The sequence below is a fragment of the Nocardioides sp. genome, from assembly GCF_030149505.1.
Lineage (GTDB): Bacteria > Actinomycetota > Actinomycetes > Propionibacteriales > Nocardioidaceae > Nocardioides.
In genome coordinates this window covers 1-55,571 of sequence record NZ_JASBRN010000022.1, presented here as the reverse complement: position 1 = coordinate 55,571, position 55,571 = coordinate 1, and the positions used below count along the sequence as shown (strand labels likewise).

The window sequence follows — 55,571 nt, the reverse complement described above, 5'->3', positions numbered from 1 at the left end:
GCCTCGCGCTTGGCGTCCTTGGCCAGGTGACGGGTGCGCCACGCGACGCCCGGCTTGCCGTCGGTGTCGCCGGCGGCGATCACGAGGCCGCCCAGGATGGAGAGGTTCTTGGCGAAGTGCAGCCGCTGCTGCTGCGCGGTCGCCTGGTCGTCGGCAGCCCCGAAGGCGTGACCGGCGGCCGTGGTCGGCACGAGCGAGGCGGCCAGCACCGCCGAGCACAGGCGCGGGGCGCGACCGGTGGCCAGGCCCAGGGCGGCGACGATCTGCACGCCGGCGTTGACCTTCACCAGCGCCTCGGGGTCCTGCGGCAGGACCGGCACGGCCTTGCGGGCGATCGGCCCGACGCGGTCGGTGACCGGCTGGGCCTTGGCGGCCAGGGCACCGCTGTTCTTCAGGGCGTTGGCGGCCCCGACGAAGAAGACGGAGGCGAGCATCGGGCGGGCGATCGTGCGGCTGAGCGACATGCGGGGGTTCTTGCCCCGCTCCTCGGGGTCCCAGTCCGCCTGAGGGGGTGAGGCAGCGCGTGCGGACGCGTCAGGCGAGGGGGACCCGGACCGTCGTGGTGCGGCCGTCGGCCGTCTCCACCTCGAAGGTCAACGTGGTCCCCTGCCCCGGCGCCGGGAGCGCCCGGAAGGTGTACGTGCCGCCGGACAGCGAGCAGCTCGCCGGGCCCAGCGCCAGACCGGCGCAGCGACGGTCCAGGGTCAGGGCCAGCAGCGGCCGGTCGCTGGTGAGCCGGACCCGACCGGTCGTGCCCTCCTCGAGGCCGGCGACGTCGAGCACCACGCGCCAGGAGAGACCCAGGGCGGTCGTCGCCCGGCCCTCCGCGGTCAGCGGCGGGGTCGGCTCGGGCTCAGGTTCGGGCTGGGGCTGGGGCTGGGGCTCGGGCTGGGGCTCGGGTCCGGGCTGGGGCCCCGGTCCGTCGCCCGGCGGCTCCGGTGCCTCCTCGGTCGGGGACTCGTCGCCCGGCGGCGCCTCGACCGGCACCTCGCCCGTCGGCGCGCCGTCCGAGGGCGGCTCATCGGCGGGCATCTCGTCGGCGGGCATCTCGTCGGCGGGCAGCCCGTCCAGCGCGGGGTCGGTCGGGTCCGTCGCGAACCCGGTGTCGCCCGGCCCGTCGTCCTCCTCGCGGGCCGCGGCGTCGCCGTTGCCGGGCGCGGGCTCACCAGCAGGATCGACGGCGTCGTCCTCGGCTGCGCCGGGGGAGGCCGGTGCCGTGGTCGCAGCCTCGCGCGGGGGGTCGTCGGAGGTGATGGCGACGCCCGCGACCACGCTGCCGCCGACGACGGCGGCGGTCGCCACGCCCGCTGCGGCCGTGGCCGGGAGGTTGGCCAGGGCGAGGTCGCGGATCCGCCCCGGGACGGCGAGCAGCCACCCGGTCCAGCCCACGCCGGTCGCGGCACCCGTGGCAGCGGTGACGGCGACCGCGCCGGACCCGACGTACGCCGCGGCGGCCCCGCCGAGCAGGAGCGGGGCGAGCAGGGCGCCAAGCCCGGAGTTGACCTCGACGAGCTCGAGGTAGATCCCTGCGCAGCGGCGGCAGCCCTCGAGGTGCTCCTCGACCTTGCCGGCGTCGCGGCGCGAGGAGTTGCCGCGGACGTAGGCGCCGAGCATGCCCTGGGTGGTGCGGCAGTCCTGGTCCTCCGAACGCGCGGTGTGGGCGGCCAGGAAGGCCTCGCGCAGGCCCTCGCGTGCGCGGTAGGCCAGCGCGGCGACGGAGTTGGGGCTCATGCCGAGCAGCGGCGCGACGTCGGCGGGCCTGGCGCCCTCGACCTCGGTGTGCCACAGCACCAGCTGCCAGCGCTCCGGCAGCGAGGCGAACGCCTCGGCCGCCGCCTCGTTCTCGAACCCGGCCACGGCCGTGTCGTGGAAGGGCACGCCGGCGTCGTACGCCGCGATGTCGTCGGTGGGGGTGGCGCGCGCGGTGACCCGGGTGCGGTCGACGTGCAGGCGGCGCAGGGAGGTGAGGAGGTAGGCGCGGAACGCCTCGTCGGGTCCGCCGCCGCGGCGCAGCACCTCCATGACCTTCGCGAAGGCGTCGGAGACCAGGTCCTCCGCGTCCCCGCTGCCCCTCGTGAGCTGCCGGGCCAGGCGCCGGGCGGCCTCGGCGTGGCGCGCGAAGAGCTCGCCGTACGACTCGAGGTCGCCGGCCCGCACGGCTGCGATGAGGTCGGCGTCGGAGCGCTCGAGGAGCAGCGCGCCGGGCGCCTCGGTGGCGCTCACAGGGGTACAACGCGCGACCCGGCGAAAGATCACGACGATCCGCCCGAAAAAAGTTTGGGGAAAGTCGTCGGTTCCGCGTCATGACCCTCCGGGAGGCCCGTCCCCTCACCGCAGGACCCGCCATGGAAGCGGCGGCCGACGTCCCGGACACACCTGGACAGCGCCGGCGTGCACGACACGAGCGAGACGTGAGGAGACCCGATGGGCAAGCTGGCAGGACTGCTGCGCCGCCCGTCCGCGGACACCACGACCCTCGAGCACGCACGGGACGTCGGTCGTCGCCTGGCGGAGGAGGGTGCGGGCGTGGGAGAGGCGCTGCGCACCCTGCGCGCCGAGATGCAGGTGCGGGGTCGGGAGCCCCGACCGTGGGAGGTGGAGGCCCTCGTGGAGGGCTGGGCCGACACCACCCTCGGACACCTGCACCGGCTCACCTGCGAGGACCCGCTCACGGGCCTCGCGACGATGGCCCACCTACGCACCAGGGTGGCCGAGCAGCGGCGCGCGGGGCTCGACCCCGCGCAGGCTCACGCCCTGGTGGTCGTGACGCCGGGCGGTACCGGGGGGGACCGCTCGGCGTCCGACACCCCTGAGGGGACCGGTCCGCCCGGGGCGGCGGCGGAGGGAGGGGCTCTGGGGAGGGCCCTCTCGTGCGCCGCCCTGGGCGAGCGGGTGCGGGTCGTGTTCGGCGGTGGGGAGACCGTCGCGCACACCCGCACGGGACGGGTCGTCGTGCTCGCCGACAGGGACGGCCGGCTGGAGGGGCTGGTGGCGCTGCTGCGGCGGCTGCTCGACGACGACGGCTGGGAGGCCGACGCCCGGGTCCACCCGCTCCCGGAGGGGGAGCTGGAGCTGGTCCTGCTGCTCGAGCGGCTGGACGTCGGGTAGGTCGCGCCTGACCGGACCCTGGTCCGCCGGCTGGCTAGGTTGGTCGGGTGGAGCGATTTCTCCTCGGGGACCTGCTGGTGCTGCGCGACGTCGACCACGACGCCGCCGTCGCCGACGGGGAGGGAGCCTCGTCGGCGCTGCTCATGGCAGGCGTGCCGTTGCGCTCCCTCGCGAGCTTCTCGCTCGATGGCTGCACGTGCCGATCGGGGATCGCTGATGCGCCCGACACCACCGTGGCCGGGGAGCAGCTGCCGCAACCCGTGGTCCTGGAGGTCGCTGCGCGCCCGGTGTCCATCTGGCGCCTGCCCGAGTGGCACGTCGGTGACTGGACCGTCGTGCACCTGGTCCTCATGACCCGCGACGGGGCCGAGGTGCCGCGCGGGGTCCATCGCGAGGTGCTCAGCCGGCTGCTGGTCGAGCACCGGGGGAGCGTCCTGCCGTACGCGGGTGGAGGCTCGTTCGGCGGCGGTCCCCTGGTGCAGGTCACGGTCGAGCTGCCGGGGAGGCTGTCGGACGTCGAGGTGTCCTTGCAGCCGCTCACGCGTCCTGGGGATGGCTGGGAGCCGGTGCGTCTGTGAGCACCGGTGGCCACGAATCCGGTTGCCCCCTGTGCGTCTCGTGACCGAGGGTGTCGCGGTGTTCGACCTCCCCGCGCCGCCCGACGTCAGCGACTCGATCCGCGCTGCCGTGCAGGGCGTGCTCGACGGGCTGCTCGGACCGGGCGAGCTCGACGACTGGTCGATCGGGTGGGAGCAAGGACGCGACGGTGCGTGGCAGCTCGTCGTCGACGTACGAGCCTGCGGGGAGTCGCACCGGGGGTTCGTCCTGCAGTGGGGTGCCGGCTTTCCCGTCGAGGCGGGTCTCGACGTCTTCACCGACGGGTTCGAGGACTTCATCAGCGAGTCCCGGTTCGGGTGGGGGCAGCAGCGGGAGCTCCGTCCGAGGCCGTGGGAGTGCGCCTGAGTGTGGGGCGCCCGGCGATCGAGTCGTCCACATGAAGCGTCGCGATCCCTTGTCGATCGAACACATGTTCGATAGCATGAGTCATGGACTCGGCCACCTTCGCGACACCCGTCGCCACTGACCTGCGGGAGCAGGTGCTGGCGCTGGCGGGTGCGGTGGGAGACCTGGAGGCGGACCAGCGCGACGTCGCCGCGGTGGATCTGCTGGGCGAGCTGGAGTCGTTGAAGAACACGGTCGCAGCTGCGCAGGCCCGCTTGTCCGTGCTGCTGCAGGACACCCGTGTCGCGCAGCGGTCCCACCAGCCGGTGGCGATGCGCGAGCGCGGGATCGGTGCCGAGGTCGCGCTGGCGCGGCGGGAGTCGCCGCACCGGGGTGGCATCCACCTGGGACTCGCAGTCGTGTTGTGCGCCGAGCTGCCGCACACGCTGGCAGCGATGGAGGCCGGCTGGTGCAGCGAGTGGCGCGCGATCCAGCTCGCCCAGGGCACCGCCTGCCTGTCGCTGACCGACCGTCAGAGCATCGACGCAGAACTCATGAGCGACCCGGCGACCACCGACGGGTGGGGTGATCGTCGGTTCCGCGCCGAGGTGGACCGCCTGGCGTACGTCGCGGACCCGGTGGCCGCGGTCGAGCGCCGGGCGAAGGCGGTGGCGCAGCGCCACACCAGTCTGCGACCGGCGCCGGACGGGATGACGCGGTTCTCGGCGATGCTGCCGCTGGAGCAGGGTGTGGCGGTGCACGCGACGTTGGGGCGTGTGGCTGATGTCGCGCGGGCGGCCGGGGACGAGCGGACCCGGGGGCAGGTGATGGCCGACGCGCTGGTCGCGGCCGTGCTCGAGGGGCGTGGGGACGGGCGACCGCGTGCGGGTTCGGTGGCCGAGTCGGTCGTTGCCCGGGCCGGCAGCTGGGAACAGACGGTCGTCCCGACCGCGCCGGCGGCGCCGGTGGTGCCGGTCGCGGTGCACGTCGTCGTCTCGGACGCGACGCTGCTGAACCTGCCCGGGGAGGGCGGTGACGAGCCCGGCTGGGTCTCCGCGCCCGGCGTCACGCCGGTCCCGCTGCCGGCCGACGACGTCCGCGACCTGGTCGCCCGCGCAGATGAGGCGGGCCTGGCGTCGCTGCGCAGGCTCTACGCCGATCCCGGCGGGCAGCTGGTCGCGATGGAGTCCCGCTCCCGTGCGTTCCCGGCTGGGCTGGCCCAGTTCCTCGCGGTGCGAGACCGGTCCTGCCGCACGGCGTACTGCGACGCACCCGCCCGCCACCGCGACCACGTCCGGACCTGGGCCGACGGCGGCCCCACCACCGCCGAGAACGGCCAGGGGCTGTGCGAGGCCTGCAACCAGGCCAAGGAAGCCACCGACTGGTCCGCACAAGTCGCCGACACCGACCCGCACACCGTCGAGACCACGACCCCCACCGGCCACCGCCACCGGTCACGGGCACCGGGACTGCCACCACCGCGCGACCACGCTTCTCTCATCGAGGTCCGACTCGCCGACTTCCTCCTGAGCGCCTGACCGGCGCGCCCGACGTAGGAGCATGCCGACGTGAGCTTCTGGGCGCCCGGGACCCAGATCGCCTGGCGCTACGGGCACCCAGGCGGGCACGACCTCGACTTCGTGGCACCGCTCACGGTCGTGCGCGACGACGCCGAGCTGCTGGCGGCCTGGCTGGCCGTCGGGAGCCCGGTCCTGAAGGTGGTGCGCGACGACGGGCGCGACCTGCACGACGCTGGCGAGGACGCGTTCACCGCGCGGCGTCGTCGAGTGGCCTCCACCTGGACCGGCTACTCCGTGCTGCGCGTGCTCCCGAAGGCCAGACCCTGGTCGGTGTGGCACTTCTTCCACGGGGTGAGTGGTGCCTTCGAGGGCTGGTACGTCAACATCGAGGACCCGCACGTGCGCTGGGGTCGCACGACCCGCAGCCGCGACCACCTGCTCGACGTGTGGGTGGAGCCCGACCGCAGCGTGGAGCGCAAGGACGAGCACGAGCTCGAGGCCGCCGTCCGGGCCGGGCGCTACACCGAGGCCGAGGCCGATGCCATCCGCGCCGTCGCCACCGAGGTCGAGGAGGTGGTCGCTGCGTGGGGCTCGCCGTTCTGCGACGGTTGGGAGCACTTCGTGCCCGACCCGCGCTAGCCGGTCCCGGACGTGCTTGACGAGCCGCCACCGACGCGGCAGCCGGACCCCTAGGCTGGCCCGCATGTGCGGCCGCTACGCCTCGAGCAGGCGTCCCGAGGACCTGGTGGAGGAGTTCGAGGTCGACCAGCCGGTGCTGGAGACCGCGCTGGAGCCCGACTTCAACGTCGCCCCCACCAAGGACGTGTACGCCGTCCTCGAACGTCCCGCGAACGGTGACGAGCGGCCGCAGCCCGAGCGCCAGCTGCGCGTGCTGCGATGGGGCCTGGTGCCGTCGTGGGCCAAGGACCCGACGATCGGCAACCGGATGATCAACGCCCGGGTCGAGACCGTCGCCGAGAAGCCTGCGTACAAGCGCGCCTTCGCCAAGCGCCGCTGCCTACTGCCGGCCGACGGCTACTTCGAGTGGTACCCGACCGAGCAGAAGACGAAGGCCGGCAAGCCGCTGAAGCAGCCGTTCTTCATCCGCCCCAAGGACCACGGCGTGCTCGCGATGGCCGGGCTCTACGAGATCTGGCGCGACCCCACGCGGGCCGACGACGACCCTCACCGGTTCCTGTGGACCGCCACCGTCATCACCACCGACGCCGAGGACGACCTCGGCCACATCCACGACCGGATGCCGATGATGGTCGAGCGCGACCGGTGGGGAGCGTGGCTCGACACCACCGCCGGAGCCGGCGACCTGCGCGACCTGCTGCAGCCGGCGGCTCCCGGACGGCTGGAGGCCTACCCCGTCTCGACGCTGGTGAGCAACGTCCGCAACAACGGTCCGGAGCTCGTCGAGCCGCTGCCGCTCGCGGACGCACCCGACGGTGGAGCGGAGCGATGACGAGCGACGAGCGCGAGGTCGCCACCGCTCACGGCCCCGGCCGCCTCGTGACCAGCCGAGCCCGTGGCGCCTCCGCGACCCTGCTGCTCAGCCACGGCGCGGGCGTCGGGATCGACACCCGCGACCTCGAGGTGCTGGCCGAGTGCCTCCCGCGTCAGGGCATCACGGTGGCCCGCTTCGAGCAGCCGTGGCGGGTCGCCCGCCGCAAGGTCGCCACCGCCCCGCCGACCCTCGACGACGGCCTCCGTGCCGCCGCCGCCGCGCTGCGCACCCGCAGCCCGCTCGTGGTCGGCGGGCGCTCCGCCGGCGCCCGCTCCGCGGCCCGGTGCGCGAGCGACCTGGGCGCCCTCGGCTGCCTGGCCCTGGCCTTCCCGCTCCACCCACCGGGGAAGCCCGAGAAGAGCCGGCTCGCCGAGCTCGAGGCCGCCGGCGTGCCCACGCTCGTGGTGCAGGGGGAGCGCGACACGATGGGCCGCCCCGAGGAGTTCCCCGACCCGCTGCCCGACCACGTCGACCTCGCCGTCGTGCCGGGGGCCGACCACGGGCTGAGGGTTCCGAAGCGGGGCGACCTGTCCCAGGACGACGCCCTGGCCCTGCTGGTCGAGGCCACCCTGGAGTGGCTGGTGCGCGAGGTCCTGCCCGGCTGAACGAGGACTCCGGGTGAACACCGGGGGAATGCCTGCGGCCACCGCTGACGTTGAACCCCTCGTGATGGCACTGCTGGAACCGACCGCCGAGCGCGTCGAGCCGACCGCCGCGCAGCAGGGACCGCTCGCGCCACGGCTAGGCTGGGACGCGATGACTGAGACCCTGCCGCCGGACGAGCCGGTGGACCGCGAGACCGAGACCGACGCCGAGCGTTCGGCCCGGTTCGAGCGCGACGCGCTGCCCTTCCTCGACCAGCTCTACTCCGCCGCGATGCGGATGACCCGCAACCCGGCCGACGCCGAGGACCTGGTGCAGGAGACCTTCGCCAAGGCGTACTCCTCCTTCCACCAGTTCAAGCCGGGCACGAACCTCAAGGCCTGGCTCTACCGCATCCTCACCAACACCTTCATCAACAGCTACCGCAAGAAGCAGCGGCAGCCGCAGCAGTCGATGTCGGAGGACGTGGAGGACTGGCAGCTCGCGCGGGCGGAGTCGCACACGTCGACCGGCCTGAAGTCGGCGGAGACCGAGGCACTCGAGCACCTGCCCGACAGCCAGGTGAAGGACGCCCTCCAGCGGCTCCCCGAGGAGTTCCGCCTGGCGGTCTACCTCGCCGACGTCGAGGGGTTCGCCTACAAGGAGATCGCCGAGATCATGGAGACCCCCATCGGCACCGTGATGTCGCGGCTGCACCGGGGGCGCCGCCAGCTGCGCGACATGCTCACCGACTACGTCCGGGCCAACGACCTGCTGCCCGCCTCGAGCCTTCCCGGGGAGGGACAGTGAACGACCACCACGGCCACGACCACAGCCACGGGCAGGAACCGACCGCCAGCGAGTGTGCGGACTTCCTCGAGCAGATCGTCTACTTCCTCGACAACGAGCTCGACACCGCCGACTGTGCGGCTGTCCAGGTCCACCTCGACACCTGCAACCCCTGCCTGGAGAAGTACGACCTCCAGCGCACGGTCAAGTCGATCGTCGCGCGCTCCTGCTCCGAGGCCGCCCCGGACGACCTGCGGGCGCGCGTCATGATGCGGGTGCGCCAGGTCCAGATCGAGATCCGCGAGAGCTGACCCGATTTCTCCTCCCGGACCCGACCTGGGAGACTGACCGCTGGCCTGTGCACGGGCCGATGACCTACCGCTAGGAGAAACCCCATGGGCAAGACCGGTCGCAAGCGCCGCGCTCGCAAGAAGAAGGGCGCGAACCACGGCAAGCGCCCCAACGCCTGAGCGCCAGCGCCAGGTACGTCGAACCCCCGGACCCGTCAGGGCCGGGGGTTCTGTCGTCCCGGCCCCGTCCTTGCAGGGGTCTCAGAGGCGGGACATGAACCGCTCCGCGTCCACCACGACCCGGGTGACCTCGCCCGTCGCCACGACCTTGCCGGGCCGCCCGGCCGGGGTGTCGGCGGTGTGTCGCGCGGCGACGGTGAGCCGGTGCAGCCGTCCGTCGACGTACGTCGTCGACGCGGTGACCTCGAGGACGGCCCCCACGGGGCTCGGTGCCTGGTGGTCGAGCTCGACGCGGGTGCCGACGCTGGTCGACCCCGCCTCGAGGTCCGGCTCGAGCGCGGCGCACGTGGCGGCCTCGAGCCACGCCAGCAGCCGCGGGGTGCCCAGCACCTCCAGGCTGCCCGAGCCGACGGCCCGGGCGGTGTCGTCCGGCCCGACGGTGAAGGTGAGGGTGGTCTGCACGCTCATGCGTCTCCTCGCGGGTGGTTGTCCAGGTCGAGGCAGAAGGACCACAGCGGCTTGCCCGGGTGCACGTCCCAGTCGCGCTCGGGCAGCCGCGTGAACCCGTGCCGGGCGTAGAGCCGGTGCGCCGCGGTCATCTCCGGCAGCGAGCACAGGACCACCGCCCGCGCGCCGGCGGCCCGGTAGAGCGCCAGCACGTGCTCGACCAGCGCCGTGCCGATCCCGCGACCGTGAGCCTCGGGGGAGACCGAGAGCATCCGGAACTCACCCTCGCCCTCGCGTGACACCTCGCGCCAGGGAGAGCCGGGCGGGCACGTGGTCACGCTGCCCAGGACCTTCCCGGACTCCTCGTCCACCGCCACCCACAGCTCGGCCTGCTCCGCGCGCGCAGCCGCGTCGCGCAGCTGGGCGAGGTAGGGGTCGTCGGGACCCAGCGTGAACGGCGCGTACGCCGCCACGGTGATCTCCCCGACGGCCGCGAGCTCCTCGGGCCGGGCCGGCCGGATGCGGACACCCGGTCGCGTGCTCAAATCCCCAGGGTGGTGCGCGGGTAGGCGGCGTTGACGTCGGTCATCACGTTGACGAGGTAGGGCACGCCCGAGGCGAACGCGCGGTCGAGGGCGGGCCCGATCTGGCGGGGGTCGGTGACGGTCTCGCCCGCACCGCCGAGCGCCTTGACGACCTCGTCGTAGCGGGTGGGGGCCAGGTCGGCGGCGACGTCGTAGCCGTAGAGCATCTGCATCGGGCCCTTCTCCAGGCCCCACGCGGAGTTGTTGCCAACGATCATCACGACCGGCAGGTCGTGGCGCACCAGGGTGTCGACGTCCATCAGCGAGAAGCCGGCCGCGCCGTCGCCGAGCAGCAGCACCACCTGCGAGGAGGGGCGCGCGACGCGTGCGGCGATCGCGGCACCGAGCCCGGCGCCGAGGCAGCCGTAGGGGCCGGGGTCGAGCCAGCCGCCGGGCCGCTGCGGCTCGACGAACTTGCCCGCGAAGGACACGAAGTCACCGCCGTCGCCGATCACGACCGCGTCGTCGGCGAGTCGGGGGACCAGCTCGCCGTAGATCCGCGCCGGGTGCACCGGGTCTGCTTCCGCGGCGAGCAGCTCGGCGTCGCGCGCGGTCGCCGCCTTCACGGTCTCCTGCAGCGAGGACACCCACCCGGCGTACGACGCCTGGCCGGCCTTCTCGACGGCCGCGAGGATCCCGTCCAGGCACGCGGTGAGGTCGCCCGAGGCCTGCCCGGCCAGGGTGGCGTGCCCGGAGAGCTGCCCGGGGGAGTCGGCGACGTGCACGACCTTCGCGGGCTCGGCGCCCTGCCCCTTGTCCGGCCCAGCCCCGCCGAAGACACCGAAGCCCAGCCGGAAGTCCAGCGGCGTGCCGACCACGACGACCAGGTCGGCATTGCCGAGCGCCTGGCCGCGGGCCTTGGTCACGAGCAGCGGGTGGCCGCCGGGGACCAGGCCGCGGCCCATGCCGTTGGTGATGGCGGGGATGCCGAGAGCCTCGACCAGGCGCAGGGCCGCCTCCTCGGCGTGGTCGGCCCACACGTCGGTGCCGAGTACGAGGACCGGTCGCTGGGCCGCGACCAGGAGGGCGGCGATCGCCTCGAGGGCGTCGGTGTCGGGCTCCGCGCCGCGCACGTGGCCGCCGGCGGCGACCTCGCCCGCCGAGGCGCCGAAGAGCTCGTCCATGGGCACGTCGACGAAGACCGGGCCCCGGTGGGAGGAGCGGGCCACGGTGAAGGCCTCGTGCATCCCGGTCAGCATGTCGCCCGCCGTGGGGATGGTGCGCGCGAGCTTGGAGACCGGCGCCAGGATCGGCGGCTGGTCCAGCTCCTGCAACGCACCGCTGCCCCAGCGGCTCTGCGGCGCACGGCCGCCGAGCACGACCATGGGCGACCCGGCGAACTGGGCCTGCGCGATGGCGCTGGTGCCGTTGGTGACGCCCGGGCCGGCGGTGAGGACGGCCAGGCCGGGGACGCGGGTCAGCTTGCCGGTGGCCTCGGCCGCGAACGCCGCGGTCTGCTCGTGCCGCACGTCCAGCAGCCGCATCGGCGGCTCGGCGTGGACGGCGCCGTCGTAGAGCGGGAACACGTGGGCCCCCGACAGGGTGAACATGGTCTCCACGCCGTGGGCCCGGGCCACGGCGACGGCCAGCGTGCCGGCGTGGCCCTCGAGGTGCGTCATGTGGCGCAGGTTACCCGGCGGTCACCCGCGGGGCGGGGTGGTTCACCGCTCGGGAGCCAGCGACCAGGGGTTGGAGCGGCGCAGCGCCTCCACGAGCACCAGCAGCAGGTCGCTGCGCACCGCCGGCGGTCGCGGCCCGATGGCGAGGTGGAGGTAGAGCGAGCGCAGGAAGGCCTCGGGGTGGGCGGAGCGGGAGTAGGGGTCGGCGTCCTCGCCGGGTCCGTGCGTGGCGGCCGCGGCCACCCGGTTGATCCAGGGCTCGACGACGCTCAGCGGCACCAGGTCGCGGCGCAGCACCTCGATGACGGCCACCGCCAGCCGGTCGGGCTCCCCGCTGGACCAGGTGGTCGTGGTGGGGGCCAGCAGCCGGTCGGCGACGACGTCGAGCAGCACCGTGAGCTCGGGGGTGTGCAGGTGCGGGGAGCAGGCCAGGGTGCCGAGTGCGTCGGCCCCGTGGGCCACCGCGTGCGCCCAGCCCTTGCCGGGCACGAAGCCGCGCAGGTCCTGCTCGCGCAGCAGCCAGGTGGCCAGCCGGTCGCCCCACTCCAGGATCTTGCCGCCGGGGACCAGCGGGCGCTGGTTGTCGCGGGCCACGCAGGCCCCGAGCACCAGGGCGGAGAAGGAGCGGCGGAACACCGAGTCGTCGCCGGACCCGCCGAGGCCGGTCGACAGCCCCGCGGCCATCCCGTCGCCCAGACCGCCCAGCAGGTCGTCGTAGACCCCGCGCGAGACCCAGGTCGCGAGCGTGGGGAAGGCGGTCCCGTCGCGCAGCACCGGGTCGGGGTCGCCGAGCATCCGGGTCAGCTCGGCGGTGAGGTCGCCGAGGGGTCGGTCGGTGGGCACCGCCATGTCGCTGGCCAGCACCTGTTCCCAGTAGTCGTAGCCCCCCGAGACGCTCCCCGTCATGGCGCAGATCCTGCCACCTCCGACCGACGGCGCCGACAGGGGAGGGGGCCGGTCTACGCTCCCCGCGTGACCTCGTTGACCGAGCTGGTGCGCAGCCACACCGACCTCGACGCCGACGACGTCGCCTGGCTCCAGCTGCTCATGGCGGACTGGCAGATCATCGCCGACCTCTCCTTCGCCGACCTCGTGCTCTGGCTGCCCGACAAGGGCGGTTCGGGCTTCTGGGCGGCGGGCCAGATGCGTCCCACGACCGCCCCCACGGCGTACGTCGACGACGTGATCGGCACCTTCGTCCCGGTCGGCCGGCGCCCGCTGCTCGACCAGGCCCTCGCCGAGGGCCGGCTCGTCCGCGAGGGGGACCCGGAGTGGCGCGACGAGGTGCCGGTGCGGGTCGAGACGATCCCCGTGCGCCACCGCGACCGGATCGTGGCCGTCGTGGCCCGCAACACCAACCTGCTGGGCGTGCGGACCCCGAGCCGGCTGGAGCTGTCCTACCTGCAGACCGCCGCCGACCTGACCCGGATGATCGCCGCCGGCCGCTTCCCCGCGACCGGCCAGCGCAGCGACCACGCCGACTCGCCCCGCGTGGGCGACGGGTTCGTGCGCGTCGACGCCGAGGGCCGGGTCGTGTACGCCAGCCCCAACGCCCAGTCGGTCTTCCGCCGCCTCGGGCTCAACGGCGACCTGGCCGGCCACCGGCTCACCGACCTGACCCGGTCCCTGGTGCCCTCGCGTCGACGTCCCGACGAGGAGACGCTCAGTGCGGTGATGGGCGGGCGGGCGCACCGCGACACGGAGTTCTCCACCGACGGCGTCGCGCTGATCGCCCGGTCGATCCCGCTGCGCCCGGACGGTGAGCACATCGGTGCGCTCGTGCTCGTGCGCGACGTCACCGACCTGCGCCGCCGGGACCGGGAGCTGATCACCAAGGACGCCACGATCCGAGAGATCCACCACCGGGTGAAGAACAACCTGCAGACGGTCGCGGCCCTGCTGCGCCTCCAGGCGCGCCGGATCGACGCCCCGGAGGCCAAGGCGGCCCTGGAGGAGGCGGTGCGCCGGGTCGGGTCGATCGCCATCGTCCACGAGACCCTGAGCCAGGCCGTGGAGGAGGACGTCGACTTCGACGAGATCGCCGACCGGCTCTGCGGCATGGTCAGCGAGGTCAGCGCCACCGCCGGCCAGGTGCGGATCGAGCGGCGGGGGAGCTTCGGGCGGCTGCCCTCGGAGACCGCCACGCCGCTGGCGATGGTGCTCACCGAGGTGCTGCAGAACGCCGTCGAGCACGGCTACCCGGGTGAGCGGGCCGGATCGATCGAGGTCTCCGTGCGGCGCGCCGGCGGCCGCCTCGCGGTCGCGGTGGTCGACGACGGCCGCGGACTGCCCGACGGCTTCACCCTCGACGGGTCGACCAACCTCGGGCTCTCGATCGTCCGCACGCTCGTGGAGTCCGAGCTCGCAGGCAGGCTCGCGCTCGGCCCCGCGAGGGCGGCTCGTCCCGAGGCCGGGACGCGCGCGGCGATCGACGTGCCGCTGGAGTGAGGGTCAGGCGGTGCGGACGCGGGCCCGCGCCGTACGCCGCTTGAGCGCACGGCGCTCGTCCTCGCTGAGACCGCCCCAGACACCGTGGTCCTGACCGGCCTCGAGGGCCCACTGCAGGCACTGCTCGCGCACGTCGCAGCGGCGGCAGACCTGCTTGGCCTCCTCGATCTGGAGGATCGCAGGGCCCGTGTTGCCGATCGGGAAGAAGAGCTCGGGGTCCTCGTCGAGGCAGGCGGAACGGTGGCGCCAATCCATGGCTGGGGTATCCCTCTTTCCTTCTACGTCCGGGCAAGCCAGGGGTGGCAGGGCCTGCGGCGCTCCTGTCGCGCGGTCCGTCGGCGGGCCTGTGGGCATGCAGGACGGACTCCGGCGCGAGCGCAGCGACCAGCGTGGCAATGATTGGACCGTTAAACAAGACCTAACGCCTGCCCATCGTGGTCTGCTACGTCACAGCGGCGGATCACCCCTGCAGGCCGCGCGACGTGCTATCCGCGTGGGAACCCGCCCGGTCCCCGAGCGGGACCGGGAGCGCCCCACGCAGCGCCTAGGCTTGGCAGGTGACCTCCCAGGTGCCCCCGACCGAGCCCGCCCCGACCTCGGGGGCCCGGCCCGCCCCGCTCGTCGTGGCGGCGTCGCTGGCGGGACTGGAGGGCGCCGCCCTCCTGCTGCTGGCCGCGCTGGAGGCCGCCAGCATCGAGTCCGAGCGGCTCTCGCTCGGGCTGTCCACCGCGGTCTTCTTCCTGCTGGTGGGCGCTGCCGTGCTGTCGTGCGCCTGGGGGCTGTTCCGGATGGCCTCGTGGTCGCGCGGCCCCCTGCTGCTGACCCAGCTCATCGCCCTGGGCCTGGCGTGGAACGTGCAGGACCTGCCGCTGCTCGCGGTGGCCCTCGTGCTGGTCGCGCTGGTCACGCTGGCCGGGATGCTGCACCCCGACACGATGCGCGCGCTGGGCGCGCTGCCGGAGGCGGACCCGCGCGAGCGGTAGCCGTCGGCCAGGCCCGTGGCCGCAGCCGGCTCAGCCGTGCTCGGCGGCCTGCAGCGAGCTGCGCAGCTGCTCCAGCGTGCGGTTGAGCAGTCGCGAGACGTGCATCTGCGAGACGCCGATCTCCTCCGCGATCTGGCTCTGCGTCATGTTCTTGAAGAAGCGCAGCAGCAGGATCTTCTTCTCGCGCGCGTCCAGCTGGTCCAGCAGGGGCTTGATCGACTCGCGGATCTCCACGTGCTCCATCCCCGCGTCCAGCTCGCCGAGGGCATCCAGCATCGAGGCCGCGCCGTCGTCGGAGTCGTCGGTGGCGTCGAGGGAGAGCGTGGAGTAGGCGTTGGAGGACTCGATGCCCTCCACGATCTCCTCGACCGTGCAGCCGATGTGCGCGGCGAGCTCGCTGGCGGTGGGGGAGCGGCCGAGGTCCTGGGTCAGCTCCGCGGTCGCGGTGCCGATCTGCATCCGCAGCTCCTGGAGCCGGCGCGGCACCCGGATGGCCCAGCCCTTGTCGCGGAAGTAGCGCTTGATCTCACCGATGATCGTGGGCGTGGCGTAGGTGGAGAACTCCACACCACGCTCGGTGTCGAAGCGGTCCACGCTCTTGATCAGGCCGATGGTCCCGACCTGGACGAGGTCCTCGAAGGGCTCGCCGCGGTTGCGGAAGCGCCGCGCGCAGTGCTCCACCAGCGGCAGGTGCAGGCGCACGAGGGCGTCGCGGGCGGCGTCGCGGGAGGCCTGGGAGGCGCCCTCGTCGAGGAACTCCACGAAGAGCTCGGCGCTGCGTCGACGGGTCTCCTCGATGCCGGCGCGCCGGGCGTCGGTGGGCTCGCTCGCCTCGGGCGGGTCCGGGACCTCGGGCAGCGCCACGTCGGGGAGCGGCGTGGCCGCCTCGACCGCGGGCTGGTCGGGTCCTGCGGTGGGGGTCATGGTCACAGGCCCGAGGAGTCGGGCGCCATCACGAGGGTCACGACCAGCTCGCCCTCGGTGGTGCTCATGGTCGCGCTGCTCGCGAGCGTGGTGAGCACCTGCCAGGCGAAGGAGTCGTGGTCCGGCGGAGCGGGCTGCGAGGCCGTCACGGCCACCGAGATCACGAGCCGGCCGGGTGCCAGCGCGAAGCGACCCGTGAGGTCGGAGCCGGGGTCGGCCTCGGGCAGCACCATCGCGCACGCCTCGCCGACCGCGATCCGCAGGTCCTCGATGTCGTCGATGGTGAAGTCGAGGCGGGCAGCGAGCCCGGCGGTGAGGGTGCGCAGCACCGAGACGTAGGCGCCGTCGGCAGGCAGCCGCAGCTCGACGTCGGGGCGGCGGTCGCCGGGTGCCTCGACCGGACCGGGCTGTGACATGGGGTCGTCCTCGTCTGCTGCGTGGGTGTGGGGGGAGGAGTACGTCGGTGGAGCGGATGTGGCGCGGGTGCAGCGCGGGCCGGCCCCGGTGGGGACCGGCCCGCGCTGACAGACCGGCCGGAGGCCTCAGGCCTTCTTGGTCTCCCAGAAGATCTCTGCGATCTCGTCGATCTTGGCGAGCAGCTGGTCGGCCACGTCGGCGTCCAGCGAGCCCTTGGCGCCCGAGGCACCGGCCAGCTTGGTCGCCTCGTTCACGAGGACGTGCAGCTGGGGGTACTTCTCGAAGTGCGGGGGCTTGAAGTAGTCGGTCCACAGCACCCACAGGTGGTGCTTGACCATCTCGGCGCGCTGCTCCTTGATGATCAGCGCGCGGGTGCGGAAGTCGGGGTCGTCGTTGTCGGCGACCTTGGCGATGATCCCCTTGATCGACTCGGCCTCGATACGGGCCTGGGCGGGGTCGTAGACACCGCACGGCAGGTCGCAGTGGGCCGAGACGTCGATCGTGGGGGCGAACAGCTTCGAGAACATGCAGGTCCTTTTCTCATCGAGTCGTCCTGGTGGCTTGGGACACTACTCCCCGTGGACTCACCCCGACGACGACCTCTCCCTTGGGTCCTCCGGGTCCTGCGGGTCCTCCGGGCCCCCGGGACCCCACCGACCGCGCGGCTGGGGCTGGCGCGCGTCCACGGCGCCTCCATGGCCCCCACCCTGCGCGAGGGCGACCGGCTCCTCGTGGCCCACGGCCGCCGGGTGCGGCCCGGTGACGTCGTGGTCGGGGAGCTCGCGGACGGCACGGTCGCGGTGAAGCGCGCGGTCGAGCGGCGTACGACGGCCTCCGGCGCGGGCGGCTGGTGGCTGCTCAGCGACGACCCCGCCGTCGGCGTCGACTCGCGGCACCGCGGCCCGGTGCCCGACGAGCGGGTCCTGGCGGTGGTGCTGGCGCGGCTCTGGCCGCGTCCGGGGCGGCTCTGAGGGCCGGCGCCCGCGCCCCTTCCTGTGACCCATCGCACCGCGAGACGCCCCCCGGAGGATGACGTCCGCTGTGCCAGACTTCCGGCCGTGTCCGAGACGCCGAACACCCCCAAGCCCTTCCGTGCAGCCCACCACCCGCACGAGGGCGACCCCGTCTTCGACCTCCACCTGGGCGGCAAGATGGAGATCACCTCCGCGCCGCTGACGGGGAAGGAGGACCTCTCGCTGGCCTACACCCCCGGGGTGGCGCTGGTGTGCGAGGCGATCGCGGCCGACCCGAGCATGACCCAGCACTACACCTGGGTGCCCAACACCGTGGCCGTCGTCTCCGACGGCACCGCCGTGCTCGGCCTGGGCGACATCGGCCCGGCCGCCGCGATGCCGGTGATGGAGGGCAAGGCGGTGCTCTTCAAGCAGTTCGGCGGCGTGGACGCCGTCCCGATCTGTCTGGACACCACCGACACCGAGGAGATCATCGAGACCGTCGCCCGGCTCGCGCCGAGCTTCGGCGGGGTCAACCTGGAGGACATCTCCGCGCCGCGCTGCTTCGAGATCGAGGACCGGCTCAAGGAGCGCCTCGACATCCCCGTCTTCCACGACGACCAGCACGGCACCGCCGTGGTCGCGCTCGCCGCGCTGGAGAACGCCCTCAAGCTCACCGGTCGCGACTACGCCACGACCCGGGTCGTCATCTCCGGTGCCGGCGCCGCGGGCGTCGCCATCGCCAAGATCCTCATCGAGGCCGGCATCACCGACCTCGCTGTCACCGACCGCAAGGGCGTGGTCCACTCCGGCCGTGACGACCTGACGCCGGTGAAGAAGGCGCTGGCCGAGATCACCGCCGACAAGGCCGGGCGCTCGGGCTCGCTGGCCGACGCCCTGGACGGCGCCGACGTCTACCTCGGGGTCTCCGGCGGCACCATCCCGGAGGAGGACATCGCCCGGATGGCGCCCGACGCGATCATCTTCGCGATGGCCAACCCCACACCCGAGGTCCACCCCGACATCGCGCACAAGTACGCCCGCGTCGTCGCTACCGGCCGCTCGGACTTCCCCAACCAGATCAACAACGTCCTCGCCTTCCCCGGCATCTTCCGGGGCGCGCTGGACGTCCACGCCACCGGCATCACCGAGGGCATGAAGCTCGCCGCGGCCAACGCGCTGGCCGAGCTGGTCGGCGACGAGCTCCGCGAGGACTTCATCATCCCGGGCCCGTTCGACCCCCGCGTCCCTGGCGCCGTGTCGGCCGCCGTGGCCGAGGCCGCTCGGCGAGACGGGGTGGCCCGCCGCTAGCCGGCGATCGGTACGGTCGGCGCATGTTCGCCGTCTACGCCGACTCCTTCTCCTCCGACGACCCGCTGTCCGCGCTGAGGCTGGGGGAGCGACCGGACCCGGTCGCCCCCGACGGGTGGACGACGGTGACCGTCAAGGCCGCCTCGCTCAACCACCACGACGTGTGGTCGCTCAAGGGCGTGGGGCTGAAGTCCGAGCAGCTGCCGATGATCCTGGGCTGCGACGCCGCCGGCCTCGACGAGGACGGCAACGAGGTCGTCGTGCACGCGGTCATCAGCGACCCGGCGTGGACCGGCGACGAGACCCTCGATCCCCGTCGCTCGCTGCTCTCCGAGCGGCACCAGGGCACCTTCGCCGACAAGGTCGTCGTGCCGCGCCGCAACGTGGTGCCCAAGCCCACGTCGATGTCCTTCGAGGAGGCGGCCTGCCTGCCGACGGCCTGGCTCACGGCGTACCGCATGCTCTTCACCCGCGGCGGCCTCAAGGCCGGTGACACCGTGCTCGTGCAGGGAGCCGGCGGCGGCGTCGCGACCGCCTGCATCATCCTCGGCCGTGCCGCGGGCCTGAAGGTGCTCGCGACCAGCCGTGACGAGGCCAAGCGCGCCCGGGCGCTGGAGATCGGTGCCCACGAGGTCTTCGAGTCCGGCGCCCGGCTGCCGGTGAAGGTCGATGCGGTGATGGAGACCGTCGGCCGCGCCACCTGGTCCCACTCGATCCGCGCGCTGCGCCCCGGCGGATCGATCGTCATCTCCGGCACCACCTCGGGCCCGCAGCTCGACGATGCCGAGCTGACCCGGATCTTCTTCCTCCAGCTCTCGGTGATCGGCTCGACCATGGGCACCCGCGACGAGCTCGCCTCGCTCGTCTCGCTGCTCGACGCCACCGGTGCCCGCCCGCTGGTGGACCGCACGCTCCCGATGGAGCAGGCCGCCGAGGGCTTCGCCGCGATCGTCGACGGCGACGTGTTCGGCAAGATCGTCCTCACCCGGTGACCCCGACGACGGAGGCCCGGGCCCACCTGGTCACCGGTGCCGGCTCCGGCATCGGTGCCCTGGTGGCGGCGGCGCTGCTCGAGCGCGGCGACGAGGTGCACGTGGTGGCCCGCTCGGAGCAGCGCGCGACCGAGCTCGCCGCCCAGCTGCCGGGAGCCATCACGCTCGTGGCCGACCTGGCGCACCCGGAGTCCGTGGAGGCGCTGGCCCTGCCCGGGCGGCTGGACTCGGTCGTCCACGCCGCCGGTGTCGTCCAGCTCGGCACGGTCGCGGAGCTCTCGGTGCAGGACTGGGCCGAGCAGCTGCGGGTCAACCTCGTCGCGCCTGCCGCCCTGACCCGGGTCGCGCTGCCGGCGCTGCGGGAGGCCCGCGGCACCGTGGTGCTGGTCAACTCGGGTGCCGGGCTCTTCGCGCACCCGCAGTGGTCGGCGTACGCCGCCAGCAAGCACGGGCTGCGGGCCCTGGCCGACGCGCTGCGGGCGGAGGAGGCCGGGCACGGCGTCCGGGTCACCAGCATCTACCCCGGCCGCACCGCCACCCCGATGCAGGAGCAGGTGCACACCCAGGAGGGCAAGGAGTACGACGCCTCCGCGTGGATCCAGCCGCAGACCGTCGCCGACGCGGTCCTGCACGTCCTCGACCTGCCCGGCGACGCCACCATCCCCGACCTCACGATCAAGCCCGGACCCCGCTGAGGTCCTACTCCTGACCCGAGCGCCACTGCAGGGCGCCGATGATCACCATCCGCAGCTGCGTGCGGGCGGTCTGGGTCAGCCGGCGCTCGGCCTCGGGGCGGCCGGCGACGGCGACGAGCGACTCCGCGGTGTGCACCATCGCGGTGACGATCAGGTTGGAGAGGATCCGCAGGTCCTCGGTGCTCCAGGCGTCCGGCCCCGGGAGCCGGGCCAGGTCGGTGGCCAGCTCGCGCTCGCAGAGCTCGATCTCGTGGCGGATCGCCTCGCGCACGGAGGGCGGGCCGGCCGTGCGCTCGCGCGCGATGAAGGCGAAGTGCGCCCGCTGGGCGTGCACGTGCGAGACCAGTGTGTCGACTGACCGGTCGACGATCGCGGCGAAGGAGACCGGGGCCGTGCCGCCCGCCTCCACCCGGCGTACGTCGCGGAGCATGGCGCGCAGCGACACGAAGGACTCGTCGACCAGCGCCAGGCCCAGCGCCTCGATGGAGTCGAAGTGGCGGTAGAAGCCGGTGGGGACGATCCCGACCCGCCCGGCGACCTGGCGCAGCGACAGCGCGACCAGGCTGCTGTCCTCGCAGAGCTCCAGGGCCGCGTCCAGGATGGCGCGCCGGGTGCGCTCCTTGCGCTCCACGCGGGTCTCGGTCACGGGGCCAGCCTATCGAGGCGGGTCGGCCGACTCGTCGGTGCACATGTGTCCACCCTCACTCAGTGCCGTGGGGCGGGTCACCTGCGCGCCACTTGACCCTGCCGGGGGCCGGTCTGCACTATTGAGTGAACAGACGTTCACCCATTGTCAGGAGACGACATGAGTATCGCCGGCACCATCCTCCGCTCCCGCGCGGTCGCCGCACTCACCTCGCCCCACGGTGTGGACCGCTACCTCGAGCAGATCAACCCGATGTGGGCCGCCACGGAGGTCCGCGCCCGCGTCCTGGACGTCCGGCGCGAGACCGGCGGCGAGCACCCCGTCGCCACCATCACCCTCCAGCCGACCGGCACCTGGCGCGGGCACCGCGCCGGTCAGTACGTCCAGGTCGGCGTGGACCTGCCCGGGAGCCGGCGGACCACCCGCTGCTTCACCATCTCCTCCGCGGCCTCGCTGCCGGGGGAGAGCATCCAGCTCACCGTCCGCGCCCAGGGCGAGAAGCGCCCCGGTCAGTCGGTGAGCCGCTGGCTCGTCGAGCGCGCCCAGGTCGGCGACATCGTCCACCTCTCCCAGGCCGAGGGCGACTTCGTCCTCGAGGAGAGCCCGGCGACCCCGACCAACAACCACCTGCTCTTCCTCACCGGCGGCTCCGGCATCACCCCGGCCATGTCGATCCTGCGCACCCTGCTGCGCGACGGGTACGACGGCAGGGCCGGCCGCCGCGTGACGTTCCTGCACTTCGCCCGCTCGGCCGAGGACCAGATCTTCGCAACGGAGCTGGCCGAGATCGCCGCGGCCGACAACGACGTCGACGTCGTGCTGCGCCACGGCAGCGTGTTCAGCGAGTTCGAGCTGCGCCGCCTGGTGCCGTCGTACGCCGCCACCGACACGTGGGCCTGCGGCCCCGCTCCCATGCTCGACCTCGTCCGCGAGGCGTACGCCGACAGCCCCTCGCTGCGCACCGAGCTGTTCAACGTCGCCAGCGTCGTGCCGTCGGGTGCGGCCGAGGGCGACGTCGCGTTCGCCCGCTCCGGCAAGCAGGCCGCCAACACCGGCACCACCCTGCTGGAGCAGGCCGAGGCCCTGGGGCTGCGCCCGACCTCCGGCTGCCGGATGGGCATCTGCTTCTCCTGCACCGCCACGAAGTCCAGCGGCACCGTCCGCAACGTCCTGACCGGCGAGGAGTCCTCGCTGCCCGACGAGGAGGTCCGCGTCTGCGTGTCCGCGCCCGTCGGCGACTGCGTCGTGGATCTCTGAGGCGCCGAGCAGTCACTTCCGAACCCTCGACACGTCACCTCCGCACGCTCGACCGAAGGGACCCACCCATGAGCACCACCCAGAACACCCGCGCCACCGCCACCTCCAGCGCCACCACCGACCCCGTCTCCGGCAAGGTCCCGCTGACCGCGGAGCAGCTGCAGGCGTTCGGCGAGGAGATGGACGCCATCCGACAGGCCGTCCTGGCCGACCTCGGTGAGGCCGACGCCGCCTACATCCGCAAGGTCGTGAAGTACCAGCGTGGCCTCGAGGTCGCCGGCCGTGCGCTGTTCTACGTACCGCCGGCCTGGCCGCTGGCCGTCGCCGCGCTCTCGTTGTCGAAGATCCTCGACAACATGGAGATCGGGCACAACGTCATGCACGGCCAGTACGACTGGATGGGCGACCCGGGCCTGAACTCCCGCATGTTCGACTGGGACACCGCCTGCCCCGGTGAGCAGTGGAAGTACTCCCACAACTACATCCACCACACCTTCACCAACATCCTCGGCAAGGACCGCGACATCGGTTACGGCATCCTGCGCATGGACGAGGACCAGCCGTGGCGGCCCTACTACCTGGGCAACCCGGCCTACGCCTTCGCGCTGATGATGCTCTTCGAGTGGGGCGTGGCCCTGCACGACCTGGAGGTGGAGAACATCGTGGCCGGCAAGCGGAAGCTGGCCGACAACAAGCCCCTCTACCCGCGCCTGCTGCGCAAGATCCGCCGCCAGGCGCTCAAGGACTACGTCCTGTTCCCGGCGCTGACCGGCCCGCTCTTCCCGCTGACCTTCGCGGGCAACGCGGTGGCCAACGTCGTGCGCAACATCTGGGCCTTCAACATCATCTTCTGCGGCCACTTCCCGGCCGGCGTGGAGACCTTCTCCGAGGAGGAGTGCCTGGACGGCGTCGACGACAAGGGCGAGCCGGTCGAGACCCGTGGCCACTGGTACTACCGCCAGGTGCTCGGCTCGGCCAACATCTCCGGCGGGCCGTTGTTCCACATCATGAGCGGCAACCTGAGCCACCAGATCGAGCACCACCTCTTCCCGGACCTGCCGGCCCGCCGCTACCCCGAGGTCGCCCAGCAGGTGCAGGAGATCTGCGAGCGCTACGGCCTGTCCTACAACACCGGCCCGCTGCACAAGCAGGTCGGCAGCGTGTTCAAGAAGATCTGCCGGCTCGCCCTGCCCGGGCGTGGAGCGAAGGCCGCCGAGCCCGTCGCCGCCCAGGAGCGGATCGCGGCCTGAGGCCTAGGCTGCGGAGCATGGGAACGGGGCCTCGGGCGCTGCTGGTGACGGCGGCGCTCGGGGCCCTGTCGCCGTCGTTGGGCGGGTGTGGTGGCCCGGACCCCGCCCTCGTGGCCGAGCTCGAGGGTCTCGACACCACGTTCCACCTGGTCGACCTGCGCGGGTCGGGCCTCTCGAACCTGTACGTCGACGGCGACCGTGCGCTCGCCGACGTCACCGCCTTCCCCGGGGCGAGCCTGGTCCAGCGCGCGGCCGCCACGCCGGGAAGGTCCTCGCGGTGCGAGACCTACTCCTGGGCCTATCTCGCCGACAGTGACTGCCGCGAGGTGGGTCAGGACGCCTTCGTGGCCGACTTCGAGGAGATGACGACCGTGGGCGTGGTCCGCGACGACGGCACCCTGCTGGTGCTGGCCGGTCTGGTGACCGAGGTCGACCGGACGCTGGCCGACGACGCCCTGGTCGCGCTCCGCGAGGCGCCCGCGGTCAGTGCCGAGGAGCTCGCCGGGGCCGTGCCCGCCGCCGAGGGGTGATCGGGAACATGTGGTCGCAGAGGCGTGCGGAGGGGAGACTGTCGCCATGAGCAACGGCCCCAGCGGCAAGGACCGCATCAGCAAGGCGGAGATCTCCAAGGACGCCGTGCAGAGCACCGTCGAGGCGACAGCGGGCGCGGTCGGCGAGGTCACCACGATCCTCACCAACGCCGTCAAGGACGTCGCGGGCGCGATCGGCGGCCTGGCCACCGAGGTCTTCGAGATCCGCGACGCCGCCAAGCGGGCCGCGGCCGAGCAGGGGCCCGCGGAGATCGACGGGGACGCGGGCGAGGAGCCCGCGCAGTCCCAGGCCTAGCCGAAGGTCATCCGGAAGCCGTCCTGGCGGAACGACGCCAGGCGGCGCGCGCCGGCCAGCCAGCCCAGCGGGCCGTCCGGGGCGATGTCCCAGTCCGAGCGGCACGGCCCGACCCTGCTGGAGCCGGTCAGGCGCGCGACGACGTCACCGGCGTGGTCGTCGATCGGCGGCTGCCAGGTCGCACCCTTGAGCGGCACCCGCGGCAGCAGCCGCGAGGCGTCCGTGAAGCGGGCCCGCACGACCGAGCGGCCGTCGACATCGACCGACCACGACGTGCGCTCGCGCACCGATCCGCGCTCACGGGTCACACGGAAGTCGGCCAGCTCCTTCGGGATCGCCCAGAGCTCGCGGCCACCGGCCACCGAGGCGGGGGAGTCGACCCAGATGTCGGTGATCGACACCGCCCGCAGCGGCTCCTTGACCACCCGCGCGACCAGCAGCTCGGAGTACGTGAGGGGGCTCGGCTCCTCGTAGGAGACCAGCGCGACGCCGTACACGCCCCGGGGGCGGCGGGCGTCGACGTCGTGCCCTACCTTGAACAGCGAGAGCCACAGCTGGCCCTCCATCGTCCACGGGGCCGCGGGGTAGAGCGTCGTCATGGTCCCGACGGTAGTCAGACCGGCCGCTGCGGGGCCAGGGTGACCAGGGCTCGGTCGATGGCCGCGGAGACGTCGATCGTCCGCACCCGCAGGACGTAGTCCTTCTCCACCTCGCGCGCGACGTAGCGCGCCACGAAGCGCTGCAGCTCGCCCTGCACGCGGGCGGCGTGCTTGGTGAGGGAGGCCCGCAACCCCTGCGCCCGCAGGTCGACCACGATCTGGTGCGGCCGCGGCGGCTCGATGTCCAAGGTGATGGTCAGGTCCGCGCGCGCCCGACCGGTGATGAGCAGCGGCACCTCGAGGTCCGCGGCGAAGACCTGCTTGTCCACGCCGAGGTCGAGGGTGAAGGTCACCGCCACCGGCAGGCGTACGGCGAAGGCGACCGGGTCGTCGCCGACCCGGTGCCCCCAGGCCTCGCCGATGGCGCCCTGGGCGGTCACCCGCGCCACGCGACCCGGACCGACGCCCAAGGGGCCGAGGTCGACCGGTTGCCCGGACAGGACGTTGACCGCGGCCAGGACCCGCTCCACCGAGACCGCCTCGCGGAAGAAGGCGCGGCCCCAGGCGGCGTAGCTGATCTCCGGCGGAGGTGCCTCCATCAGTCCTCGGGGTCGTCGAGGCGGGCCAGCCAGGTGGCCAGCCGCTCGACCGCCGCCTCGTGCTCGGGGTGGACGTCGGTGAAGGCCTGGAGCTGCTCGGCGAGCCACCCCAGGGTCACCTCCTCGTCACCCCGGCGCGAGACGAGCTCCTCGATGCCGCGATCGGTGAAGTACACCGCCGAATGTCTCCTCACATCTCACTGGGTCTCGACACGCGGGTCGCGACTTCGTGCCTCAGTCGCGCCGCTCGCTCGACCACCACCATCGAGTCCGCTGGCGCGTCCTCGATCAGCTGAACGCCCGGTCCAGCAGCTCCTTCTGCTCGACCTGGTGCCGCTTGACGGTGCCGACCGACGGCGAGGACGACTCGGGCCGGGTGACCGGCACGACCGTGGCGTCGACCTCGGCCCAGGCGTTGAGCGCGTAGTGCGGCCAGGGGCCGTTGTTGCGCGGCTCGTCCTGGACCCAGCGCACCTCCTTGAGGTGGGGGTAGCGCGCGATCTCGGCCTTGATGTCGTCCAGCGGTCGCGGGTAGAGCTGCTCGACCCGGGCGATCGCGAACCGCTCCGGGTTCTCCCGCTTGGCCCGGTCGACCATGAGGTCCCAGGTCACGCGACCGCTGCACAGCAGCAGGGTGTCGACCTTGTCCGGGTCCGCCGCGCCGTCGCCGATGAAGGGACGGAAGTGGCCGGAGGTGAACTCGTCGGGCTGGGAGGCGGCCTCCTTGCGCTTGAGCATCGACTTCGGCGTGAAGACGATCAGCGGGCGGTGCTCCTCGCCGAGCGAGTGCTGGCGCAACAGGTGGAAGTACGACGCGGGCGTGGACGGCTGTGCCACGACGAAGGCGTCGTCGGCGGCCATCTGGAGGAACCGCTCGATCCGCGCGGAGGAGTGGTCGGGGCCCTGGCCCTCGTAGCCGTGCGGCAGCAGCAGCACGACACCGGAGTCCTGGCGCCACTTGGTGCGGCCAGAGGAGATGAACTCGTCGATGACGGTCTGGGCGCCGTTGACGAAGTCACCGAACTGGGCCTCCCACAGCACCAGCGCCTCGGGACGTGCCACCGAGTAGCCGTACTCGAACCCGAGCGCGGCGTACTCCGAGAGCAGCGAGTCGTAGACGTAGAACTTCGCCTGGTCCTCGGTCAGGTTGGCCAGCGGCGTCCACTCGTCGGCGTTGCGCCGGTCGATGATCGTGGCGAAGCGGGACACGAAGGTGCCGCGGCGCGAGTCCTGGCCGGCCAGGCGGACCGGACGGCCCTCCATGAGCAGCGAGCCGAAGGCGAGGATCTCGCCGGTGCCCCAGTCGATCGGGCCCTCGGTGATCGAGGTGGCCCGGCGCTGCAGCTGCGGCATGACCTTCGGGTGGACGGTGAAGCCCTCCGGAGGCGTGGTGTAGGCGTCCGCGATCCGCTTGAGCACGTCCGGCTCGATCGAGGTGCGGGTCTCTCCTGCGGGCTTGTCCGGGTAGTCGGGGACCGTGGTCCAGCCCGAGGGCTGGCTCGTGGCCTCGCGGACCTCGGTGAAGACCCGCTCCAGCTGCTGCTGGTAGTCGCGCAGGACCTGCTCGGCCTCCTCGATCGTGATGTCGCCACGACCGATGAGGGACTCGGTGTAGAGCTTGCGCACCGAGCGCTTCTGCTCGATCAGGTCGTACATCAGCGGCTGGGTGTACGACGGGTCGTCGCCCTCGTTGTGGCCGCGGCGGCGGTAGCAGACCAGGTCGATGACGACGTCCTTGTGGAAGGCCTGGCGGTACTCGAAGGCCAGCCGGGCCACGCGGATGCAGGCCTCGGGGTCGTCGCCGTTGACGTGGAAGATCGGCGCCTGGACCATCCGCGCCACGTCGGTGCAGTAGAGCGAGGAGCGCGACGAGCCGGGGGAGGTGGTGAAGCCGACCTGGTTGTTGACGATCAGGTGGACGGTGCCGCCGGTGCGGTAGCCGCGCAGCTGGGAGAGGTTGAGCGTCTCCGCGACCACGCCCTGGCCGGCGAACGCGGCGTCGCCGTGGACCAGCAGCGGGAGCACGGGGTAGTCCGAACCCCGGTCGAGCACGTCCTGCTTGGCGCGGGCGATGCCCTCGAGCACCGGGTCGACGGCCTCGAGGTGGGAGGGGTTCGCCGCGACGGAGACCTTGACCGTCGAGCCGCTCTCCGCGGTGAACTCGCCCTCGGCGCCGAGGTGGTACTTCACGTCGCCGGAGCCCTGGACCGTGCGCGGGTCGATGTTGCCCTCGAACTCGCGGAAGATCTGGGAGTAGTTCTTGCCGACGATGTTGGCCAGCACGTTGAGCCGGCCGCGGTGGGCCATGCCGATGGTGACCTCGTCGAGGCCGGCCTCGGCGGCGGCCTCGCAGATCTCGTCGATGACCGGGATCGTGGTCTCGCCGCCCTCGAGGGAGAAGCGCTTCTGGCCGACGAACTTGGTCTGCAGGAAGGTCTCGAAGGCCTCGGCCTGGTTGAGCTTGAGCAGGATCCGCAGCTGCTCCTCGCGGGGCGGCTTCACGTGCGGCTGCTCGACGCGCTGCTGGAGCCAGCGGCGCTGCTCGGGGTCCATGATGTGCATGTACTCGATGCCGGTGGTGCGGCAGTAGGAGTCGCGCAGGATCCCCAGGATCGTGCGCAGCTTCATGAACCGCCGACCCTCGCCACCGAACGAGCCGGTGGCGAACTCGCGGTCGAGGTCCCACAGCGTGAGGCCGTGGTTCTCCACCTCGAGGTCGGGGTGGGTGCGCTGGCGGTACTCCAGGGGGTCGGTGTCGGCCATGAGGTGGCCGCGCACGCGGTAGGCGTGGATCAGCTCCAGGATGCGTGCCTGCTTGGAGATCTCGTCGTCGTGCGACGTCGCGATGTCCGCGCCCCAGCGGATCGGCTGGTAGGGGATGCGCAGCGAGCGGAAGATCTCGTCGTAGAAGCCGTCCTCGCCCAGCAGCAGCTGGTGGACGCGGCGCAGGAACTCACCGGACTGGGCGCCCTGGATGACGCGGTGGTCGTACGTCGAGGTCAGCGTCATGACCTTGGAGATCGCGTTGCGCGCGATCGCGTCGGCCGAGGCGCCCTGCCACTCCGGCGGGTACTCCATCGCGCCCACGCCGATGATCGCGGCCTGGCCGGTCATCAGCCGCGGCACCGAGTGGTTGGTGCCGAGCCCGCCGACGTTGGTCAGGCTGATCGTGGTGCCCTGGAAGTCCGCGACGGTGAGCTTGCCCTCGCGGGCCTTGGTCACGACGTCCTCGTAGGCGGTCCAGAAGGCCGCGAAGTCCATCGACTCGCAGGCCTTGATGCTCGGGACGAGCAGCTGGCGGGTCTCGCCCTTCTTGATGTCGATGGCCAGGCCGAGGTTGATGTGGGCCGGCGTGACGAGGTTCGGCTTGCCGTCGACCTCGGCGTAGGAGTTGTTCATCTCCGGCATCGACTTCAGCGCCCGGACGAGCGCGTAGCCGATGAGGTGGGTGAAGGAGACCTTGCCGCCCCGGGCGCGGGCGAGGTGGTTGTTGATGACGGTGCGGTTGTCCCACAGCAGCTTGACCGGGACCGAGCGGATCGAGGTCGCGGTCGGGACCGTCAGCGAGACGTCCATGTTCTGCGCGGTCCGCGCCGGGGCGCCGCGCAGCACGGTGTACGTCGGCTCGTCGCTGGCCTCGGCCGGCGCGGTCGGGCGGGTCTCCTTGGGCATGGGCGAGGACGTCCCCTTGCTCGGCTCGGCTGCCTTGGACTCGGGGCGCGGCTTGGCCACGGGGGCCGGCGCCTGGGCGGCGGGCTTGTCCTTGCCCTCGGGCGTGCCGGCGCCGTTGCTGGCGGCCTTCGCGGGCTCGGCCTGCGCAGCCGGGGCCGGGGCCTTCGCTGCGGCCTGCTGCGGCTGGGCCTTCGCGGGGGCGCTGCCGTTGCTGCCGTTGCCGCCCTTGCGCGAGTCGAAGTAGGCCTTCCAGCTCGGATCGACGCTGCCCGGGTCCTTCTGGTACTGCTCGAACATCTCCTCCACGAGCCACTCGTTGGCACCGAAGTCGTGGGAGACCTCGGAGGAGCCGGTGGAGGTGGAGCTGCCAGGGGACTGCGGCACGGCTTGATTCGCCTCTTTCGGATGAGCGCGCGAAGGTGTCAATTGCAGTCACCCAGGCTAGACCCCCGACGCGTCGATGTCCCAGGTCGGGGCGCGATTCGGGCAGGGTGTCACCGAAGCCACACCAGGAGGAGCGTTCGTGCCGCACCAGGAGCCTCTCGGGGCGCCCAGGACCCGGCGTACCCCACCCCTGCGGGGGGCCCGGAGCACCCGCTCGGACCGGCGACTCCTCGCCCCGTCGCTGGGCCCGCTCCTGGCCCTGGTCCTCGTGGCAGGGTGCACCGGCGAGGACGGGTCGGGCTCGCCGGACGGCGGGCCCGGGGCGCGCGGCGAGGACGCCGGCCGGCGGGCCGCGAGCGTGCCCACCGTGGTCGTGCCCGGCCAGCGGGTCGGCCGGCTCGCGCCGCAGCGGCACCGCCAGGTGGCGCAGCGGGTCGCGGCGGTCGTCGACGGCTGGTGGGACGCGGCGTTCGTCGAGGCCGACTACCCGCGCACCCGCTACCAGGGCTCCTTCCCCGGGTTCACGCGCACAGCGGCCCAGCAGGGCTGGCAGCAGCGCGACCTCATGACCAGCGCCCGGCTGGGCTCGCGGATCGACGCGCTCGTGCCGCTGCGGCGCCGCGTCGCGGTCGACGTGCTGTCCACGCGGGAGGTGCCGCGCGGTGCGACCGCGCGGGTGCGGATGGACTTCCGCACCACGGGCGAGGTCGAGCGCCGGATCCGGCTCGAGGGTCGGCTGGTGCTGACCTACCTGCGCGGCGGGTGGCGGGTCTTCGGCTTCGACGTGACGCAGTCGCCGCTGCGGCCGACCCCGGGCCAGCAGTCGGCGGATCGGTCAGGCAACCAGTCGGGCAAACGTTCGGGAGGGGAACGGTGAGCACGCGCAGGGCGGGCCGGCTCCGGCGTACGGCGAGGGCGACCGCGTTGGCGGCCGTGCTGGCCACGACCGTGGTCGTGGTGCCGGACGCCGAGGTGGCCTCCGAAGACTCCGCGCTGGTGGCGATGCGTCACGCACGCGGCCTCGACGTGGGGGACCGGGTCGTGTGGATCCTGGCGGTGGGCTCCGACGCCCGGCCCGGCCAGGTGATGACCCGGACCCGCGGCGACGCGCTCCAGCTCATCGGGATCGACCCGCGCACCGGCGCGGCGGCCGCGATCGGCATCCCGCGCGACTCCTACGTCCCGATCCCCGGGTACGGCTCGAGCCGGGTGAACGCCGCGATGGTCTTCGGTGGACCCGAGCTCCAGGGCCGGACGGTCGGCAACCTCGTCGGCGTCCAGCCCGACTACGTGTTCGTCACGCGCTTCCCCTTCTTCGAGGACATGGTCGACGACATCGGCGGCATCACGGTCAGCAACCCGCGCCGCTTCTCCGACCCCGACCTCAAGCCGCGCGGCTTCGCCCAGGGGCGGGTCCGCCTCGACGGCTACGGCGCGATGGCCTTCGCCCGCATCCGCAAGACCCTGGCCGGGGGCGACTTCGCGCGCTCGGCCAACCAGCAGCGGGTGCTGCGCGGCATCCAGGCGCGAGTGGCCTCGCAGGCCGGCACGCCGGGGTTCATGGAGCGCGGGGTGATGTCGGTGCTGCAGCACCTGCGCACGGGCGAGGGCCCGGCGACGCTGTTCCGGCTGGCGCAGCTCGTCGCCCGGGTCGACCCGTCCCGGATCACCACGTGCGTGGTGCCCGGCACGATCGGCACCGTCGGTGGAGCGAGCATCGTGCGGCCGGACGTCGCGACCGCCCGTCGGCTCGGCAACGCGGCCCGCGCCGACGCCACGCTGCCCCCCGGCTGCTGACGGCGCACCTCGCTGGTCGAGGTGCGACCCGGTCCGGCCGCTGGTCGAGGTGCGAGCGCAGCGAGCCATGAGACCCCTGGAACGCACGAACCGGGGCGGCCCTCGATGGGCCGCCCCGGTCGTGTCAGAAGGGTGGACCGGCAGTGCCGGTCGGGTCGCTGGGCCGAGGCTCAGCGAGCGTGGATCAGCGGGGGAAGATCTGCGACTCCAGCCAGCCCAGGTCGAGGGTCAGCAGGTCGCCGATCTTCAGCTGGGTGGCAGAGAGCTTGCCGCCGTAGAAGTTGCTCGTCGCACGCGGGCCGAAGGTGATGAACCCGTTGGTGTTGTTGAGCTGCTCGACCACGAAGGAGACAGTCTCGCCGATGCCGAGGCCACCCGGGGGCAGCAGCTCCTCGCCCTTGTAGAGGACGCTGGCGAGCTTGAACTGCGGCTTGTTGTTGCCGCGGACGGCCTTGCCCTGCTTGCCGGTGCTGCGCAGCTTGAGCGTGGACTCCACGCCGGAGATGACCAGGTCGAGGACCGGGATCTCGAGCGAGCCGAGCGAGGAGGTCGCCACCGAGCGGGCGCGGCCGCGGGAGAGCTGCTTGGCGCTGTAGGAGTACTCGATGCCGTTCAGCGTGGCCAGGCTGACCGGGAGACCCGGGAGGCTCAGCGGGAAGCTGACGCTCTCGACGGTCTTGGATTCGGTGGTGCCGTCGGTGCCTGCGCAGGGGATCGCCTGGGTGCCGATGCCGCCGAGGTGCAGCAGCTCGGTGTCCTCGGTGAGCGGCAGGGCCTTGAGGTTGAGGCCGCTCAGGGTCGAGCGGAAGACGCCGTTGACAGCGCCCTCGTCGATCCGCGACTGGGCGTAGCCGAGCTTGAGCAGGGCGGCGGAGTCGTTGTTGGACTCGGTGGGGTCGACCTCGATCTGCAGGGCGTTGGCGCCGGAGGAGGCGAAGCCCTCGCCGACCTTGGTGAAGGACGAACCGAGGCCGATCGAGCCCAGGCCCGGGATCTCGATGACGTCGCCCAGGACCGGGTCGGCCATCTCGATCAGCTGGTTGAGGGTGTCGACCAGGATGCCGAGCGGGACGTTGATGATCTCGTTGAGCACGTCGGTGCCCAGGCCGAGGTTCTCGAGCAGCAGGTTGAGGGTGTCGCCGATGACGCCGTCCTCGGGGAGGATGAGCTTGAGGCTCTTGAAGCCGAACGACTCCGCGGTGCCGTACTCGTTGCCGTCGCCGTCACGGTCGGCCGGGTCGTGGAAGGAGTCCGCCACGGCCTCGAGGCCCTTGATCTCCAGCGTCGGGAGCTGCACGCCGGGCACGAGCTCCTCGGCGCCGACGACGATGTCACCGAGCAGGTTGGTCGCCCGCACGCCGGTGATGTTGCCGTCGCGGTAGGTCTCGGTGGAGCTGGTGCTGGGGGAGAGGTGGATCAGGCCGGCCAGGTTGACCGGCAGGGCGTCGCCCAGGAGCTCGGCGATCGTGTCCGTGGACAGCAGCGAGGGCGCGAGGCGCTCCAGACCGGTGGTGCGCGTGCAGGCCTGCAGGGTCTTGGCGTCCTTGAGGCTCTTGACGTCGATGCCACCCAGGCTGATCTTCGTCCCGTAGGCGAGCGCGGTCATGCCGAAGTCGGTGAGGACCTTGGGTGCCGGCGCGTCGTCCTGGGCGGTCGCGGCGGGGGTGGTGGTGAGGGTGCCAGCCAGGCCGGCCGCGCAGACGGCGGAGACGGCCACGGCCCTCTTGAAGGACTTCTTCACACTTCCTACTTTCGTCGTCGCTGCTGGTGTCAGCGGTGGTAGCCAGGAAGAGTGTGTGAAGCACCCCTCCCCTCCCGGGAGGTTTCCGTCGTGGTGACGGACCTCAAAGGGTGAAACGGCCCACACGCTGCCGGGTTAGGTAGTCACTTCGGGTGGTCTGGACCAGGCCGGACGGACTACCTCCAGGCGTCCGGACCGGGGGAGGTGTCGGCTCCGCGGCCCAGGGACTTGAGGGGCGGCGGTATAAGCGGCTGCGCAGACGCGACGACCCGGACCTGCTGGTGCGGGTCCGGGTCGGGCTGTCCTTCGTCGTCAGTCGCCGTGCTGGCTGGCGCCTCCGGCAGGATTCGAACCTGCGACACCTGGTACCGGAAACCAGTGCTCTATCCCCTGAGCTACGGAGGCGTGCTGTCGAGGTCCGGCGCGGGGCCGGGCCTGCGAGCGGGCTCACCCTACAGCCCGGCCAGGGGGGTGCCGAATCGGGTCGCACCCAGCGCGCCGCGTCCCAGCGCCGATATCGATGCGGGGCCCGTACGCGGGCGCCGATAGGGTTGTCGGGTGACTCCCGAGCAGCTCTCCACCGCGATCGTCGACGTGCTGACGACGCTCTCCGACGAGGGTGCCCTCACCCTGCCGGACGGCGTCCCGACGAACGTGACGGTGGAGCGACCCCGCTCCAAGGAGCACGGCGACTACGCCACCAACGTCGCGCTGCAGCTGGCCAAGAAGGCCGGGCTCAACCCCCGCGCCCTGGCCGAGATGGTGCGCGAGCGGCTGCTCGCCGGCGACGGCGTGACCGCCGTCGAGATCGCCGGTCCGGGCTTCCTCAACATCACCGTCGACGCCGGCGCCCAGGGCAAGGTCGCCGCCGACATCGTGGCGGCCGGGGCGGCGTACGGACGGACCTCCACGCTCGCGGGTCAGCGGATCAACGTGGAGTTCATCTCCGCCAACCCGACCGGGCCTCTGCACCTGGGTCACACCCGGTGGGCGGTGCTGGGCGACGCCATCGCACGGGTGCTGGCCGCGGCTGGTGCCGAGGTGGTGCGCGAGTTCTACATCAACGACCGCGGCGTCCAGATGAACCACTTCGCGGACTCCATCGTCGCGGCCGCGCTGGGACAGCCCGCTCCGGCCGACGGCTACGCCGGTGCCTACATCGCCGACCTGGCCAAGGCTGTCGAGGCCGACCAGCCCGGCATCTTCGCGCTGCCCGAGGACGAACGCCGGGCTGCCGTCCGCGCAGTCGGCTACCGGCTCCAGCTCAAGGAGCAGCAGGACCAGCTCGAGCACTTCCAGACTCACTTCGACGTGTGGTTCTCCGAGCTCTCCCTGCACGAGTCCGGCTCGGTGCCCGACACGCTCGCCCGGCTCAAGGACCTCGGCCACGTCTACGAGGAGGACGGGGCGCTGTGGATGCGCACCACCGACTTCGGCGACGACAAGGACCGGGTCCTGATCAAGTCCGACGGCGAGCTGACCTACTTCGCCTCCGACACCGCCTACTACCTCAACAAGCGGGCGCGCGGCTTCGGTCACTGCATCTACCTGCTCGGCGCCGACCACCACGGGTACGTCGGGCGGCTCAAGGCCATGGCGGCCTGCGTCGGTGACGACCCGGCCGAGACCCTCGACGTCCTGATCGGCCAGATGGTCAAGATCCTCCAGGGCGGGGAGGAGCTGGTCCTGTCCAAGCGGGCCGGCACGATCGTGACGCTGCAGGAGCTCACCGAGGAGATCGGTGTCGACGCGCTGCGCTACTCCCTCGCCCGCTACCCGGCCGACTCCCCGCTGGTGCTCGACGTCGTCGAGATCACCAAGGCGTCCAACGACAACCCGGTCCACTACGTGCAGTACGCCCACGCGCGCACCTGCCGGATGATCGCCAACGCCACCGACCTCGGGATGTCCCTGCCGGCCGACTACGACCCGGCGCTTCTCGACCACGAGCGTGACGGTGAGCTGCTCCGCGCACTCGCCGAGTTCCCGCGGGTCGTCGCCTCCGCCGCGGAGCTGCGCGAGCCCCACCGGATCGCCCGCTACCTCGAGGCCACGGCGTCGACGTTCAACAAGTGGTACGACACCAAGGAGTGCCGGATGCTGCCGCAGGGCGACGAGCCGGTCACCCCTGCCAACGAGGCGCGCCTCGTGCTGGTGCATGCCGCCCGCACCGTCCTGGCCAACGGCCTGGACCTGCTCGGCGTCTCCGCCCCGGAGCGGATGTGAGCCACACCCACGAGGCCGGCTGGGCCCATGCCTCCGGCGCGCTGCGCGGTCCCTCGTGGCTGCGCGAGCCCAGCGACCCCAACGAGCTGGTCGAGCAGCTGTGGTCGCGCACCGCCACGAAGTCCGACGGCGTGCTGTCGGTGGGCGGGGTGGCGCTGACCGACCTCGTGGCCGAGCACGGCTCGCCGGCGTACGTCCTGGACGAGGTGGACTTCCGCGCCCGCGCCGGGGCCTTCCGCGACGCCTTCGCCGGCTTCGACGTCTACTACGCCGGCAAGGCGTTCCTCTGCACGGCCGTGGCCCGCTGGGTCGCCGAGGAGGGCCTGCACCTCGACGTCTGCACGGGCGGGGAGATGGCGGTCGCGGAGCGCGCCGGCTTCCCGATGGAGCGGGTCGGCTTCCACGGCAACAACAAGAGCGTCGCCGAGCTCGAGCGCGCGGTGCGGCTGGGCGTGGGCCGGGTCATCATCGACTCCTTCGAGGAGGTCGAGCGGCTGGCCGAGGTCAGCCGGGCGCACGGCACGAGGACCGCGGTGATGGTCCGCGTCACCGCGGGCGTCGAGGCCCACACCCACGAGTACATCGCGACGGCTCACGAGGACCAGAAGTTCGGCTTCTCCATCACCTCCGGCGACGCCCTGGAGGCGGTGCGCCGGGTGCTGGCCTCCGACGCGCTCGAGCTGCGCGGCCTGCACTCCCACATCGGCAGCCAGATCTTCGACACCGCCGGCTTCGAGGTCGCGGCCCGTCGCGTGCTGGCGCTGCACGCCCGGGTGGCCACCGAGCTCGGCACGGTCATGCCCGAGATGGACCTCGGCGGCGGCTTCGGCATCGCCTACACCACCCAGGACGACCCGGCCGACCCGCGCGACCTCGCCGCGGGGATGCGCGAGATCGTCGAGCACGAGTGCCGGGCGCTGGGCATCGAGCTCCCGCACCTGTCCATCGAGCCGGGTCGCGCGATCGTCGGCCCCGCGGTGTGCACGGTCTACTCCGTCGGCACCGTCAAGCCGGTCCGGCTCGACGGGGGAGCCGTGCGCACCTACGTCTCGGTCGACGGCGGCATGAGCGACAACATCCGCACCGCGTTGTACGACGCCGACTACTCCTGCACGCTGGCCGGTCGCGCCTCCGACGCGCCGCCGGTGCTCGCCCGCGTGGTCGGCAAGCACTGCGAGGCCGGCGACATCGTCGTCAAGGACGAGTTCCTGCCCGGCGACGTCGCGGCCGGCGACCTGCTGGCCGTGCCCGGCACCGGTGCCTACTGCCGCTCCATGGCCTCCAACTACAACCACGCACTGCGGCCCCCGGTGGTCGCGGTGCGGGACGGGGTCGCACGCGTCGTCGTGCGGCGCGAGACTGAGGACGACCTGTTGGCAACCGACGTGGGTGATCTGTAGATGGTCAGCGCTGAACCGCTGAAGGTGGCGGTCCTGGGGTGCGGTTCCGTGGGCTCGCAGGTGGTGCGGCTGCTCTCCGAGCAGTCCGAGGACCTGGCGGCGCGCATCGGTGCGCCGGTGGAGCTGGTCGGCGTCGGCGTGCGCCGGCTCGACGCACCGCGCGAGGTGGAGGTCCCCGAGGGCCTGCTCACGACCGACTCCGCGGCCCTGGTCACCCGGGCCGACGTGGTCGTCGAGGTCATCGGCGGCATCGAGCCCGCCCGGGGCCTGATCCTCTCGGCGCTGGAGCACGGGGCCTCGGTCGTCACGGCCAACAAGGCGCTGCTGGCCGAGGACGGTCCCACCCTGTTCGAGGCGGCCGCGAAGGCCGACCGCGACCTCTACTACGAGGCCGCCGTCGCCGGCGCGATCCCGATCCTGCGCCCGCTGCGCGAGTCCCTGGCCGGCGACCGCGTCACCCGCGTGCTGGGCATCGTCAACGGCACCACCAACTTCATCCTCGACAAGATGGACACCGCGGGCAGCGGCTTCGCCGAGGCGCTCGAGGAGGCCCAGGAGCTCGGGTACGCCGAGGCCGACCCGACCGCCGACGTCGAGGGCTTCGACGCCGCGGCGAAGGCCGCCATCCTGGCCTCGCTGGCCTTCCACACCCGCGTGACCGCCGCCGACGTGCACCGCGAGGGCATCTCCGAGGTGACCGCCGCCGACGTCGCCTCCGCCGCCGAGATGGGCTGCGTCGTGAAGCTGCTGGCCATCTGCGAGCTGCGCCGCCAGCCCGGTGGCGAGGACGCCGTGGCCGTGCGGGTCCACCCCGCGATGATCCCGCGGTCGCACCCGCTGGCCTCGGTGCGCGAGGCCTACAACGCGGTCTTCGTGGAGTCCGAGGCTGCCGGCCAGCTGATGTTCTACGGCCCCGGCGCTGGCGGCTCGCCCACGGCCTCGGCCGTCCTGGGCGACCTCGTCACGGTCGCCCGCAACCGGCTCGCCGCCACGCGCGGCGCCGGCGAGTCGGCGTACGCCGACCTGGCGGTGCTGCCGATGGGCGACACCGTGACCCGCTACCACGTGGCCATCGACGTCGACGACCGTGCCGGCGTACTGGCCGCGGTGGCGCAGGCCTTCGCCGAGCACGGCGTCTCGATCCAGACCGTGCGCCAGGAGGGCCGCGACGACGACGCGCAGCTGGTGGTGGTCTCCCACGAGGCGACCGACGCGCAGCTCTCCGCGACCGTGGAGCACCTGCAGCGGATGGACATCGTGCGCGAGGTCACCTCGGTCATGCGCGTCGAAGGAGGAGCGGAGTGAGCCGGACCCAGCAGTGGCGGGGGGTCGTGGAGGAGTACCGCGACCTGCTCGAGATCCCCGAGGGCACCCGCGCGGTCACGCTGCGCGAGGGCGGCACCCCGCTCGTGCACTCGGAGTGGCTCTCCGGGCTGACCGGCGCTGAGGTGCACCTCAAGGTCGAGGGTGACAACCCCACCGGCTCCTTCAAGGACCGCGGCATGACGGCCGCGCTGTCGGTGGCCGTCCACGAGGGCGCCAAGGCGGTGGTCTGTGCCTCGACCGGCAACACCTCCGCCTCGATGGCCGCCTACGCCGCCAAGGCCGGCATCAAGCCGCTCGTGCTCGTGCCCGAGGGCAAGATCGCGGCCGGGAAGATGGCCCAGGCGATCCTGCACGGCGCCCAGGTGATCATGGTCCGCGGGAACTTCGACGACTGCCTGGCCATGGCGCGCGGGCTCTCGCAGGCCTACCCCGTCGCCCTGGTCAACAGCGTCAACCCGGTCCGCCTCGAGGGGCAGAAGACCGCCGCCTTCGAGGTCGTCGACTTCCTCGGCGACGCCCCGGACTACCACCTGCTGCCCGTCGGCAACGCCGGCAACGTCTCCGCCTACTGGCTGGGCTACACCCAGTACGCCGAGCTCGGCGAGGCCACGAAGCGGCCCGTCATGCGCGGCTTCCAGGCCGAGGGTGCCTCGCCGCTGGTGACCGGGGAGCCCTTCCCGGACCCCGAGACCAAGGCCACCGCCATCCGAATCGGCAACCCGGCCTCCTGGCACCTGGCAGAGAAGGCAGCCAAGGAGTCCGAGGGCCGGTTCGCCGCGGTCTCCGACGACCAGATCCTCGCCGCCCAGGCGCAGCTGGCCAGCCACGACGGCGTCTTCGTCGAGCCCGCCTCGGCGGCCGGCGTCGCCGGCCTCCTGCAGGAGCTGGCGCAGGGCGAGTCCTACCGCGGCTCGACGGTGGTCATCACCGTGACCGGCCACGGGCTCAAGGACACCGCGACCGCGCTGGAGGCCTTCTCGGCCAGCGGGGGCGGGATCGTCGACACCGTGGTGGACGCCGACGTGGACGCCGCCGCGGCCGCCGCCGGCCTGGCTTGAGAGCCGGGGCCCGCGCATGGTCACCTTCGTCGACGGCCCGGTCGGTGTCTCCGTCCCGGCCACGTCGGCCAACCTCGGCCCCGGCTTCGACTCCCTGGGCCTCGCGCTCTCGCTGCGCGACGAGCTCGAGGGCGAGGTGCTCGGGTCGGGACTGGTCGTCGAGGTCGAGGGTGCAGGCGCTGACGCCGTACCCCGCGACGAGTCGCACCTGGTCGTCCGCTCTATGCGCGCCACTTTCGAGCTGCTCGGTGGCCAGCCCGCGGGCCTGCGCCTGACCTGCCGCAACGTCGTGCCCCACGCCCGGGGCCTGGGGTCGTCCTCGGCCGCGATCGTCGGTGGGGTGGTCCTGGCGCGAGCCCTCGTGGCCGGCGGTGAGCTGCTGCTCGACGACGAGGCCGCGCTGCGGCTGGCCGCCCGGCTCGAGGGGCACCCCGACAACGTCGCGCCGGCACTGCTGGGCGGCTTCGTGGTCTCCGGCCAGGAGGCGGGGGAGTACTACGCCGTCTCCGCCCCCGTCGACCCGCGGGTCGGCGCGGTCGTGCTCGTGCCGCCGACGCCGGTCTCGACCGAGGCCGCCCGCGGGCTGCTCCCCGACACCGTGCCGCACGCCGACGCGGCTGCGGACGCCGGACGTGCCGCGCTGCTGGTCGCGGCCCTCGGCGGGCGCCCCGAGCACCTGCTGCTCGCCACCCGTGACTACCTCCACCAGTCCTACCGGCGCCCGGCGATGCCGGAGTCCCTCGACCTGGTCGAGGCACTGCGCACCGACGGTATCCCCGCCGTGGTCTCCGGCGCCGGACCGACGGTGCTGGCCTTCGTCGGGGGCCCCGACGCCGACTCGACCCGCGCGGTCCTGGACCGTACGCCGGCGGGCTGGTGGTCCGCGCACCTCGCCGTCGACGGCGCTGGTGCGGTGGTGCGCCGCGGGGGCTGAGCGCGACTGCTACTGTGGCGCCGGCCGCACGTCGTCTCCGACGCGGGCCGCGTCCCGCATCCAGCGGGCTCCCGTTCCTCGCCCCTCGGGCGGATCGCGCACGCCGGTTGTCCTCTCGCGCACACCGGTGTGGGAAGGACTCACGTGACCGAGCAGACCCACGACCCCGCCGCCGAGCAGGACCAGGCGGCACCGGCCGCCACGAAGCGCGCGCGCCCCGGCGGCCTCAACGGCATGCTGCTGGCCGACCTCAAGCAGTTCGCCGGGGGCCTGGGCATCAAGGGGTCCGGGTCGATGAAGAAGGCCCAGCTCGTCGAGGCGATCAAGGCCGCCCAGTCGAGTGCCCAGTCGAGTGGCCAGTCGGGTGGCCAGTCGAGTGGCCAGTCGGGTGAGACGCCGGACCAGAGGTCGACGCCCCGGGCCACGGACCAGCCGGCCGAGCGGCCCGCGGCCGACCAGGGTGAGGTGCAGCCGCAGCGGCAGGACCGGCCGGAGCGCCAGCAGCAGGGCAAGGGCGACCAGCAGGGCAAGGGCGACCAGCAGGAACGCCAGCGTCCCGAGCGCCAGGACCGCTCCGAGCGCCAGCAGCAGGACCGGCAGCAGGACCGGCAGCAGGGTCAGCAGGGCAAGAAGAACCAGAACCAGAAGTCCCAGCAGGGTCAGGCCGGCGACCAGGGCAAGGCCGGCGACCAGGGTCAGGGCGGCAAGCAGGGCAACCAGCAGGGCCAGGGCGGCAAGCAGGGCGGCAACCAGGGCAACCAGGGCGGCAACCGCCAGGACCAGCAGAACCAGCAGCAGGGCAACCAGGGGGGCAACCAGAACCCCGGCAACCAGAACCTGGGCGGGGACCTCGACGACGACGATGACGAGGGCGGGCGACGCAGCCGACGCCGTCGTGGCCGCGAGCGCGACCGCACCCGTCGCGGCGAGGTGGACACCACGATCCTCGAGGACGACGTGCTCGTCCCGGCCGCGGGCATCCTCGACGTGCTGGACAACTACGCCTTCGTCCGCACCAGCGGCTACCTCGCCGGCACCGACGACGTCTACGTCTCGCTGACCATGGTGCGGAAGTACGGCCTGCGCCGCGGCGACGCCGTGACCGGTCAGGTGCGCCAGCCCCGCGAGGGCGAGCGCAAGGAGAAGTTCAATCCGATGGTGAAGATCGAGAGCGTCAACGGCCAGGAGCCCGACGCCTCGCGCCACCGCCCGGACTTCGCCCGGCTGACCCCGCTCTACCCCTCCGAGCGGCTGCGCATGGAGACCGGTCCCACCGACCTCGTGGGTCGCGTGGTCGACCTGCTGGCACCCGTCGGCAAGGGCCAGCGCGGCCTGGTCGTGGCGCCCCCGGGCTCGGGCCGCACGATGCTGCTGCAGTCGATCGCCGACTCGCTGACCGCGAACAACCCCGAGTGCCACCTCATGGTCGTGCTGGTCGACGAGCGGCCCGAGGAGGTCACCGACGTCGAGCGGCGGACCAAGGGCGAGGTCATCGCCTCGACCTTCGACCGCCAGCCGGCCGACCACACCGCCGTCGCCGAGCTCGCCGTCGAGCGGGCCAAGCGGCTGGTCGAGCTGGGCCACGACGTCGTCGTGCTGCTGGACGGCCTGACCCGCCTCACCCGTGCCTACAACCTGGCGGCCCCCTCGAGCGGCCGGACGCTGGAGGGCGGGCTGGACCCGCAGTCCCTGCACCCGGCCAAGCGGCTCTTCGGTGCCGCCCGCAACATCGAGAACGGGGGGTCGCTGACGATCCTCGCCACGGCCGTCGCCGACTCCGGCTCCGCGACCGACCAGCGGATCCTGGAGGAGTTCCGCGGGACCGGCAACCACGAGCTGCGGCTGCGCTCCGACCTGGCTGCGCGGCGGCTCTTCCCGGCCGTGGACGTGGCCGCGAGCGGGACGCGTCGCGCCGACCTGCTCCTCGCCGCGGAGGAGGTCGCGGTGGTCGACGCCCTGCGCAGCGGGCTCGCCGAGCTCGAGCCGGTGCAGGCGATGGAGCTGTTGCTGGACCGCCTCGGCGCCACCCAGACCAACTACGAGCTGCTCCGGTCGGTCCAGGCCCAGGGCCAGCTGGCGGAAGCCGGCGGGAAGGTTGCCAGGTAGCGGCCTGACAGGCACCTCCGGTGCCCTACGCTCTGCTGGAGACCTGGGCCGGGTGACCCGCGACGAGAGGTGAGCCGTGGCACGGATCCTGGTGGCCGACGACGACGTCGACATCCGTGAGCTCGTCGAGTTCAAGCTCTCGACCATGGGTCACGAGATCACGGCGGTCGGCGACGGCGCGGCCGCGGTCGAGGCCTGCCAGGCCAGCCGCCCCGACCTCGCGGTGCTGGACGTCATGATGCCGGGGGTCTCCGGCCTCGACGCGATCCGAGCGATCCGCGCCGACCCGGCCCTGGCCGACCTGCCGGTCATCCTGCTCACGGCCCGCGCCCAGGAGTCCGACGTGGAGACCGGCTTCGACTCCGGTGCCGACGACTACATCACCAAGCCTTTCAGCCCGCGCGAGCTGGCAGCGCGCGTCGAGGCGCTGCTGTCGCGCTCGGGCTGAGCCGGGGCCAGGCGTGGAGGCCGCAGCGCCCGGGCGCACCGTCGCACGGACGCTGACCCCTGCCCTGTTCCGCCTGGCCGTCCTGGTGGGGCTCATGGTCACGGTCGCGATCCTCGGGGTGCTGCTCTCCACCCGCGCGGTCAACACCCTCACCGAGGAGCTGCAGCCGGCGGCGGCGGCCAACCAGGACGTCCTGCTGGACCTCACGGCGATGGAAGGAGCCGTGGCCAACTACGCCCGCAGCGGTGACCCCACGGCCCTCGACGAGTACGAGCAGGTCCTGGCCCGGCTCCCCGCTGACCAGCGCGAGGTCCGCGCGTACGCCGAGGGCGACCCGGGCCTGCGCGTCCTGGTCGCCCAGCAGGAAGCGGCGGTCGAGGAGTGGTTGACCCGCTACGCCCAGCTGCGGGTGGCCCAGCCGGGCGGGCCCGAGACCTTCCAGCCGCGCCGCTACCGGACCGGCCAGGTGCTGTTCAACGAGGTGCTGGAGTCGCACCGCGCCACGGCCGCCGCGTTCGGCGACCGGGTTCGCCAGGCCAGCACGGACGCCTCCTGGCGGCTGCGGGCCACGGTCGGCGCGATCGCGCTGCTGGCCCTCCTGGCCTGGCTGGTCGTGACCCGCTCGCGCGCCCAGATGCTGCGCGACGTGTCGGACCCGCTGGTCGAGCTCGAGCGCGTCGTGACCCAGATGGCCAAGGACCCTTCCCTGCGGGCCCGCCCGGTCGGCCCGCGCGAGCTGCGCTCGGTCGTGGAGGCGCTCAACGCGCTGGCCGACGCGCAGGGGCGGGCGCTGGCCGTCGAGTCGAGGATCCAGTCGTCGCTGCGGACCCTCGACACCGCCAAGGACGACTTCGTCTCCAACGTCTCCCACGAGCTGCGCACGCCGCTGACGACCATCAGCGGCTACCTCGAGGTCGTCGCCGAGGAGTTCGAGGACGTGATGTCGCCGCGGCACGAGCGGATCCTCGAGGCCAGCCGCCGCAACGTGGCCCGGCTCAAGGCGCTGATCGACGACCTGCTGACCCTGTCCAAGGCCGAGACCCGGCACACCGACCTGGAGTCCGCAGACCTGGTGCCGCTGGTGCGCGACGCGGTCACCGACGTGCGCATCACCGCTGCCGGCCGGGGCATCACGGTGCGACTGGACGCGCCGACCACGCCGGTGCTGGTGCTGGCGGACCGGGCGATGCTCGGGCGGGCGCTGCTCAACGTGCTCTCCAACGCCGTGAAGTTCAGCCTCGACGACACCACGGTCGAGGTCGAGGTCACCGCCGGTGCCGCGCACGCCGTCGTCCGCGTGCGCGACCACGGCATCGGCATCCCCGCCGCGGAGCTGGAACGGCTCGGCACCCGGTTCTTCCGTGCCTCCAACGCCGTGACCAACGAGATCGCGGGCACCGGCCTGGGGATCCGGATCGTGCAGACCATCGTCGACCGGCACGCCGGTGAGCTCCGCATCGAGTCCGAGGAGGGGCGGGGGACCACCGTGGCGATGCGGTTCCCCCTGCTCGGGGACACCCCGGCACCCGCCCCCGGCGGGGTCCCGGTCGAGGAGCCGACCGGGCAGCCCGTCGAGGAGCCGACCGAGGAGCCGACCGAGCAGCCCGAGCAGGAGCCGGCCAGCCGGAATTAGGGCAGGGGCCGGGACGTTGGGCATGATGTCCTGGCTCGATCCCGGTTCACGCCACCACCCAGGTAGGGCGACCCGGGGTCATCGACGAGAGGAAGACCCATGAAGAAGGACATCCACCCGGAGTACGTCGAGACCCAGGTCTCCTGCGCCTGCGGCGCCACGTTCACCACCCGCAGCACCGCGACCTCGGGCGTCATCAAGTCCGACGTCTGCTCGCAGTGCCACCCGTTCTACACCGGCAAGCAGAAGATCCTCGACACCGGCGGCCGCGTCGCCCGCTTCGAGGCCCGCTACGCCAAGGCTGCCAAGAAGTAGCTCCGTCCGAGCGCCGGTCCACCCCGCCACAGGCTGGGAGGGCCGGCGCTCGTGCTGTCCCCACCCGATCCCCACTCACCGCACCACCACCCGAGGAGCACCGCGTGTTCGAGGCCGTCGAGGGGATGCTCGTCGAGCACGGTGAGCTCGAGCAGCAGCTCGCCCAGCCCGAGACCCACGCCGACGCACGGCTGGCCAAGCGGCTCAACCAGCGCTACGCCGCCCTCTCGGCCATCATCGACACCTGGCGCGAGCACCGGGCGCTGGTGGAGGACGTCGAGGCCGCGCGCGAGCTGGCCGCCGAGGACCCGGCCTTCGCCGAGGAGGTCGAGGCCCTGGCCGAGCGTCGCGCGACGACCGAGGAGCGGCTGCGCCGCCTGCTGGTGCCCCGTGACCCGGCCGACGAGAAGGACGCGCTGCTGGAGGTGAAGTCCGGGGAGGGCGGCGAGGAGTCCGCGCTCTTCGCGGGGGACCTGCTGCGCATGTACACCCGGTACGCCGAGCAGCGCGGCTGGTCCGTCGAGGTGCTCGACGCCACCGAGTCCGACCTGGGCGGCTACAAGTCGGTGACGGTGGCCGTGAAGGCCAAGGGCACTCCCGCTCCCGGTGAGGCGCCGTACGCGCTGCTGAAGTTCGAGGGCGGCGTGCACCGGGTCCAGCGGGTCCCGGTGACGGAGTCCCAGGGGCGGGTCCACACGAGCGCCGCCGGCGTCCTGGTGCTCCCGGAGGCCGAGCAGGTCGACGTCAGCGTCGACGAGAACGACCTGCGCATCGACGTCTTCCGCTCCAGCGGCCCCGGTGGGCAGAGCGTCAACACCACCGACTCGGCGGTCAGGATCACCCACGTGCCCTCGGGGATCGTCGTCTCCTGCCAGAACGAGAAGTCCCAGCTGCAGAACAAGGAGCAGGCGATGCGCATCCTGCGCGCGCGTCTGCTGGCCGTCGCCCAGGAGGAGGCCGAGGCCGCCGCCGGGGAGGCCCGGCGCAGCCAGGTCCGCACGGTCGACCGCTCCGAGCGGATCCGCACCTACAACTTCCCGGAGAACCGCATCTCCGACCACCGCACCGGCTACAAGTCCTACAACCTCGACCAGGTCCTCGACGGCGCCCTGGAGCCGGTGCTCGCCTCGTGCGTGGACGCCGACATGGCCGCGCGCCTGGCCGCGCTCGAGGACTGAGGTGGCCCCGCCCGTCGGGCGTCGCGCGCTGCTCGTCGACGCCACGGCACGCCTGGCTTCCGGGGGAGTGGCCAGCCCGGACTCCGACGCCGCGACCCTGCTGGCCCACGTCCTCGGCACGTCCCGCGGCGGTCTCGCGCTGGTCGCGGAGGTCACCGACGAGCAGGCGGCGGCGTACGACGTCCTGGTGACGCGCCGGGCCTCCCGCGAGCCCCTGCAGCACCTCACGGGCTCCGCGGGCTTCCGGCACGTCGAGCTCGCCGTCGGTCCGGGTGTGTTCGTCCCACGCCCCGAGACCGAGCTGCTCGCAGGGTGGGCGGTGGAGCAGGCCTCGTCCCTGGCCGCACCGGTCGTGGTCGACCTGTGCACCGGCTCGGGCGCGATCGCCGCGGCGGTGGCCGACGAGGTGCCGCACGCCCGCGTCCACGCCGTCGAGCTGAGCCCCGAGGCGCACGCCTACGCCGAGCGCAACCTCGCCGGCACAGGGGTCGACCTACGACTGGGCAACGCGTTCGAGGCGTTCGACGACCTGCTCGGCGTCGTCGACGTGCTCGTCTGCAACCCGCCCTACGTGCCGCTGGAGTCGTGGGAGTCGGTGGCGGTCGAGGCGCGCGACCACGACCCGCACCTGGCGCTCTTCTCGGGTCAGGACGGCCTCGACGCGATCCGCCTCCTGGCGGTCCGCGGCGCCGCGCTGCTGCGACCCGGAGGCGTCCTCGGCGTCGAGCACGCCGACGTCCAGGGCGAGAGCGTGCCCGCCGTGCTGGCCGCCACCGGCCGCTGGCACGAGGTGCGCGACCACGCGGACCTGGCCGGTCGCGCACGGTTCACCACGGCCCGACTGGCACGATGACCCCCATGGAGCGCTACACGACCCAGGGCGAGGACGACCGGGAGAGCGCGGTCGAGGCAGCTGCCCTGGCCCTGCAGCGTGGTGGTCTCGCGGTGGTGCCGACGGACACCGTCTACGGGATCGCCGCGGACGCCTTCGACCCGGCCGCCGTCCGAGCCCTGCTGGCCGCCAAGGGGCGTGGACGTGAGATGCCGCCGCCGGTGCTGGTCTCGGCCGCCACGACGCTCGACGCCCTGGCCGTGCGGGTGCCCGGCTACGCCCGTGCGCTCGTCGACGAGTTCTGGCCCGGTCCGCTGACCCTCGTCTGCCACCAGCAGACCTCCCTGCAGTGGGACCTGGGGGAGACCCGCGGCACCGTCGCCGTCCGGATGCCCGACCACGACCTCACGCGCGAGATCCTCGAGCGCACCGGACCGCTGGCGGTCTCCTCGGCGAACAAGACCGGGATGCCCGCGGCGACCGACGCCGACCAGGCCGAGGAGATGCTCGGCGAGGACGTCGACGTCATCGTCGACGACGGCGAGTCGCCCGGGGGAGAGGCCTCCACGATCGTGGACGTGACCGGCACCCAGGGCCGGGTGCTGCGCCTGGGCGCGTTGTCGCTGGAGCGGCTCAACGAGGTGCTCGAGCCCCTGGGCGCGACGCTGGTGCTCGAGGGCGAGCCGCCGAGCGCGGGCGACGACCCCGCAAACACTGGGCCCGACGGCACGAGCCCCGACGACCAGGACCCGGGGCCGCGCGCCGACAGCGAGGCCTGAGGGCGTGCGCGAGTACGTCGTCGTCTTCCTGGTGGCCATGGCGGTCACCTACCTGCTCACCGTCATCGCCCGCGAGATCGCGCTGCGGACCGGTGCGGTCGCACGCGTGCGCGACCGCGACGTGCACGACGAGCCGATCCCCTACCTCGGGGGTCTGGCGATGCTCGGCGGCCTGGTGTCGGCGTACCTCGTGGCCCGTGAGCTGCCCTTCCTCTCCACCGCGGGCGACGTGGTCTTCCGCGACGCCGGGGTGGTCATCGGCGCCGGGGCGCTGATCTGTGCGGTCGGGGTGCTCGACGACCTCTTCGAGCTCGATGCCCTGACCAAGCTCGGCGGTCAGCTGCTGGCCGCGGGATTCCTGGTGGCCTTCGGCGTGCAGTTCTACTTCTTCACCGTCCCGGGCGGCGAGATCTTCTCCCTCGACCCGAGGCAGGCCGCCCTGCTCACCGGGTTCCTGGTGATCGCCACCATCAACGCGGTGAACTTCGTCGACGGCCTCGACGGCCTCGCCGCGGGCGTCGTCGGGATCGGCGCAGGGGCCTTCTTCCTGTTCTGCTACCAGCTGACGGCCATCAACAACACCTCGCGCGCGACCACAGCGGCGCTGCTCACCGTGGCGCTGGCGGGGGCCTGCGCGGGGTTCCTGCCGCACAACATCAACCCGGCCCGGCTGTTCATGGGCGACTCCGGGTCGATGCTCATCGGGCTGGTCCTCTCCGCGGGGGCCATCACCCTCACGGGGCAGTTCAACGAGGTCGACCTCTCGCAGGGCAGCGGCTCGGGTGGGGACGCCAGCCTGGTCCTGCTGCTGCCCATCCTGCTGCCGGTGGCGATCCTCGTGGTCCCCCTGCTCGATCTGGTCCTGGCCGTGGTGCGCCGGACCAGGGCGGGCCGCTCGCCCTTCGCCCCCGACAAGCAGCACCTGCACCACCGGCTGCTGGAGATCGGGCACTCCCAGCGCCGCGCCGTCTTCATCATGTGGTTGTGGGCGGCACTGGTCGCCTTCGGCACCGTGCTGGTGAGCCTCTACTCCGGTCCGGTCGTGGTGGCCGGTGTCGCCGTGGCGACCGTGGCCACGGTCGCGCTCACCTTCCTGCTCCCGCGGCTGCACCGGCCCGCGGTCTTGAACGATCCAGTTGCCGAGGCGCCCGAGCGCTTGTGATAGTTTTCACGAGCGTTACAGCCCTGCCCCTCCCAGCAGAGAACGGCCGCCGATGACCCCCGCGACGACCGCGTCCCCGCGCCGCCCGCACGCCGTGCTCCTGCACGGCGCCGTCGGTGCCGCCGCGCTGGTCCCCGGGCTCATGGTCGCCGGCGCAGGCTGGTGGGCGTCGGGCAGCGACGCGGCCCTCGCCGCCGCCTTCGGCGCGCTGGCGGTCCTGGGCATCCTGCTCTTCGGCTCCACGGCCGTGGACCTGGTGGCCGGTCTCATGCCGGGCGCGTCACTGGGCGTGGCTCTCATGACCTACGCCCTGCAGCTCGTGCTCCTGGTGGCCGTCCTGCTCGCCGCCTCCGAGGCCGAGCTCTTCGCGGACCTGGCCGAGCGCCGCTGGCTCTTCGGCGGCCTGCTCGCGGTGATGCTGGGCTGGATGGTCGGCCAGGTCGTCGCCGCGGTCCGCGTCCGGATCCCCGTCTACGACCTGCCCCAGCAGGGCCCCGCAGCGGCCGCCACGACCCCCGCCGACCACTCGCCCGAGGCGGTGCGGCGATGAGTGCCACCGACTGCTATCGTCCGCTTCGCGATGGCTCCCGACGACTCTCGGTACGACACGAGCCAGCCGTCCCAGGATCCCTGGCGGGCCTTCAGCTACCTCGTGGCGGGCGTCCTGCTCTACGGCGTCCTCGGCTGGCTGGCCGACCGGTGGCTCGGGACCTCGTTCCTGGTGGCGGTCGGCATCCTGCTGGGTGCGGGCCTCGGGATGTACATGGTGTTCAAGACGTTCGGCGCCCCTCCGGCAGACTCCGGGGGAGAGCAGTGACGCAGACGACGAAGGAGACCCGGCGTTGATCGACCTCGCCACCGTCCTACTGCCGTTGGCCGAAGGCGGCGGCTTCGAGCCGCCGGGCCCGTCCGTCTTCGAGTACCCGCCGCTGTTCGGCGGGGTCACGAAGTCGATGCTGCAGCTGGCGCTGTCCGTGGTCCTGATCGCGGGCGTGACCTACCTGATGGCGCGCCGCGCCGCGATCGTCCCCGGTCGCCTGCAGTACGCCGGCGAGATCGCCTACGGCGGGGTCCGCAACAGCATCGCCCGCGAGATCATCGGCACCGAGCACTACCTGAAGTTCGTGCCCTACCTCTTCGCGCTGTTCATGTTCGTGGCGGTGAACAACTACTTCGGCATCGTCCCGCTGATCCAGCTGCCGACGTTCTCGCGCTCCGGCTACGCCTACGGCCTGGCGATCCTGACCTGGCTGCTCTACAACGGCGCCGGCATCTGGAAGCACGGCCTCATCGGCTACCTCAAGCACACCTGCATCCCCGCGGGCGTGAAGGGCCCGGTGCTCCTGCTCATCGTGCCGCTGGAGTTCCTCTCCAACATCCTGGTCCGGCCGGTCACCCTGGCGCTGCGTCTGTTCGCCAACATGTTCGCCGGCCACCTGCTGCTGGTCCTCTTCGCCGTCGGCGGTGAGTACCTCATCATCGAGTCGCCCTCGCTGGTCAACGTCTTCGGTGGTGTCCTGGCCTGGGTCATGTTCTTCGCCGTCTCGGTGCTCGAGCTCCTGGTGATGTTCCTGCAGGCCTACGTCTTCACGCTGCTGACGGCCATGTACGTCGGTGGCGCCCTCGCCGACGAGCACTGAGCACCCGCTCGGCGCTCCGGGGCGACCCCGGTTCCCACAACTGAATAACCCGCGGTGCTGGACAACGCAGCACCGCACGACAGCAGTTCCGCCAAAACGACGCCGCCGGCGTCAGACGAAAGGAAAAGCCGTGACTGGCTCCCTCAACATGCTCGGGTACGGCATCGCGACGATCGGCCCGGCGATCGCGGTGGGTCTCATCTTCGCCGCCTACATCAACGGCGTCGCCCGTCAGCCCGAGGCGCAGGGTCGCCTGCAGTCGATCGCGATCCTCGGCTTCGCGCTCGCCGAGGCGCTCGCGATCATCGGCATCGCGCTCGCGTTCGTCATCACCTGATCCGTCCGACGCTCCTTCCCACGTACTGAGGTGACTCATGGGTGATTCCATGCTGCGGGCGGCGGAACCCACCAACCCGCTGATCCCGCCGGTGATCGAGATCGTCCTCGGCGGGGCTTTCTTCCTGCTCCTGGTCGTCCTGATCTACAAGTTCGTCGCGCCCCGCTTCGAGCAGGCGTTCACCGAGCGGACTGCGGCCATCGAGGGCGGGATCGCCCAGGCGGAGACCAAGCAGGCCGAGGCAGACGCCAAGCTCGCCGAGCTCGAGCAGCGGCTCTCCGAGGCCCGTCACGAGGCCGCGCGCATCCGCGAGGAGGCCCGCGAGCAGGGTGCTGCGATCGTCGCCGAGATGCGCGAGCAGGCGCAGACCGAGGCGGCTCGCATCGTCGACCACGGCAAGACCCAGATCGAGGCGGAGCGCCAGCAGGCCGTCGCCTCGCTGCGTGCCGAGGTCGGCGCCCTCGCGACCGGCCTGGCCGGTCGGATCGTGGGCGAGAGCCTGGAGGACGAGGCCCGCCAGAGCCGCGTCGTCGAGCGCTTCCTCGCCGACCTCGAGGCCGGGACCCCGGGGGTCAACTGAGATGACCTCGGACTTCCGCGGAGCCTCGGCCGACGCCGTCGCCTCGCTCACCGGCGAGCTGGAGGCCTCGGTCTCCGGCTCGCCGGAGACCGCCACCCGGGTGGCCTCCGACCTGTTCTCGGTGGCCTCGACGCTGCGCACCGAGGGTGCGCTGCGCCGCTTCGCCACCGACGGGTCGATCCCGACCGAGGCCAAGACCGGCCTCGTCGGAGAGGTCCTCGGCGCCAAGGTCTCCGAGACCAGCCTCGGGCTGCTGCGCTCGGCGGTCTCGCGACGCTGGACGGTCGCGAGCGACCTGGCCCACGCGCTCGAGCACCTCAGCGTGGTCGCGACCGTGCGCTCGGTCCAGGCAGACGCCGACCGGCTGGCCGACGAGCTCTTCGCCTTCGGCCAGACCGTCAAGGCCGAGCCGTCGCTGCGTGACGCGCTCTCCGACCCGGCGCGCTCCATCGCCGACAAGGCCCGCTTCGTCGAGGACCTCCTCGGCGGCAAGGCCCTCCCGGCGACCGTCGTGCTGGCCACGCAGGCCCTGCACGGCACCTACCGCACCGTGGGCGCGGCCCTGGTCGAGTACCAGAAGGTCGCTGCTGCGGTGGCCGGCGAGAACGTCGCCACCGTGCGCGTCGCCCGGCCGCTCAGCGAGACCGAGGAGCGGCGCCTGGCCGACCTGCTGACCCGTCAGTACGGCCGGCCGGTCCACCTCAACACCGTGGTCGACCCCGAGGTCCTCGGTGGTGTCCGCGTCGAGATCGGTGACGACGTGATCGACGGGACGGTCTCGAGCCGGCTCGACGACGCGCGTCGTCTGCTCGCCGGCTGACCCCGGCCCCACCCCCTACTCCGCCCACAGGCACCGAGCACAAGAGAGAAGGCACCAGAATGACGGAGCTCTCCATCCGTCCGGACGAGATCCGCGACGCGCTGCAGAAGTACGTCGCCGACTACCAGCCCGACGCGGCGAGCCGCGAGGAGGTCGGCACCGTCGCCCAGGCGGCCGACGGCATCGCGCGCGTCAGCGGGCTGCCCTCGGCGATGGCCAACGAGCTGCTGGAGTTCGAGGACGGCACGCTGGGCATCGCCCTGAACCTCGACACCCGCGAGATCGGTGTCGTCGTCCTCGGTGACTTCGACAAGATCGAGGAGGGCCAGACGGTCCGCCGTACCGGCGAGATCCTCTCGGTGCCCGTGGGCGACGGCTTCATGGGTCGGGTCGTGGACCCGCTCGGCAAGCCGATCGACGGTCTCGGCGAGATCGCGTCGGAGGGTCGCCGTGCTCTCGAGCTCCAGGCCCCCAACGTGGTCCAGCGCAAGTCGGTGCACGAGCCCCTGGCCACCGGTATCAAGGCCATCGACTCGATGACCCCGATCGGTCGCGGCCAGCGCCAGCTCATCATCGGTGACCGCGCGACCGGCAAGACCACGATCGCGATCGACACGATCATCAACCAGCGCAAGAACTGGGAGTCCGGGGACCCGGACAAGCAGGTGCGCTGCATCTACGTCGCCATCGGCCAGAAGGGCTCGACCATCGCCTCGGTGCGTGGCGCCCTCGAGGAGGCCGGCGCGCTGGAGTACACCACCATCGTGGCCAGCCCGGCCTCGGACTCCGCGGGCTTCAAGTACCTCGCTCCCTACACCGGCTCGGCCATCGGCCAGCACTGGATGTACCAGGGCAAGCACGTCCTGATCGTCTTCGACGACCTGACCAAGCAGGCCGAGGCCTACCGCGCCGTGTCGCTGCTGCTGCGCCGCCCGCCGGGCCGCGAGGCGTACCCCGGTGACGTCTTCTACCTGCACAGCCGTCTCCTCGAGCGCTGCGCGAAGCTCTCGGACGAGCTCGGCGCGGGCTCGATGACCGGTCTGCCGATCATCGAGACCAAGGCCAACGACGTCTCGGCGTTCATCCCGACCAACGTCATCTCGATCACCGACGGCCAGATCTTCCTGCAGTCGGACCTCTTCGCCTCCAACCAGCGCCCCGCCATCGACGTGGGTGTCTCGGTCTCGCGCGTGGGTGGTGCGGCCATGACCAAGGCGATGAAGGCCGTCACCGGCTCGCTCAAGGTCGACCTGGCGCAGTTCCGCGCCATGGAGGCCTTCGCGATGTTCGCCTCCGACCTGGACGCGGCCTCGCGCCAGCAGCTGGACCGCGGTCAGCGCCTCATGGCGCTGCTCAAGCAGCCGGCCTACTCGCCCTACGCCCTGGAGGAGATGACCGTCTCCCTGTGGCTGGGCACCACCGGTCGCCTGGACCGCGTGCCCGTCGGTGACGTGCTGCGCTTCGAGCAGGAGTTCATCGACTACGTCAAGCGCAGCCACGAGGGCATCCTCGCCGGCATCCGCGAGACGACGAAGTTCGAGGACGAGGACGGCCTGGCGGCTGCCTACGACTCCTTCATCACCCAGTTCGAGACCTCCGACGGCGGCTCGATCAAGGCCGGTCACGAAGAGGCCGAGGCGATGGAGGACGACGAGCTCGGCCAGGAGCAGATCGTCAAGCAGAAGCGGGGCTGATCCAGATGGCCCTGTCAGTGCGTGAGTACCGCGCGCGGATCAAGTCGACGGAGTCGATGAAGAAGATCACGCGCGCCATGGAGCTCATCGCTGCGTCCCGCATCATCAAGGCGCAGCAGCGGGCCCAGGCCGCGGCGCCGTACGCCCGGGAGCTGACCCGTGCGGTGTCGGCGGTGGCGACGTTCTCCAACGTCGACCACCCGCTGACCAAGGAGGAGGAGGACCCGAAGCGGGCCGCCGTCCTCATCGTCACCAGCGACCGTGGTCTGGCCGGCGCCTACTCCAGCTCGGTCCTCAAGGAGGCCGAGCGGCTCTTCGAGCGCCTCCGCGAGGAGGGCAAGGAGATCGACGTCTACATCTGCGGGCGCAAGGGCGAGGCGTACTTCAAGTTCCGCCAGCGGCCGATCGTGCAGGCGTGGACCGGGTTCTCCGACCAGCCGCACTACGAGGTGGCTGCCGAGATCGGGTCGACGCTGATCGAGTCCTTCCTCAAGGAGCAGGGCGAGGAGGGTGACGTGGACGAGGTCCACGTCGTCTACACCCGCTTCGTCTCGATGCTCACCCAGGAGCCCACCGCGGTGCGGCTGCTGCCCCTGGAGGTCGTCGAGGGCACGGAGGCTCCCGAGGAGTCCGAGCTGCTCCCGCTCTACGAGTTCGAGCCCTCGGCCGAGGAGGTGCTGGACGGCCTGCTCCCGCAGTACGTCCAGTCCCGGATCTTCTTCTCCCTGCTGCAGGCGGCGGCCTCCGAGCTCGCCGCCCGCCAGAAGGCGATGAAGTCCGCCACGGACAACGCCGAAGAGCTGATCAAGAAGTACACCCGCATCGCCAACCAGGCCCGTCAGGCCGGCATCACCCAGGAAATCAGCGAGATCGTCGGTGGCGTCAACGCGCTGGCCGATGCCAACGCAGGCGCCGAGTAACGAAAGTAGTGACATGACTGCCACCCTTGAAGAGACCACCCAGGCCGGCGGTGCCAGCGTCGGTCGCATCGCGCGCGTCATCGGCCCGGTCGTCGACGTGGAGTTCCCCGTCGACGCGATGCCGGAGATGTACAACAAGCTGACCGCCGAGATCACCCTCGACGGCGAGACCACCACGATCGCCCTCGAGGTCGCCCAGCACATCGGTGACGGCATGGTCCGGGCGATCTCCCTGAAGCCGACCGACGGCCTGGTCCGCGGCGGTCAGGTGGTCGACACCGGCGAGCCGATCACGGTGCCCGTGGGCGACCAGACGCTCGGCAAGGTCTTCAACACCACCGGCGAGGTGCTCAACATGCCGGCGGGGGAGACCTTCGTGCCGCAGGAGCGGTGGGGCATCCACCGCAAGGCGCCGGCCTTCGACCAGCTGGAGTCCAAGACCCAGATGTTCGAGACCGGCATCAAGGTCATCGACCTGCTGACCCCCTACGTGCAGGGCGGCAAGATCGGCCTGTTCGGCGGCGCCGGCGTGGGCAAGACCGTGCTCATCCAGGAGATGATCGCGCGTGTGGCCCGCAACCACGGCGGTGTGTCGGTGTTCGCCGGTGTCGGCGAGCGCACCCGTGAGGGCAACGACCTCATGGTCGAGATGGAGGAGGCCGGCGTCCTCGGCCAGACCGCCCTGGTCTTCGGCCAGATGGACGAGCCGCCGGGCACCCGCCTGCGCGTCGCCCTGTCGGCCCTGACGATGGCGGAGTACTTCCGCGACGTCCAGGGCCAGGACGTGCTGCTGTTCATCGACAACATCTTCCGCTTCACTCAGGCCGGCTCCGAGGTCTCGACCCTGCTGGGTCGCATGCCCTCGGCCGTGGGCTACCAGCCGACGCTGGCCGACGAGATGGGCGAGCTGCAGGAGCGGATCACCTCGACCCGTGGCCGGTCGATCACCTCGATGCAGGCGATCTACGTGCCCGCCGACGACTACACCGACCCGGCGCCGTTCACGACGTTCACACACCTCGACGCGACCACCGAGCTGTCGCGCCAGATCGCGGCGCTCGGCATCTACCCCGCCGTCGACCCGCTCGCCTCGAC

At 72.4% G+C, this 55,571-nt stretch carries 59 protein-coding genes and 1 tRNA gene (1 of these 60 running past the window's edge); 43 read left to right on the top strand and 17 right to left on the bottom strand.

Annotated elements, in window-relative coordinates:
* Both Q1V71_RS04545 and Q1V71_RS04540 read right to left on the bottom strand, forming a co-directional pair.
* Positions 1-464: the 5' portion of a DoxX family protein gene (locus tag Q1V71_RS04545; protein ID WP_300641151.1), read on the bottom strand. The gene continues 34 nt to the left of window position 1, outside the view; the window shows 464 of its 498 coding nt (coding positions 1-464); it begins with the start codon at positions 462-464; its stop codon lies beyond the left edge, outside the window.
* Between the two features lie 70 nt (positions 465-534).
* Positions 535-2,223, bottom strand: coding sequence for a sigma-70 family RNA polymerase sigma factor (locus Q1V71_RS04540; protein WP_300641149.1), 1,689 nt, complete (start codon positions 2,221-2,223; stop codon positions 535-537).
* 201 nt (positions 2,224-2,424) lie between these two features.
* On the opposite strand from Q1V71_RS04540, the gene Q1V71_RS04535 reads away from it, so the two are divergent.
* From Q1V71_RS04535 to rsrA, 9 genes are all read left to right on the top strand, one after another.
* On the top strand, positions 2,425-3,108 hold the full coding sequence (locus Q1V71_RS04535; protein WP_300641146.1) for a hypothetical protein: 684 nt from the start codon (positions 2,425-2,427) through the stop codon (positions 3,106-3,108).
* Between the two features lie 47 nt (positions 3,109-3,155).
* Positions 3,156-3,686 carry a hypothetical protein gene (locus tag Q1V71_RS04530; RefSeq protein WP_300641144.1) on the top strand — a complete coding sequence of 177 codons (531 nt, stop codon included), beginning with the start codon at positions 3,156-3,158 and terminating at the stop codon, positions 3,684-3,686.
* Between the two features lie 58 nt (positions 3,687-3,744).
* Positions 3,745-4,071 carry a hypothetical protein gene (locus Q1V71_RS04525; RefSeq protein WP_300641142.1) on the top strand — a complete coding sequence of 109 codons (327 nt, stop codon included), beginning with the start codon at positions 3,745-3,747 and terminating at the stop codon, positions 4,069-4,071.
* 83 nt (positions 4,072-4,154) lie between these two features.
* Entirely contained in the window at positions 4,155-5,588 is a 1,434-nt protein-coding gene (locus tag Q1V71_RS04520) for an HNH endonuclease signature motif containing protein (protein ID WP_300641140.1), read from the top strand.
* A 30-nt stretch (positions 5,589-5,618) separates the two neighbouring features.
* Positions 5,619-6,209: a DUF402 domain-containing protein gene (locus Q1V71_RS04515; protein WP_300641138.1), complete on the top strand. Its 591-nt coding sequence runs from the start codon at positions 5,619-5,621 to the stop codon at positions 6,207-6,209.
* Positions 6,210-6,273: 64 nt separating this feature from the next.
* On the top strand, positions 6,274-7,041 hold the full coding sequence (locus Q1V71_RS04510) for an SOS response-associated peptidase (RefSeq protein WP_300641136.1): 768 nt from the start codon (positions 6,274-6,276) through the stop codon (positions 7,039-7,041).
* On the top strand, positions 7,038-7,688 hold the full coding sequence (locus Q1V71_RS04505; RefSeq protein WP_300641135.1) for an alpha/beta family hydrolase: 651 nt from the start codon (positions 7,038-7,040) through the stop codon (positions 7,686-7,688). Before Q1V71_RS04510 ends, Q1V71_RS04505 begins: the two co-directional genes overlap by 4 nt.
* A 151-nt stretch (positions 7,689-7,839) precedes the next feature.
* Positions 7,840-8,475 carry a sigma-70 family RNA polymerase sigma factor gene (locus Q1V71_RS04500; protein ID WP_300641133.1) on the top strand — a complete coding sequence of 212 codons (636 nt, stop codon included), beginning with the start codon at positions 7,840-7,842 and terminating at the stop codon, positions 8,473-8,475.
* Positions 8,472-8,765: a mycothiol system anti-sigma-R factor gene (gene rsrA, locus Q1V71_RS04495; protein WP_300641131.1), complete on the top strand. Its 294-nt coding sequence runs from the start codon at positions 8,472-8,474 to the stop codon at positions 8,763-8,765. The genes Q1V71_RS04500 and rsrA overlap by 4 nt, the downstream gene beginning before the upstream one ends.
* Before the next feature lie 240 nt (positions 8,766-9,005).
* On the opposite strand, the gene Q1V71_RS04490 is transcribed toward rsrA, so the two are convergent.
* Genes Q1V71_RS04490 through Q1V71_RS04475 form a run of 4 tightly spaced genes read right to left on the bottom strand, consistent with a single transcriptional unit; the run spans position 9,006 to position 12,480 of the window.
* The gene (locus Q1V71_RS04490) at positions 9,006-9,392 is read right to left on the bottom strand and encodes a thioesterase (RefSeq protein WP_300641129.1); all 387 of its coding nucleotides are present in this window, start codon (positions 9,390-9,392) and stop codon (positions 9,006-9,008) included.
* Positions 9,389-9,916: a GNAT family N-acetyltransferase gene (locus Q1V71_RS04485; protein ID WP_300641127.1), complete on the bottom strand. Its 528-nt coding sequence runs from the start codon at positions 9,914-9,916 to the stop codon at positions 9,389-9,391. The genes Q1V71_RS04490 and Q1V71_RS04485 overlap by 4 nt, the downstream gene beginning before the upstream one ends.
* Positions 9,913-11,574, bottom strand: coding sequence for an acetolactate synthase (locus tag Q1V71_RS04480; RefSeq protein WP_300641125.1), 1,662 nt, complete (start codon positions 11,572-11,574; stop codon positions 9,913-9,915). Before Q1V71_RS04480 ends, Q1V71_RS04485 begins: the two co-directional genes overlap by 4 nt.
* Before the next feature lie 42 nt (positions 11,575-11,616).
* Entirely contained in the window at positions 11,617-12,480 is an 864-nt protein-coding gene (locus Q1V71_RS04475) for a DUF2785 domain-containing protein (protein ID WP_300641123.1), read from the bottom strand.
* Between the two features lie 66 nt (positions 12,481-12,546).
* Here Q1V71_RS04475 and Q1V71_RS04470 point away from each other — a divergent pair, with 66 nt between their 5' ends.
* Positions 12,547-14,022 (top strand): sensor histidine kinase, encoded by a 1,476-nt coding sequence (locus Q1V71_RS04470; RefSeq protein ID WP_300641121.1) that lies wholly within the window; start codon positions 12,547-12,549, stop codon positions 14,020-14,022.
* Between the two features lie 3 nt (positions 14,023-14,025).
* Here Q1V71_RS04470 and Q1V71_RS04465 read toward each other — a convergent pair whose 3' ends face one another.
* The gene (locus tag Q1V71_RS04465; protein WP_300641119.1) at positions 14,026-14,277 is read right to left on the bottom strand and encodes a WhiB family transcriptional regulator; all 252 of its coding nucleotides are present in this window, start codon (positions 14,275-14,277) and stop codon (positions 14,026-14,028) included.
* Between the two features lie 302 nt (positions 14,278-14,579).
* Here Q1V71_RS04465 and Q1V71_RS04460 point away from each other — a divergent pair, with 302 nt between their 5' ends.
* The gene (locus Q1V71_RS04460) at positions 14,580-15,005 is read left to right on the top strand and encodes a hypothetical protein (RefSeq protein WP_300641117.1); all 426 of its coding nucleotides are present in this window, start codon (positions 14,580-14,582) and stop codon (positions 15,003-15,005) included.
* A 30-nt stretch (positions 15,006-15,035) separates the two neighbouring features.
* Here Q1V71_RS04460 and Q1V71_RS04455 read toward each other — a convergent pair whose 3' ends face one another.
* The 3 genes from Q1V71_RS04455 to sodN all read right to left on the bottom strand — a co-directional run bounded on the left by Q1V71_RS04455 (position 15,036) and on the right by sodN (position 16,873).
* Positions 15,036-15,929 (bottom strand): RNA polymerase sigma factor SigF, encoded by an 894-nt coding sequence (locus Q1V71_RS04455; RefSeq protein ID WP_300641115.1) that lies wholly within the window; start codon positions 15,927-15,929, stop codon positions 15,036-15,038.
* 2 nt (positions 15,930-15,931) lie between these two features.
* Positions 15,932-16,345 (bottom strand): anti-sigma factor, encoded by a 414-nt coding sequence (locus Q1V71_RS04450; protein WP_300641113.1) that lies wholly within the window; start codon positions 16,343-16,345, stop codon positions 15,932-15,934.
* 126 nt (positions 16,346-16,471) lie between these two features.
* The gene (sodN, locus tag Q1V71_RS04445; RefSeq protein WP_300641111.1) at positions 16,472-16,873 is read right to left on the bottom strand and encodes a superoxide dismutase, Ni; all 402 of its coding nucleotides are present in this window, start codon (positions 16,871-16,873) and stop codon (positions 16,472-16,474) included.
* A 96-nt stretch (positions 16,874-16,969) separates the two neighbouring features.
* Here sodN and Q1V71_RS04440 point away from each other — a divergent pair, with 96 nt between their 5' ends.
* The 4 genes from Q1V71_RS04440 to Q1V71_RS04425 all read left to right on the top strand — a co-directional run bounded on the left by Q1V71_RS04440 (position 16,970) and on the right by Q1V71_RS04425 (position 20,297).
* Positions 16,970-17,317, top strand: a complete 348-nt coding sequence (locus tag Q1V71_RS04440) for a S24/S26 family peptidase (RefSeq protein ID WP_300641207.1) — start codon at positions 16,970-16,972, stop codon at positions 17,315-17,317.
* Positions 17,318-17,497: 180 nt separating this feature from the next.
* Positions 17,498-18,610, top strand: coding sequence for an NADP-dependent malic enzyme (locus tag Q1V71_RS04435; protein WP_300641205.1), 1,113 nt, complete (start codon positions 17,498-17,500; stop codon positions 18,608-18,610).
* A gap of 23 nt (positions 18,611-18,633) precedes the next feature.
* Positions 18,634-19,602 carry a zinc-binding dehydrogenase gene (locus Q1V71_RS04430; protein WP_300641109.1) on the top strand — a complete coding sequence of 323 codons (969 nt, stop codon included), beginning with the start codon at positions 18,634-18,636 and terminating at the stop codon, positions 19,600-19,602.
* Positions 19,599-20,297, top strand: a complete 699-nt coding sequence (locus Q1V71_RS04425) for an SDR family oxidoreductase (RefSeq protein ID WP_300641108.1) — start codon at positions 19,599-19,601, stop codon at positions 20,295-20,297. Before Q1V71_RS04430 ends, Q1V71_RS04425 begins: the two co-directional genes overlap by 4 nt.
* A gap of 4 nt (positions 20,298-20,301) precedes the next feature.
* On the opposite strand, the gene Q1V71_RS04420 is transcribed toward Q1V71_RS04425, so the two are convergent.
* Positions 20,302-20,943: a TetR family transcriptional regulator gene (locus Q1V71_RS04420; RefSeq protein WP_300641106.1), complete on the bottom strand. Its 642-nt coding sequence runs from the start codon at positions 20,941-20,943 to the stop codon at positions 20,302-20,304.
* Between the two features lie 159 nt (positions 20,944-21,102).
* On the opposite strand from Q1V71_RS04420, the gene Q1V71_RS04415 reads away from it, so the two are divergent.
* The 4 genes from Q1V71_RS04415 (at position 21,103) to Q1V71_RS04400 (ending at position 24,296) form a co-directional block, all read left to right on the top strand.
* A complete protein-coding gene (locus Q1V71_RS04415; RefSeq protein WP_300641104.1) occupies positions 21,103-22,200 on the top strand; it encodes a ferredoxin reductase in 1,098 nt (365 codons plus the stop codon).
* A 68-nt stretch (positions 22,201-22,268) separates the two neighbouring features.
* The gene (locus Q1V71_RS04410; RefSeq protein ID WP_300641102.1) at positions 22,269-23,450 is read left to right on the top strand and encodes an acyl-CoA desaturase; all 1,182 of its coding nucleotides are present in this window, start codon (positions 22,269-22,271) and stop codon (positions 23,448-23,450) included.
* A 17-nt stretch (positions 23,451-23,467) separates the two neighbouring features.
* Positions 23,468-23,980, top strand: coding sequence for a hypothetical protein (locus Q1V71_RS04405; protein ID WP_300641100.1), 513 nt, complete (start codon positions 23,468-23,470; stop codon positions 23,978-23,980).
* 46 nt (positions 23,981-24,026) lie between these two features.
* On the top strand, positions 24,027-24,296 hold the full coding sequence (locus Q1V71_RS04400) for a hypothetical protein (protein ID WP_300641098.1): 270 nt from the start codon (positions 24,027-24,029) through the stop codon (positions 24,294-24,296).
* On the opposite strand, the gene Q1V71_RS04395 is transcribed toward Q1V71_RS04400, so the two are convergent.
* The 4 genes from Q1V71_RS04395 to Q1V71_RS04380 all read right to left on the bottom strand — a co-directional run bounded on the left by Q1V71_RS04395 (position 24,293) and on the right by Q1V71_RS04380 (position 29,550).
* The gene (locus Q1V71_RS04395; RefSeq protein WP_300641096.1) at positions 24,293-24,895 is read right to left on the bottom strand and encodes an acetoacetate decarboxylase family protein; all 603 of its coding nucleotides are present in this window, start codon (positions 24,893-24,895) and stop codon (positions 24,293-24,295) included. The two genes, Q1V71_RS04400 and Q1V71_RS04395, sit on opposite strands and share 4 nt — an antisense overlap.
* Positions 24,896-24,909: 14 nt before the next feature.
* Positions 24,910-25,494, bottom strand: coding sequence for a hypothetical protein (locus Q1V71_RS04390; RefSeq protein ID WP_300641094.1), 585 nt, complete (start codon positions 25,492-25,494; stop codon positions 24,910-24,912).
* On the bottom strand, positions 25,494-25,670 hold the full coding sequence (locus Q1V71_RS04385) for a DUF6104 family protein (RefSeq protein ID WP_300641092.1): 177 nt from the start codon (positions 25,668-25,670) through the stop codon (positions 25,494-25,496). Before Q1V71_RS04385 ends, Q1V71_RS04390 begins: the two co-directional genes overlap by 1 nt.
* A 112-nt stretch (positions 25,671-25,782) precedes the next feature.
* The gene (locus Q1V71_RS04380; RefSeq protein WP_300641090.1) at positions 25,783-29,550 is read right to left on the bottom strand and encodes a multifunctional oxoglutarate decarboxylase/oxoglutarate dehydrogenase thiamine pyrophosphate-binding subunit/dihydrolipoyllysine-residue succinyltransferase subunit; all 3,768 of its coding nucleotides are present in this window, start codon (positions 29,548-29,550) and stop codon (positions 25,783-25,785) included.
* A 139-nt stretch (positions 29,551-29,689) separates the two neighbouring features.
* Between Q1V71_RS04380 and Q1V71_RS04375 the strand changes: the two genes are divergently transcribed.
* Positions 29,690-30,427 (top strand): hypothetical protein, encoded by a 738-nt coding sequence (locus Q1V71_RS04375; RefSeq protein ID WP_300641089.1) that lies wholly within the window; start codon positions 29,690-29,692, stop codon positions 30,425-30,427.
* A complete protein-coding gene (locus tag Q1V71_RS04370; protein ID WP_300641087.1) occupies positions 30,424-31,347 on the top strand; it encodes an LCP family protein in 924 nt (307 codons plus the stop codon). The genes Q1V71_RS04375 and Q1V71_RS04370 overlap by 4 nt, the downstream gene beginning before the upstream one ends.
* Positions 31,348-31,531: 184 nt before the next feature.
* Here the strand turns inward: Q1V71_RS04370 and Q1V71_RS04365 are convergent, their stop codons facing one another.
* Together Q1V71_RS04365 and Q1V71_RS04360 are read right to left on the bottom strand one after the other, a co-directional pair.
* A complete protein-coding gene (locus tag Q1V71_RS04365; protein WP_300641085.1) occupies positions 31,532-33,088 on the bottom strand; it encodes a hypothetical protein in 1,557 nt (518 codons plus the stop codon).
* Positions 33,089-33,417: 329 nt separating this feature from the next.
* Positions 33,418-33,493 (bottom strand) — tRNA-Arg (locus Q1V71_RS04360).
* A gap of 153 nt (positions 33,494-33,646) precedes the next feature.
* On the opposite strand from Q1V71_RS04360, the gene argS reads away from it, so the two are divergent.
* From argS to atpD, 22 genes are all read left to right on the top strand, one after another.
* Positions 33,647-35,314, top strand: coding sequence for an arginine--tRNA ligase (gene argS / locus Q1V71_RS04355; RefSeq protein WP_300641083.1), 1,668 nt, complete (start codon positions 33,647-33,649; stop codon positions 35,312-35,314).
* Positions 35,311-36,714 (top strand): diaminopimelate decarboxylase, encoded by a 1,404-nt coding sequence (lysA, locus tag Q1V71_RS04350; protein ID WP_300641082.1) that lies wholly within the window; start codon positions 35,311-35,313, stop codon positions 36,712-36,714. Before argS ends, lysA begins: the two co-directional genes overlap by 4 nt.
* Positions 36,715-38,019 carry a homoserine dehydrogenase gene (locus Q1V71_RS04345; RefSeq protein ID WP_300641081.1) on the top strand — a complete coding sequence of 435 codons (1,305 nt, stop codon included), beginning with the start codon at positions 36,715-36,717 and terminating at the stop codon, positions 38,017-38,019.
* On the top strand, positions 38,016-39,098 hold the full coding sequence (gene thrC, locus Q1V71_RS04340; protein WP_300641079.1) for a threonine synthase: 1,083 nt from the start codon (positions 38,016-38,018) through the stop codon (positions 39,096-39,098). Before Q1V71_RS04345 ends, thrC begins: the two co-directional genes overlap by 4 nt.
* Positions 39,099-39,114: 16 nt before the next feature.
* Complete coding sequence (gene thrB / locus Q1V71_RS04335) at positions 39,115-40,032, top strand: homoserine kinase (RefSeq protein ID WP_300641078.1); 918 nt, start codon at positions 39,115-39,117, stop codon at positions 40,030-40,032.
* A gap of 144 nt (positions 40,033-40,176) precedes the next feature.
* Complete coding sequence (gene rho / locus Q1V71_RS04330) at positions 40,177-42,138, top strand: transcription termination factor Rho (protein ID WP_367280123.1); 1,962 nt, start codon at positions 40,177-40,179, stop codon at positions 42,136-42,138.
* A 76-nt stretch (positions 42,139-42,214) separates the two neighbouring features.
* Positions 42,215-42,586 carry a response regulator gene (locus Q1V71_RS04325; RefSeq protein WP_300641076.1) on the top strand — a complete coding sequence of 124 codons (372 nt, stop codon included), beginning with the start codon at positions 42,215-42,217 and terminating at the stop codon, positions 42,584-42,586.
* 13 nt (positions 42,587-42,599) lie between these two features.
* A complete protein-coding gene (locus tag Q1V71_RS04320) occupies positions 42,600-44,219 on the top strand; it encodes an ATP-binding protein (RefSeq protein WP_300641074.1) in 1,620 nt (539 codons plus the stop codon).
* 99 nt (positions 44,220-44,318) lie between these two features.
* Entirely contained in the window at positions 44,319-44,534 is a 216-nt protein-coding gene (gene rpmE, locus Q1V71_RS04315; protein WP_300641072.1) for a 50S ribosomal protein L31, read from the top strand.
* A 104-nt stretch (positions 44,535-44,638) separates the two neighbouring features.
* Positions 44,639-45,712 carry a peptide chain release factor 1 gene (prfA, locus tag Q1V71_RS04310; RefSeq protein ID WP_300641070.1) on the top strand — a complete coding sequence of 358 codons (1,074 nt, stop codon included), beginning with the start codon at positions 44,639-44,641 and terminating at the stop codon, positions 45,710-45,712.
* Position 45,713: 1 nt separating this feature from the next.
* Entirely contained in the window at positions 45,714-46,565 is an 852-nt protein-coding gene (prmC, locus tag Q1V71_RS04305; protein WP_300641068.1) for a peptide chain release factor N(5)-glutamine methyltransferase, read from the top strand.
* A 5-nt stretch (positions 46,566-46,570) separates the two neighbouring features.
* Positions 46,571-47,323, top strand: a complete 753-nt coding sequence (locus Q1V71_RS04300) for an L-threonylcarbamoyladenylate synthase (RefSeq protein WP_300641066.1) — start codon at positions 46,571-46,573, stop codon at positions 47,321-47,323.
* Positions 47,324-47,327: 4 nt separating this feature from the next.
* Positions 47,328-48,485, top strand: coding sequence for a glycosyltransferase family 4 protein (locus Q1V71_RS04295; protein ID WP_300641064.1), 1,158 nt, complete (start codon positions 47,328-47,330; stop codon positions 48,483-48,485).
* A gap of 52 nt (positions 48,486-48,537) precedes the next feature.
* Positions 48,538-49,035 carry a hypothetical protein gene (locus Q1V71_RS04290; RefSeq protein ID WP_300641063.1) on the top strand — a complete coding sequence of 166 codons (498 nt, stop codon included), beginning with the start codon at positions 48,538-48,540 and terminating at the stop codon, positions 49,033-49,035.
* Between the two features lie 30 nt (positions 49,036-49,065).
* Positions 49,066-49,302 carry an AtpZ/AtpI family protein gene (locus Q1V71_RS04285; protein WP_300641061.1) on the top strand — a complete coding sequence of 79 codons (237 nt, stop codon included), beginning with the start codon at positions 49,066-49,068 and terminating at the stop codon, positions 49,300-49,302.
* A gap of 25 nt (positions 49,303-49,327) precedes the next feature.
* Complete coding sequence (gene atpB / locus Q1V71_RS04280) at positions 49,328-50,125, top strand: F0F1 ATP synthase subunit A (RefSeq protein WP_367280122.1); 798 nt, start codon at positions 49,328-49,330, stop codon at positions 50,123-50,125.
* 130 nt (positions 50,126-50,255) lie between these two features.
* Complete coding sequence (gene atpE, locus Q1V71_RS04275; RefSeq protein ID WP_300641059.1) at positions 50,256-50,462, top strand: ATP synthase F0 subunit C; 207 nt, start codon at positions 50,256-50,258, stop codon at positions 50,460-50,462.
* Positions 50,463-50,499: 37 nt separating this feature from the next.
* Positions 50,500-51,042, top strand: a complete 543-nt coding sequence (locus Q1V71_RS04270) for a F0F1 ATP synthase subunit B (RefSeq protein WP_300641057.1) — start codon at positions 50,500-50,502, stop codon at positions 51,040-51,042.
* A gap of 1 nt (position 51,043) precedes the next feature.
* Positions 51,044-51,862, top strand: a complete 819-nt coding sequence (locus Q1V71_RS04265; protein WP_300641055.1) for a F0F1 ATP synthase subunit delta — start codon at positions 51,044-51,046, stop codon at positions 51,860-51,862.
* Positions 51,863-51,921: 59 nt separating this feature from the next.
* Positions 51,922-53,556, top strand: coding sequence for a F0F1 ATP synthase subunit alpha (atpA, locus tag Q1V71_RS04260; protein WP_300641053.1), 1,635 nt, complete (start codon positions 51,922-51,924; stop codon positions 53,554-53,556).
* A gap of 5 nt (positions 53,557-53,561) precedes the next feature.
* Positions 53,562-54,476, top strand: a complete 915-nt coding sequence (locus Q1V71_RS04255; RefSeq protein WP_300641052.1) for a F0F1 ATP synthase subunit gamma — start codon at positions 53,562-53,564, stop codon at positions 54,474-54,476.
* Positions 54,477-54,489: 13 nt separating this feature from the next.
* A partial coding sequence (gene atpD, locus Q1V71_RS04250; protein ID WP_300641050.1) for a F0F1 ATP synthase subunit beta occupies positions 54,490-55,571 on the top strand: 1,082 nt, incomplete at its 3' end.

What these genes read in the sequence shown, in the direction of transcription:
- Q1V71_RS04535 (WP_300641146.1), top strand. Translation starts at nt 2,425, where the DNA reads ATGGGCAAGCTGGCAGGACTGCTGCGCCGCCCGTCCGCGGACACCACG.
- Q1V71_RS04520 (WP_300641140.1), top strand. Translation starts at nt 4,155, where the DNA reads ATGGACTCGGCCACCTTCGCGACACCCGTCGCCACTGACCTGCGGGAG.
- Q1V71_RS04510 (WP_300641136.1), top strand. Translation starts at nt 6,274, where the DNA reads ATGTGCGGCCGCTACGCCTCGAGCAGGCGTCCCGAGGACCTGGTGGAG.
- Q1V71_RS04505 (WP_300641135.1), top strand. Translation starts at nt 7,038, where the DNA reads ATGACGAGCGACGAGCGCGAGGTCGCCACCGCTCACGGCCCCGGCCGC.
- Q1V71_RS04500 (WP_300641133.1), top strand. Translation starts at nt 7,840, where the DNA reads ATGACTGAGACCCTGCCGCCGGACGAGCCGGTGGACCGCGAGACCGAG.
- Q1V71_RS04490 (WP_300641129.1), bottom strand. Translation starts at nt 9,392, where the DNA reads ATGAGCGTGCAGACCACCCTCACCTTCACCGTCGGGCCGGACGACACC.
- Q1V71_RS04480 (WP_300641125.1), bottom strand. Translation starts at nt 11,574, where the DNA reads ATGACGCACCTCGAGGGCCACGCCGGCACGCTGGCCGTCGCCGTGGCC.
- Q1V71_RS04475 (WP_300641123.1), bottom strand. Translation starts at nt 12,480, where the DNA reads ATGACGGGGAGCGTCTCGGGGGGCTACGACTACTGGGAACAGGTGCTG.
- Q1V71_RS04465 (WP_300641119.1), bottom strand. Translation starts at nt 14,277, where the DNA reads ATGGATTGGCGCCACCGTTCCGCCTGCCTCGACGAGGACCCCGAGCTC.
- Q1V71_RS04455 (WP_300641115.1), bottom strand. Translation starts at nt 15,929, where the DNA reads ATGACCCCCACCGCAGGACCCGACCAGCCCGCGGTCGAGGCGGCCACG.
- Q1V71_RS04450 (WP_300641113.1), bottom strand. Translation starts at nt 16,345, where the DNA reads ATGTCACAGCCCGGTCCGGTCGAGGCACCCGGCGACCGCCGCCCCGAC.
- sodN (WP_300641111.1), bottom strand. Translation starts at nt 16,873, where the DNA reads ATGTTCTCGAAGCTGTTCGCCCCCACGATCGACGTCTCGGCCCACTGC.
- Q1V71_RS04435 (WP_300641205.1), top strand. Translation starts at nt 17,498, where the DNA reads ATGGAGATCACCTCCGCGCCGCTGACGGGGAAGGAGGACCTCTCGCTG.
- Q1V71_RS04430 (WP_300641109.1), top strand. Translation starts at nt 18,634, where the DNA reads ATGTTCGCCGTCTACGCCGACTCCTTCTCCTCCGACGACCCGCTGTCC.
- Q1V71_RS04415 (WP_300641104.1), top strand. Translation starts at nt 21,103, where the DNA reads ATGAGTATCGCCGGCACCATCCTCCGCTCCCGCGCGGTCGCCGCACTC.
- Q1V71_RS04410 (WP_300641102.1), top strand. Translation starts at nt 22,269, where the DNA reads ATGAGCACCACCCAGAACACCCGCGCCACCGCCACCTCCAGCGCCACC.
- Q1V71_RS04405 (WP_300641100.1), top strand. Translation starts at nt 23,468, where the DNA reads ATGGGAACGGGGCCTCGGGCGCTGCTGGTGACGGCGGCGCTCGGGGCC.
- Q1V71_RS04400 (WP_300641098.1), top strand. Translation starts at nt 24,027, where the DNA reads ATGAGCAACGGCCCCAGCGGCAAGGACCGCATCAGCAAGGCGGAGATC.
- Q1V71_RS04395 (WP_300641096.1), bottom strand. Translation starts at nt 24,895, where the DNA reads ATGACGACGCTCTACCCCGCGGCCCCGTGGACGATGGAGGGCCAGCTG.
- Q1V71_RS04390 (WP_300641094.1), bottom strand. Translation starts at nt 25,494, where the DNA reads ATGGAGGCACCTCCGCCGGAGATCAGCTACGCCGCCTGGGGCCGCGCC.
- Q1V71_RS04345 (WP_300641081.1), top strand. Translation starts at nt 36,715, where the DNA reads ATGGTCAGCGCTGAACCGCTGAAGGTGGCGGTCCTGGGGTGCGGTTCC.
- thrB (WP_300641078.1), top strand. Translation starts at nt 39,115, where the DNA reads ATGGTCACCTTCGTCGACGGCCCGGTCGGTGTCTCCGTCCCGGCCACG.
- rpmE (WP_300641072.1), top strand. Translation starts at nt 44,319, where the DNA reads ATGAAGAAGGACATCCACCCGGAGTACGTCGAGACCCAGGTCTCCTGC.
- Q1V71_RS04300 (WP_300641066.1), top strand. Translation starts at nt 46,571, where the DNA reads ATGGAGCGCTACACGACCCAGGGCGAGGACGACCGGGAGAGCGCGGTC.
- Q1V71_RS04290 (WP_300641063.1), top strand. Translation starts at nt 48,538, where the DNA reads ATGACCCCCGCGACGACCGCGTCCCCGCGCCGCCCGCACGCCGTGCTC.
- Q1V71_RS04285 (WP_300641061.1), top strand. Translation starts at nt 49,066, where the DNA reads ATGGCTCCCGACGACTCTCGGTACGACACGAGCCAGCCGTCCCAGGAT.
- Q1V71_RS04270 (WP_300641057.1), top strand. Translation starts at nt 50,500, where the DNA reads ATGGGTGATTCCATGCTGCGGGCGGCGGAACCCACCAACCCGCTGATC.
- Q1V71_RS04265 (WP_300641055.1), top strand. Translation starts at nt 51,044, where the DNA reads ATGACCTCGGACTTCCGCGGAGCCTCGGCCGACGCCGTCGCCTCGCTC.
- atpA (WP_300641053.1), top strand. Translation starts at nt 51,922, where the DNA reads ATGACGGAGCTCTCCATCCGTCCGGACGAGATCCGCGACGCGCTGCAG.
- Q1V71_RS04255 (WP_300641052.1), top strand. Translation starts at nt 53,562, where the DNA reads ATGGCCCTGTCAGTGCGTGAGTACCGCGCGCGGATCAAGTCGACGGAG.